Source organism: Phycisphaeraceae bacterium (genome assembly GCA_019636655.1).
In the GTDB taxonomy this organism is placed as follows: Bacteria; Planctomycetota; Phycisphaerae; order Phycisphaerales; family UBA1924; genus JAHBXB01.
Genome location: JAHBXB010000001.1, coordinates 1,151,152 through 1,208,822 on the forward strand (window position 1 = coordinate 1,151,152; position 57,671 = coordinate 1,208,822).

45 protein-coding genes (2 of these 45 only partly in view) are annotated in these 57,671 nt (G+C 67.9%); 14 read left to right on the forward strand and 31 right to left on the reverse strand.

Annotated elements, in window-relative coordinates; translation table 11 throughout:
- Positions 1-84 carry the beginning of a hypothetical protein gene (locus tag KF745_04875; protein MBX3357743.1) on the reverse strand. It extends 1,344 nt beyond the left edge of the window, so only the first 84 of its 1,428 coding nucleotides appear in the window; its start codon is at positions 82-84; its stop codon lies off the left edge, out of view.
- A gap of 57 nt (positions 85-141) precedes the next feature.
- Positions 142-1,614: a hypothetical protein gene (locus KF745_04880; GenBank protein ID MBX3357744.1), complete on the reverse strand. Its 1,473-nt coding sequence runs from the start codon at positions 1,612-1,614 to the stop codon at positions 142-144.
- Between the two features lie 90 nt (positions 1,615-1,704).
- On the opposite strand from KF745_04880, the gene KF745_04885 reads away from it, so the two are divergent.
- Positions 1,705-2,949, forward strand: a complete 1,245-nt coding sequence (locus KF745_04885; GenBank protein ID MBX3357745.1) for an MgtC/SapB family protein — start codon at positions 1,705-1,707, stop codon at positions 2,947-2,949.
- 15 nt (positions 2,950-2,964) lie between these two features.
- On the opposite strand, the gene KF745_04890 is transcribed toward KF745_04885, so the two are convergent.
- A complete protein-coding gene (locus tag KF745_04890) occupies positions 2,965-3,828 on the reverse strand; it encodes a 3-hydroxybutyryl-CoA dehydrogenase (GenBank protein ID MBX3357746.1) in 864 nt (287 codons plus the stop codon).
- Between the two features lie 117 nt (positions 3,829-3,945).
- Here KF745_04890 and KF745_04895 point away from each other — a divergent pair, with 117 nt between their 5' ends.
- Genes KF745_04895 through KF745_04910 form a run of 4 tightly spaced genes read left to right on the forward strand, consistent with a single transcriptional unit; the run spans position 3,946 to position 6,069 of the window.
- Positions 3,946-4,254 (forward strand): tetratricopeptide repeat protein, encoded by a 309-nt coding sequence (locus KF745_04895; protein MBX3357747.1) that lies wholly within the window; start codon positions 3,946-3,948, stop codon positions 4,252-4,254.
- A complete protein-coding gene (locus KF745_04900) occupies positions 4,251-5,009 on the forward strand; it encodes a regulatory protein RecX (GenBank protein ID MBX3357748.1) in 759 nt (252 codons plus the stop codon). Before KF745_04895 ends, KF745_04900 begins: the two co-directional genes overlap by 4 nt.
- Before the next feature lie 35 nt (positions 5,010-5,044).
- Positions 5,045-5,653, forward strand: coding sequence for a hypothetical protein (locus tag KF745_04905; GenBank protein MBX3357749.1), 609 nt, complete (start codon positions 5,045-5,047; stop codon positions 5,651-5,653).
- Positions 5,653-6,069, forward strand: coding sequence for a hypothetical protein (locus KF745_04910; GenBank protein ID MBX3357750.1), 417 nt, complete (start codon positions 5,653-5,655; stop codon positions 6,067-6,069). The genes KF745_04905 and KF745_04910 overlap by 1 nt, the downstream gene beginning before the upstream one ends.
- Here the strand turns inward: KF745_04910 and KF745_04915 are convergent.
- The 18 genes from KF745_04915 to carA form a co-directional block, all read right to left on the reverse strand.
- On the reverse strand, positions 6,066-6,884 hold the full coding sequence (locus tag KF745_04915; protein MBX3357751.1) for a hypothetical protein: 819 nt from the start codon (positions 6,882-6,884) through the stop codon (positions 6,066-6,068). The two genes, KF745_04910 and KF745_04915, sit on opposite strands and share 4 nt — an antisense overlap.
- Before the next feature lie 106 nt (positions 6,885-6,990).
- A complete protein-coding gene (locus KF745_04920) occupies positions 6,991-7,587 on the reverse strand; it encodes a hypothetical protein (GenBank protein ID MBX3357752.1) in 597 nt (198 codons plus the stop codon).
- A gap of 125 nt (positions 7,588-7,712) precedes the next feature.
- Positions 7,713-8,537: a PEP-CTERM sorting domain-containing protein gene (locus KF745_04925; GenBank protein MBX3357753.1), complete on the reverse strand. Its 825-nt coding sequence runs from the start codon at positions 8,535-8,537 to the stop codon at positions 7,713-7,715.
- 260 nt (positions 8,538-8,797) lie between these two features.
- Positions 8,798-9,607: a hypothetical protein gene (locus tag KF745_04930; GenBank protein ID MBX3357754.1), complete on the reverse strand. Its 810-nt coding sequence runs from the start codon at positions 9,605-9,607 to the stop codon at positions 8,798-8,800.
- 224 nt (positions 9,608-9,831) lie between these two features.
- Positions 9,832-11,067, reverse strand: coding sequence for a hypothetical protein (locus KF745_04935; protein ID MBX3357755.1), 1,236 nt, complete (start codon positions 11,065-11,067; stop codon positions 9,832-9,834).
- 11 nt (positions 11,068-11,078) lie between these two features.
- On the reverse strand, positions 11,079-13,682 hold the full coding sequence (locus tag KF745_04940; GenBank protein ID MBX3357756.1) for a hypothetical protein: 2,604 nt from the start codon (positions 13,680-13,682) through the stop codon (positions 11,079-11,081).
- A complete protein-coding gene (locus tag KF745_04945) occupies positions 13,679-14,464 on the reverse strand; it encodes a hypothetical protein (GenBank protein ID MBX3357757.1) in 786 nt (261 codons plus the stop codon). The genes KF745_04940 and KF745_04945 overlap by 4 nt, the downstream gene beginning before the upstream one ends.
- Entirely contained in the window at positions 14,464-15,090 is a 627-nt protein-coding gene (locus KF745_04950) for a hypothetical protein (protein ID MBX3357758.1), read from the reverse strand. Before KF745_04950 ends, KF745_04945 begins: the two co-directional genes overlap by 1 nt.
- Positions 15,087-16,934 (reverse strand): PilN domain-containing protein, encoded by a 1,848-nt coding sequence (locus KF745_04955; protein MBX3357759.1) that lies wholly within the window; start codon positions 16,932-16,934, stop codon positions 15,087-15,089. Before KF745_04955 ends, KF745_04950 begins: the two co-directional genes overlap by 4 nt.
- On the reverse strand, positions 16,931-18,328 hold the full coding sequence (locus tag KF745_04960) for a general secretion pathway protein GspK (GenBank protein ID MBX3357760.1): 1,398 nt from the start codon (positions 18,326-18,328) through the stop codon (positions 16,931-16,933). Before KF745_04960 ends, KF745_04955 begins: the two co-directional genes overlap by 4 nt.
- Positions 18,325-19,347 carry a prepilin-type N-terminal cleavage/methylation domain-containing protein gene (locus KF745_04965; protein ID MBX3357761.1) on the reverse strand — a complete coding sequence of 341 codons (1,023 nt, stop codon included), beginning with the start codon at positions 19,345-19,347 and terminating at the stop codon, positions 18,325-18,327. Before KF745_04965 ends, KF745_04960 begins: the two co-directional genes overlap by 4 nt.
- Positions 19,348-19,358: 11 nt before the next feature.
- Positions 19,359-19,823: a hypothetical protein gene (locus tag KF745_04970; protein MBX3357762.1), complete on the reverse strand. Its 465-nt coding sequence runs from the start codon at positions 19,821-19,823 to the stop codon at positions 19,359-19,361.
- Complete coding sequence (locus KF745_04975; protein ID MBX3357763.1) at positions 19,817-20,470, reverse strand: type II secretion system protein; 654 nt, start codon at positions 20,468-20,470, stop codon at positions 19,817-19,819. Before KF745_04975 ends, KF745_04970 begins: the two co-directional genes overlap by 7 nt.
- A 15-nt stretch (positions 20,471-20,485) precedes the next feature.
- The gene (gspG, locus tag KF745_04980) at positions 20,486-20,944 is read right to left on the reverse strand and encodes a type II secretion system major pseudopilin GspG (GenBank protein ID MBX3357764.1); all 459 of its coding nucleotides are present in this window, start codon (positions 20,942-20,944) and stop codon (positions 20,486-20,488) included.
- A 24-nt stretch (positions 20,945-20,968) separates the two neighbouring features.
- Positions 20,969-22,246: a type II secretion system F family protein gene (locus KF745_04985; GenBank protein ID MBX3357765.1), complete on the reverse strand. Its 1,278-nt coding sequence runs from the start codon at positions 22,244-22,246 to the stop codon at positions 20,969-20,971.
- A 14-nt stretch (positions 22,247-22,260) separates the two neighbouring features.
- Positions 22,261-23,901 (reverse strand): type II/IV secretion system protein, encoded by a 1,641-nt coding sequence (locus KF745_04990; GenBank protein MBX3357766.1) that lies wholly within the window; start codon positions 23,899-23,901, stop codon positions 22,261-22,263.
- An 82-nt stretch (positions 23,902-23,983) separates the two neighbouring features.
- Positions 23,984-25,312, reverse strand: coding sequence for a Spy/CpxP family protein refolding chaperone (locus KF745_04995; GenBank protein MBX3357767.1), 1,329 nt, complete (start codon positions 25,310-25,312; stop codon positions 23,984-23,986).
- A 110-nt stretch (positions 25,313-25,422) separates the two neighbouring features.
- On the reverse strand, positions 25,423-26,679 hold the full coding sequence (carA, locus tag KF745_05000; protein ID MBX3357768.1) for a glutamine-hydrolyzing carbamoyl-phosphate synthase small subunit: 1,257 nt from the start codon (positions 26,677-26,679) through the stop codon (positions 25,423-25,425).
- Positions 26,680-26,730: 51 nt separating this feature from the next.
- Here carA and priA point away from each other — a divergent pair, with 51 nt between their 5' ends.
- The 4 genes from priA to KF745_05020 are packed head-to-tail and all read left to right on the forward strand — an operon-like array spanning position 26,731 to position 32,324.
- Positions 26,731-29,145, forward strand: a complete 2,415-nt coding sequence (gene priA / locus KF745_05005) for a primosomal protein N' (GenBank protein MBX3357769.1) — start codon at positions 26,731-26,733, stop codon at positions 29,143-29,145.
- Between the two features lie 32 nt (positions 29,146-29,177).
- A complete protein-coding gene (locus tag KF745_05010) occupies positions 29,178-30,077 on the forward strand; it encodes an aminotransferase class IV (GenBank protein ID MBX3357770.1) in 900 nt (299 codons plus the stop codon).
- Positions 30,078-30,105: 28 nt separating this feature from the next.
- Positions 30,106-31,479: a UDP-N-acetylmuramoyl-L-alanine--D-glutamate ligase gene (gene murD, locus KF745_05015; GenBank protein ID MBX3357771.1), complete on the forward strand. Its 1,374-nt coding sequence runs from the start codon at positions 30,106-30,108 to the stop codon at positions 31,477-31,479.
- Positions 31,476-32,324: a hypothetical protein gene (locus KF745_05020; GenBank protein ID MBX3357772.1), complete on the forward strand. Its 849-nt coding sequence runs from the start codon at positions 31,476-31,478 to the stop codon at positions 32,322-32,324. Before murD ends, KF745_05020 begins: the two co-directional genes overlap by 4 nt.
- A 13-nt stretch (positions 32,325-32,337) precedes the next feature.
- On the opposite strand, the gene KF745_05025 is transcribed toward KF745_05020, so the two are convergent.
- Together KF745_05025 and panB are read right to left on the reverse strand one after the other, a co-directional pair.
- Positions 32,338-33,798, reverse strand: a complete 1,461-nt coding sequence (locus KF745_05025) for a trypsin-like peptidase domain-containing protein (protein ID MBX3357773.1) — start codon at positions 33,796-33,798, stop codon at positions 32,338-32,340.
- Between the two features lie 24 nt (positions 33,799-33,822).
- Positions 33,823-34,803, reverse strand: a complete 981-nt coding sequence (gene panB / locus KF745_05030; GenBank protein ID MBX3357774.1) for a 3-methyl-2-oxobutanoate hydroxymethyltransferase — start codon at positions 34,801-34,803, stop codon at positions 33,823-33,825.
- A gap of 59 nt (positions 34,804-34,862) precedes the next feature.
- On the opposite strand from panB, the gene KF745_05035 reads away from it, so the two are divergent.
- The 4 genes from KF745_05035 to KF745_05050 all read left to right on the forward strand — a co-directional run bounded on the left by KF745_05035 (position 34,863) and on the right by KF745_05050 (position 39,693).
- Positions 34,863-35,603: a methyltransferase domain-containing protein gene (locus KF745_05035; GenBank protein MBX3357775.1), complete on the forward strand. Its 741-nt coding sequence runs from the start codon at positions 34,863-34,865 to the stop codon at positions 35,601-35,603.
- Positions 35,604-35,655: 52 nt separating this feature from the next.
- Complete coding sequence (locus tag KF745_05040) at positions 35,656-36,645, forward strand: polyprenyl synthetase family protein (protein MBX3357776.1); 990 nt, start codon at positions 35,656-35,658, stop codon at positions 36,643-36,645.
- Positions 36,646-36,774: 129 nt separating this feature from the next.
- Positions 36,775-38,766 (forward strand): 1-deoxy-D-xylulose-5-phosphate synthase, encoded by a 1,992-nt coding sequence (gene dxs, locus KF745_05045; GenBank protein MBX3357777.1) that lies wholly within the window; start codon positions 36,775-36,777, stop codon positions 38,764-38,766.
- A 42-nt stretch (positions 38,767-38,808) separates the two neighbouring features.
- On the forward strand, positions 38,809-39,693 hold the full coding sequence (locus KF745_05050; GenBank protein ID MBX3357778.1) for an NAD(+)/NADH kinase: 885 nt from the start codon (positions 38,809-38,811) through the stop codon (positions 39,691-39,693).
- 18 nt (positions 39,694-39,711) lie between these two features.
- On the opposite strand, the gene KF745_05055 is transcribed toward KF745_05050, so the two are convergent.
- Positions 39,712-40,311, reverse strand: coding sequence for a fasciclin domain-containing protein (locus KF745_05055; GenBank protein ID MBX3357779.1), 600 nt, complete (start codon positions 40,309-40,311; stop codon positions 39,712-39,714).
- A gap of 336 nt (positions 40,312-40,647) precedes the next feature.
- On the opposite strand from KF745_05055, the gene KF745_05060 reads away from it, so the two are divergent.
- Entirely contained in the window at positions 40,648-41,331 is a 684-nt protein-coding gene (locus tag KF745_05060; protein MBX3357780.1) for an alpha/beta hydrolase, read from the forward strand.
- Here the strand turns inward: KF745_05060 and KF745_05065 are convergent, their stop codons facing one another.
- The 7 genes from KF745_05065 to fabF form a co-directional block, all read right to left on the reverse strand.
- Complete coding sequence (locus tag KF745_05065; protein MBX3357781.1) at positions 41,332-44,151, reverse strand: CHAD domain-containing protein; 2,820 nt, start codon at positions 44,149-44,151, stop codon at positions 41,332-41,334.
- A 95-nt stretch (positions 44,152-44,246) separates the two neighbouring features.
- Positions 44,247-45,284, reverse strand: coding sequence for a hypothetical protein (locus tag KF745_05070; protein MBX3357782.1), 1,038 nt, complete (start codon positions 45,282-45,284; stop codon positions 44,247-44,249).
- 101 nt (positions 45,285-45,385) lie between these two features.
- Positions 45,386-51,940, reverse strand: coding sequence for a filamentous hemagglutinin N-terminal domain-containing protein (locus KF745_05075; GenBank protein ID MBX3357783.1), 6,555 nt, complete (start codon positions 51,938-51,940; stop codon positions 45,386-45,388).
- 76 nt (positions 51,941-52,016) lie between these two features.
- A complete protein-coding gene (locus tag KF745_05080) occupies positions 52,017-53,840 on the reverse strand; it encodes a ShlB/FhaC/HecB family hemolysin secretion/activation protein (protein ID MBX3357784.1) in 1,824 nt (607 codons plus the stop codon).
- 791 nt (positions 53,841-54,631) lie between these two features.
- Entirely contained in the window at positions 54,632-56,638 is a 2,007-nt protein-coding gene (locus KF745_05085) for a glycoside hydrolase family 15 protein (GenBank protein MBX3357785.1), read from the reverse strand.
- A gap of 64 nt (positions 56,639-56,702) precedes the next feature.
- A complete protein-coding gene (locus tag KF745_05090; protein MBX3357786.1) occupies positions 56,703-57,029 on the reverse strand; it encodes a FliM/FliN family flagellar motor switch protein in 327 nt (108 codons plus the stop codon).
- 56 nt (positions 57,030-57,085) lie between these two features.
- Positions 57,086-57,671, reverse strand: partial view of a beta-ketoacyl-ACP synthase II gene (gene fabF, locus KF745_05095; protein ID MBX3357787.1) — the 3' portion only. Its footprint extends 695 nt past the window's final position; the window shows 586 of its 1,281 coding nt (coding positions 696-1,281); its start codon lies off the right edge, out of view; its stop codon occupies positions 57,086-57,088.

The following is a 57,671-nucleotide window of genomic DNA, read 5'->3' on the forward strand; positions in this document are numbered from 1 at the left end:
CGCGACAACGACAATCAACACGATTGCCACGACAACCGCGGCGGCGATATTCCTCGGCCGGTACCAGCGATCTCGCATCGTCACCGCTGCTCTGCCTCCGCCTCTCTTCCCCAGTCCATGATACGTGCCAGCGAACGGGCTTCACGGCGGCGTGTTGATGATGTAGTCCGACCCCTTGCCCTCTGTTCGCAGGGCATCAAAGTTCGCGCCCTTGCTCGCTGTCCCCTGGTCGTCCTCGCCGTCGAGGCCCACGCTGTACAGCAGGTAGCCGCGGCCGAACCGATCGCTCGCGGGATCATCGACCAGTCGGTAGCCGAACGGTGAGCCGCTGAAGGGATCGATCGGCAGCGACGGCAGGATCTCCGGGACCAGAGCGTCGAGTGTCAGTGGCAATTGGCCATGGCGGGCCCGGTACATCTCCACGGCGACCATGGCCCGGACCCCGGCTACTTCGGCGAGGAAGATGTCGTTGGACGAGATCGTCCGATCGATCGCGGGCAGCAGCAGTTTGAGAAGCACGTAGCCGCGGGGAAGATTGTCGGCAAACGCATCGATCCTGAACGGGTGCGCCGCACGCTTCGATCGTGGGAGATCCGCCAGGACAGCGGCGTTGTCAAAGAACTCGTTCGCCTTCGCGGTCGAATCGGCCTTGGACGGGTACAGGAGGCCCATGACATTGACGATCGGGTGAGACGTGAGCCTGGCCATTCCAGGGGCCGCCGGCGACGGGTTCTGCAGCCCATCGAGTTTGGAATAGATCAGCGTCCCGTCGCCGTGCCCGTTGTCGGTGTGGGTCCACTGGATCGTGTCGAGGGAGAAGAGCCGCTCGCCGTTGAGCACCACCGACAGCGGCGGGACGGCCCCAAGTTGACGATCCATCACACCGAGGATCTCGGCCAGTTCATCCGCCGAGAACCTCGTCGACATCATTTCCGATTTCAGTTCCCCCAGCGTGAGCGCCGAGATAGCGGCGCCAGTGAGCCGACTGATCAGGATCGGCTGGGAGGCGAGAGCCCGCACCATGACCAGGTTCTGCTCGAACGCCGCGAGTCGCTCCGCCCGGTCACCTGTGCGGTTGGCGATCGCCATCCTCGCGACGTTCATCCTCGCAAGGTCCCTGGCCGATCCCAACTCTGGCAGAAGCACCTGGATCAACTCGCCCTCGTACTCTGGCAGGATGAACCGTTCGCCCTGAGCCAGCAGCGCGAGCTTGTCGAAGAGGCCCCGCTGCTTCATGTAGGCCATGGCGTCGAGCGACGACTCCACCACTTCGGGCGGCGCACTTGGGTCCAGGATTGCCATGAAATCAAACGGGAATGCGTACTTTTGGGGCCACCCGGCAGGCGCCTCACCGGCGGCCTTGCCGATCTCATTGCGCAAGGTGTCCCGCAGCCGCGCGATCTCGATGAACAGCGGCCACGCGTTCTCCTTGCCCGCCGTCGCCATCTGGGCCGCCTCGCAGATCTCGACCATCTTCGCGCCGTAGTCGACCGAACGCCCCGGCTGTGCGGTGACGGCCCGGTACACCGTGACGCTGGCGACCACCGCCAGCGCCACGCCGATCATCCCGGCGACATTCCTGGGCCTGTACCAACGCCGCCGCGTGGTGCTCATGTTGCTCGCCTCGGTAACCCCTCCCCTGATACGTCCATGTCCCGAACGGGTTGCGTCCCCCTCCTCCGGCTGTTGTACGCTTGACCCTTGATGCCCGACTTCGCGAACGATTTCTGGAACCTTCTCATCTCGCTTGGGCTCGGGCTGCTCATCGGGATGCAGCGGGAACGGACCAAGCCCCGCCTCGGCGGTATCCGCACGTTCGCGCTCATCGCCATTTTCGGCTCGTTGTGCGCGATGCTGACGTCGCTCACCGGCGGCTGGGCCGTCGCCGCGGGGCTGCTGGGCGTGACCGCGACGGCCGCGATCGGCAACCTCTTCGCGCTCCGCGAGGGCCGCGGCTCGCCGGGCGTGACGACCGAGATCGCCATGCTCGCGACCTTCGGCGTCGGCGCCCTGGTGCCCTCGGGCCACCGCGAAGTGGCCATCGCGATCGGCGCGGGGATCGCCATCCTGCTCAACGCCAAACCGGTGCTCCACGGCGTCGTCGCCAAACTCGGCGACCAGGACGTCCGCGCGATCATGCAGTTCGCGCTGATCACCCTGATCATCCTCCCGGTGCTTCCCAACGAGACGTTCGGCCCCTTCGACGTCCTCAACCCGCACAACATCTGGCTCATGGTCGTGCTTGTCGTCGGCATGAGCCTCGGCGGGTACCTCGTCTACCGTTTCATCGGCGAAACCGCGGGGCTGCCGCTGGCGGGGATCCTCGGCGGGCTCATCTCCAGCACCGCGACCACCGTTAGTTACTCCCGCCGGGCGGCGGAGAATCCCAAGGCGGTGCCCGCGGCCGTAGCGATCATCATGATCGCCGGCACGGTTGTCTACGGCCGGGTGCTCGTCGAGATCGGTGTCACCGCACCCTCCCTCCTGCCGCACGCGGCGGGCCCGGTCCTGACCGTTGCCCTGACCTCGGTCATCCTCGCCGTGGTCGCCTGGAGGCGCACTCGCAACGGCACCGACGGCCTCGGCGATCAGAAGAACCCGACCGAACTCAAGTCCGCGCTGGTCTTCGGCGGCATCTACGCCGCCGTGCTGCTGGCGGTCGCCGCGGCCAAGCACACCCTCGGCGACAAGGGCCTCTACGCCGTCGCTCTCGTCTCGGGCCTGACCGACATGGACGCGATCACACTCTCGTCATCGCGGCTGGTGTCCGAGGGCCAGATCGAGCCGGGCACGGCGTGGCGGGCGATCATCCTCGCGGCGGCGTCCAACAACGTCTTCAAGACCGGCGTGGTCGGCGCGCTGGGCGGATGGAGGCTGCTAAAACCCGTCGCGACGCTTGTCGCGATCAAGCTCGCCGTCGTCGCCGCCGTGCTTGTTTTCTGGCCGTGAGCCGGGAACCCCGCACTACTTCTGCGGGTACTCGTAGACCCCGCGGCCGGTCTTGTCGCCCAGCCGCCCGGCGACCACGAGCTGCTTGAGCAGGGGGCACGCGCGGTAGCGGTCGTTGTTCAAGCCGTCGGCGAGCACGTTCATGATGTGCACGCACGTGTCAAGGCCGATGAAGTCCGCCAGCCGCAGCGGGCCCATCGGGTGCGCACAGCCGAGTTTCATGATCTCGTCGATGTGCTGCGGCTCCGCGACGCCTTCCATCCAGGCGTAGAACGCCTCGTTGATCAGTGGCATCAGCACGCGGTTGCTCACGAAGCCGGGGCGGTCGTTCGCGGGGATGGGCGTCTTGCCCATTTGCGTGGCCAGGGCGATCGTGCGCTCCGTCGTCTCCTTGCTCGTCTGCAGACCCTTGATCACCTCGACCAGCTTCATCACCGGCACGGGGTTGAAAAAGTGCATCCCGATCACCCGGTCCGCCGCCGCGCCGGCCGCCGCGGCGATCTCGGTGATGCTGATCGACGAGGTGTTGCTCGCCAGGATCTGACCGCCGGTGAACATCTTCGCCAGGGTTGCAAACAGGTCCCGCTTGACCTTCGCGTCCTCGACGATTGCCTCGATCACGACGTCCGCGCCCTTGAGTTCCTCGAGAGTCGTCACGTACTGCAGCCGGCCCAGCGATTCGGTTGCCTGCGCCTGGGTCATCTTGCCCTTCTCGACATCCCGGGCCAGCCGCTTCGAGTGGCCCTCCTTGCAGCGGCCGACCGCTCCAGCGGCGGCGTCGAAGACCATCACCTTGAACCTCGCGACCGCCGCGACCTGCGCGATGCCGCCGCCCATCTGACCCGCCCCGATGACGCCGATTGAACCGATGGACTGCATGGATCGCCTCCGACCCCCTCCCCCGGTCACGCACGGCCAGACCATCCGGGCCGTCAGGCGTTAGGATAAGCGGCGGAACCGGCGACGACGACCGTCGCCGACCGCCGGGGTGTGCGCATGTCGAGGCTGGACAAACTGAAACGGCTGCTGGAGGTGGACCCCGCGGACCCCTTCGTTCTCTACGGCATCGCCCAGGAGCAGGCCAACGCGGGGAACTACGCCGAGGCCATCACGTTCTACGACCGCTGCCTCGCGGCCGACCCGGCGTATTGCTACGCCTACTTCCACAAGGCCCGGGCGCAGCAGGCGCTTGGCCAGATCGAGGCCGCCATCGTGACCACGAGGGAAGGCGAAGCCGCGGCGAGGGCCGCCGGCGACGGCAAGGCGAGCGGTGAACTGGCTTCGCTGCTGGATGAGTTGTCATGAACCGCCGGGGTCCTCGATCGCCGCGAACCTCACCCCGCACCGGACCGCCGGCCGGATCGGACGACGCCGGCGGAGTGATCTCGTCGCTGTCGGTATCGCGGCGAGATCCTGACCGCGTCACGGTGCGCATCGGGCGAGCGAAGTTTGGGCCGATTGACCGTCGCGACGCGGAGGAACTCGGGCTGCGGCCGGGAGTGGAATGGACCAGGACACTCGCCGGGCAGGTCGCCGCCGCGCAGGCGCGGGCCGGGGCAAGGCGGTACGCGCTCCGTGCTCTCGCCGCCCGGCCGATGAGCCGACGCGAACTGACCGACCGGATGACGGCCCGCGGCTGCAACGCGCTCGCGGCCGAGTCGGTGGCGGCAAGGCTGGAAGACCTGGGGCTGATCGACGACGCCGCGTTCGCCCAGTCCTACGTGCGGTCCCAGTTGGCCCGAAAGCCCGCCGGCAAGGCGCTGCTGGTCGCCAAACTGATGCAGAAGCGCATCGAACCGGGAACGGCCAGGCGGGCTGTTGAAACAGCCTTGAAGGGGACCGACCAAGCGGCGGCCGCGGCGGTTCTTGCCCAGAAGCGGGCCCTGCGCATGAGCCCTGAACTGGGCCGGGACGTCGTCCGCCGCCGCCTGATGGGCCTGCTCGCCCGGCGCGGGTTTGACGGCGAAGTCTGCCGGGGGGCGGTCGATATCGCTATGAAATCATGGCAGAAACACGCTCCTGCCGGGACGGGGCGGGCGGACGAGGAGGGCTTGGGGTAGACTGTCGTTCAACCGGGGTGGCGGCGGAGGGTGCTATGCGGCGATGGACAACAGCAACGGCGGTGCGGGCCGTGGCGGGTGCGGGGGCGTTGAGTTCGCTGCTCGCGCTGGGCGCGTGCGTGGACAATCAGAACAATGACCTCACCATCGGATCCGCGCCCGACCGGGTCACGCTGCCGGCGCTGGAGACCCGCGCCAACCTGGCGTCGGCCCAGCCCCCTATCGATGAGGCCCCGCCTCCTTCGGTGGTCGGCGTGATGCGCGACAACTGGCAGCGCGTCACCTTCAAAGTGCCCATCGAGTACGTGAGCCATCAGGCCACTTCGGCGACCAACCCGACGTACACGGACGAGAACGCCCGGCAACTCGGCCAGTACCCGACCGAGGCCTCGTGCGTGGAGCGGCCGACGAGCCGGTCGTACGGCGATGAGGCGTGGGAGGGGCTCGCCGCGCCGTTTTATTGCGGGCTGGATGTCGTCATGGCCCTGCCGCGAATGTTCGTGGCTCCCCCGTGGACGCTGCAGCGGAGCCCCGGAACGGCGTATGAACGGCGGCCCGACGAGGTCCCGGCGTTCTACAAGATCGCCCCGGCGGGCCAGACCCCGGCGGTGGACCCGGCCGGTGCGCCGTCGGAGGCCCACTGATGTCCGAGGGGCTCAAGCCGATCCCGCAACTCGACGCCCGCGGACTGCCGGTGGGGTATGCCTACCAGCCAGACTACGAGGTGACGCCGCGCGAGACCAGGTCGCTCCTGGAAGCCGCGGCGGGAACGAGTGACGGCACGCTGCTCGTGGACTGCCGGCGGCAGAACGAGTGGGAGACGTGCCGGATCGAAGGGGCCGTGCTGATCCCGATGGAGGAGATCGCGATGCGCCTCGACGAACTCGAGGGACCCGACGGCGAGCGGGACCGGCCGATCATCGTGCAGTGCCACACCGGGCGGCGGTCGCTCAAGGTGACGCACCTGCTTCGGGAGGCGGGGTTCTCCGACGTCAAGTCGATGGCGGGCGGGATCGAGCTGTGGTCGATCGACATCGATCCGAACGTGCCGCGGTACTAGCGCCGGCGGCGGGCGGCGAAAAGGCCGGCGAATCCCAAGAGGATACCCGAGCCGGGTGCGGGGAAAATCCCCATAATGAGTCCGAACCCAGTTGTCGTGTACGGCTGGACCGCGCCTCCTTGCAGGTCGCTCCTCGTGATCCCAAGGAAGTTCACACTGCCATCGGCGCCCGACTCGGGATCGGGGGGAGTGGCCGAAGATGGCAACCACCCGAGAATCGGCCCGGCGGACCCGGTGACGGAGAACTGCACGAATTGATTCTCTTGTACCAGGTTGGCGTGGAACCGAAACACGTTTGTAAACGAGTTCGCGCCGAGTGAGCCTGGAATCGGGGTTGTCGGTTGTGGACTTGCATCAGGCCAAGGGGCCGATGCGCCGCCGACGATGTCGCGGAACGACTGGACGAAACTGCCCGGCGTTGCGGCGTTGCCCTCGATCACGTTCGTGCCCACCAGCGTGCCACCGTATTCGGTTGACGGGCCGCTGTTGAAAGGTGCCACTCTTGACGTGGCACTATCGACTGCCAATGTGTCGCCCGGCGCGAAACCCACCATTGATACTCGCCCCGTCCAGTTGAACAGGCCCTGATTGCTCTGACCAAGATCCTGCCCCGTCAGGTTGAAGATTCCAACCTGGACGGTGATGGTGTACACGCCACCTGCATTGCCTGCCAAGGTATTGCCGCCAGACATCAACAATGTCTGGCCATCCGGCCGGGTAACCGAGAAGCGGATTTGCGTCGTCCACGTCGTCGCAGCGGTGGCGGAAGCGGCGAATCCGGCGGCGCACAGAACTCCTGCTAGGGCTGTCTTCATGGGAGCGTTCCTGTGAGAGCTGGGACGATACAACGACATCATAACGTACATGATTCTGGTGGATCCGTCAATGTTAGGTATTTGAGAAAGACACTTCCTCGATCGGCTACGCATTCGCGAGCCAGTACAGGGCAGTTGCGGCGATCGCGGTCAGAGAGAGTGATGCGAGCAGCACGATGGCGAGTCGCAGGCGGCTCCGGCGGCGGTGGCGATCGCGGGCCTGGCGCAGGGGCGGGAGGAAGTCGATCGAATCAAGGGCCGTGCGGACCGCGGCGACGGCGTCGGCGCCCTTGGGGTACATCATGGCGAGGACCGGGGCCATTTCAGAGTCGGCACGCTCCAGGTGGCGGGCGGCGGCGGTGCGCGAGGAGTCCATGGCCCGGGCGACGACGACGCTATTGAGCTGGTCGAGGCGGGCGAGCAGCCAGGCCTCGCGGCACTGCTCGGGCATGGCATGGGTGGCGTGGAGAACGGCGAGTTCGGGGCGCGGCGTGTTCGACGCGGGCGCGGGCCGGTGACGGCGCAGGACGCGCCGGGCGGCGGTGATGCAGACGCGGTCGAGGCGGGCGGGGTCGATGCGGTCCAGACGCGGGGCAAGGGCGAGGGTCGCCGCGAGGATCCTGGCGGTGAGGAAGGGGTCGCCGCCGGCAAGGAGGAAGGCCAGGCGCGAGGCGCGGCGATCGGCAGCGTCCTGGCGGGTCATGTGCGGATGATACGGGGATGGGGCCGAGCGAACGGAAAAGAACAAGGGCCCCGGGGAACACCCGGAGCCCTTGCGTGAGTCAGATTGACCGCGGGTCGAGACCCGCAGCGAGTCACCGAGCGCTATTAGGCGCGACGGCGACGGGCGGCGAGGAGGCCGCCGAGGCCCAGGAGGGCAACGGAGCCCGGAGCCGGGATGCGGGGCAGCGTGAAGCTGGAGTCCGCAAAGGCAGACAGCGGGCCGCCGTCAGCCGTGCCACGGGTGATCCCGAGGAAGGTCACGGAGCCCGGATCGCCCTCGAAGGGGGGGTTGACGCCGAAGGGCGACCACGCGAGTACCGGGCCAGCGGAGCCGCTAAAGGTCGTCACGATCGGGTCGGTTCCGCTGCCAACAATGATCTGGAAGCGGAAGACGTTGGTGTAGGTGTCCGCACCGAGCGCACCGGGAACCGGGGCGGTCGGCTGGGGGTCGCCATCGTTCCACACGGCGCTGGCGCCGCCAGCGACATCGCGAGAAGCCTGGATCAGGCTGCCCGGGGTCACGGAGTTACCGTCGATGACGTTGCCGCCAACCACAGCGCCGCCGAAGGCGGTCGAGGGGCCGAAGTTGAAGGGGCTGATGCGGGACGTCGCGTTGGCAACGACGTAGTTCTCGCCAGCGCTGAAGCCGGTGCCGGTGGCGCGAGCGGCCCAGTTGAACAGGCCCTGGTTGCTCTCACCAGCGCCAGCGCCCTGAAGGTTGAAAATGCCAACCTGGACGGTAACCGAGTACACGCCGGCGACCGTCACATTGGTCGGGCCGACGCCGCCGGAGTTGATGATTGTGCTCGAGTAACCGCTGCCCGCAGGCCCGGTCACCGAGTAGCGCATCTGCGTAGTCCACGTCGCCGCGGCGCTCGCCGAGGCGGCAAGGCCAGCGATACCAAGAATACCGACAACAACGTTCTTCACGGGTCTCTCCTCCAAAAGGGGGGTCAGAATGACGACTCACTCTCGACGGATAAGGTAATCGATTCCTGCGGGCTGTCAAGTACCTCAACAAGAAAGAACCCCAAGGCTGTCCCCTAGTTTTTGGAAACTCGTACTTTTCAGCCTACGCCTCGGTACGACCATCGATAGCCGAAAGCCAATGAAAAAGGCCCCGAGCCGAAGCTCGGGGCCCTGGTCGTTGCGGTGGGCACCTCGTTCCCGGTGTAACCGGGAAAGGGGGGTTAGGCCCGGCGGCGACGGGCGGCGATCAGGCCACCCAGGCCGAGAAGGGCCGCCGCGCCCGGGGCGGGGACGCGGACGATGGTAAAGCTGGAGTCAGCGAACGGACGGAGCACGTTCGGGGTCGCGTTCGTGATCCCGAGGAAGGTCACGGAGCCCGGATCGCCATCGAACGGGGGGGTGACGTTGAAGGGGGACCAAGCCAAGACAGGTCCGGCCTCGCCAGCGAAGGTCATGACGATGTCGCTGCCGACCGTCTCAGTCACGGTGATGGTGTAGCGGAAGACGTTGGTGTAGGCGTCGGCGCCGAGCTGGCCATTGGTGGGCGCCGTCGGCATCGGGGAACCGTCCGGCCACACGGCGGAGGCGCCGCCGGAGACGTCACGGGAGGCCTGGATCTTGCTGCCGGGGGTGACAGCGTTGCCATCGATGGCCGTGCCGCCGTTGACCACGGCACCGCCGAAGGCGGTCGAGGGGCCGAAATTGTAGGGGGAGATTCGCGAGGTGGCGTTGGCGACGACGAGGGACTCGCCAGCCATCAGGCCGGTGCTGGAGCCGCGAGCGGCCCAGTTGAAGAGGCCCTGGTTGCTCTGGCCCGCCTCCTGGCCGGTCAGGTTGAAGATGCCAACCTGGACCGTGACACTGTACACGCCAGCTGCGCCGACAGGCATACTACCGCCGCTGGGGACGAGAACAGCCGAAGCGCCGGGCGCTGTGATGCTGTAGCGCATCTGGGTTGTCCAGTTGGCGTCCGCGACCGCGGAGGCGGCGAGACCCGCAACAGCAATAATACCACACAGGGCAGTCTTCACGTGGAACTCCTTCCGATATATGGGGCAGTGAGAGGGAACGACTACAACGACAAGGCAAACATACCTCAAGCTCAAAAGACCGTCAAGGCTCTCGTGAAAAAAACGCCGGTTTGGGGGATGATCAGGCCTGGGGGATCCCGGTGGTTACCGGTCCATTAGATACTGGTACAGCAATGACTTAGGTCGCATCGTCCCCGGCCGGCGGGGACCGCGCAAGAGTTGTGTCAAGGCTTCTGCAACGCCACCGCGACGATCTCGTAGGCGTAGGCATCCCCCTCAGCGGGCCCGATCAGCAGGAACGAGCCGCGGGTCGTCGTTGCCCGCGGAATTGAAGCCATCGAAACGACCGGGACGGCCTGCCGGCCGGTGGTGTCTGGTGTCGGCTGCGCCGAGACCACTCCCTTCGGGGTGCCCACGAGGAATGCGCCGGACGCCTCTCCCATCCACGCCGCGGCGAACGAGTTCGGGGCCAGCGAGAGGAGCGAACCATCGGAGGGTGAGAATGCGACAATTTGGTGCTGCGCCGGGTGGAAGAGCGGGATGAGCCCTGAGGGGAGGCCGCCGCGGGGCAGGACGACCGGGGTCTGGCTCGACGCGATCGACTGGTAGGCGTCGATCATGCCGCCGGAGGATGCGAGCCAGGTGCGGGGGCCGGGGAGAAGGGAGCCGGACGCGGGGTCGGTGGCGACAGCGAGGACCTCGATGCCGTCAGGAGCGATGGCGAAGACGGCCAGGACGCCGGGGATATCGCCGAAGGTCGGGAACGCGAGATCGGTCCCGCCCGGCGCCAGTTCCAGAGCGGGCTGGCCGGGGGAGGGGATGACGACGAGGGATGCCGGCGCGCGCGGGTTCGCACGGCGCGTGTACGCGAGTTCGCCAGCCGGGCCGAGAACGGCGTGGGCACTGACGTTCTTGTCGCGGACGAGCCAGTCCACCGCGCCGGTTTTCCAGGCGACCTTGCCGATCCAGCGAGAACCGTCGCCCTGCGGGGCCTCCACGAGGAATCCGTCCTGATCCGCTGATCGACCCAGGAGCAGACCGGCGGGAAGGGGCGCTGTCAGGGTGCGAGGAGCGAGGCCGGTGTCGGTGATGTCGACGACGGCGATCTCGCTGCCCAGGGGAGGGGGCGAGCCGGGCTGGGCGAGGATGGAGGGCCACGTGGGCGGTCGGCCCTGCTGCAGGGCGATGTGGTCGCCGGCGGGCGAGACAAGCGGCTGGGAGAGCCCGTCGTAGCGGACCCGGCCGAGGGGCTTGATGGCGAAAGTGAGGCGGGAGGTGCGGGTGGAGTCGATGGGGGCGGGGCGTGCGGCGGAAGCCGTTGGGAGGGTTGGCGACGGCTGGTCCGAGGGCTTTGGAGCGGGGACGGTGATGCAGGCGCTGCACGCGGCCGCGGCGGCGGACAGGAGCAACCTCGTGGCGATCCGGGGCCAACGACGCGGTGCGGTGCGGCGTGGTTGCATGACGGTGGATTCTACTGGCGGCCCTCCGCGGGTGGTGGCGGCGGGGGCGCGGTGGGCGTGTTGGGATTGTCGTTCGGCAGGGGCGGGAGGGGCTCCTCGCCGGGGGGGGCGATCTCGTCGGGCTTGAGGGTGTTTCGGAGTTGGTCGAGACGCTGGCGGTAGGGGACGTTGGCGTCGTAGGACGTGGTCGGGTTGTCGATCACCAGCGGCGTGACGAAGACGAGCAGCTCGGTCTTGGACTTCTGCTTGTCGATGGACTGGAAGAGCGGACCGATGAGCGGGAGATCGCCCAGGAGGGGGACCTTGCGGACGACGTCGGAATCCTCGGATCGGATGATGCCCGAGAGGACGATCGTCTGGTTGTTCTGCACGATGAGCTGGGTCGTGGTCTGGCGGCGGTCGACGATGAATCCGCCGAAGAGCGTCTGGTTGGGCTGGATGCGGGAGAGCTCGACGTCGATGCGGACGTCGACATCGTGGTTCACGGTGATGCGCGGGCGGATGCGGAGTTGGAGGCCGACGGCGCGGTAGTCGAAGGACTGGATGAGGCCGGTGTCGGTGGACTGGGTGTCGGTGATGAAGGGGATGTCCTGGCCGTCGAAGAAGGCCGCTTCCTGGTTGTCGGAGGTCCAGATGCGGGGCTCCGAGAGGACGTTGACGGTGGTCTTGGTGTTGAGAGCCTGGAGGAGGAGGTTGGCGCTGACATTGACGTTGAGGACCGAGGTATCGAAGAGGCCGGGGAAGACGTTGTTGGCCACGTTCTCGGAGCCGATACTGCCGCCGATGGTGTTCTCGCCGTCGCCCGGGGTGATCGCCTGAGAAGAGACGCGCAGGCCCAGGGCGGTGGCGTCGTCGAGCGCGACCTCGGCGATGATCGCGGAGAGAAGGACCTGACGACCGGGTTGGTCGAGGGTCTGCGCGAGTTGAACAAGAGCAGCCTGGTATTCCGGTGGCGCCATGATCATGACAGCGTTCTGCCGCCAGACGGGGACGATGCGGATCTTGCTGACGAGGGCTGAAGAGCCGGCGTTGTCGGAGGGCGGGCGGGCCCGCTGCCACCAGAAGGTGATGGTCTCGGAGGTGGTGGCGCCCTGGTTCTGCTGCTGGTTGTTCGCGGTGGAGCCGGTGGAAGGGTCGGCGGCGAAGGGGGACGCGCCCGCCGCGCCGCCGGTGGTGAGGCCGCTGGCCGAGCGGCGGATCTGGGCGAGCGTGCCCTCCTGAGCGAGGAGAGCGTTGAGTTGCTCGGCGAGTTCCTCGGCGTTGGCGTGCTTGAGTTCGATGACCTTGGGGAGGCCGATGGAGAGGGGCTTGTCGAGGTCTTCGATGATCTTGTCGATGACCGAGAGGTTGTCGGGGGACTTGGAGATCACGACGAGCCGGCCGGCTTCGGGGATCGCCTGGAAGGAGAACTGCCCGCCGAGGCGGCTGCTCTGGCCGGTGGTGGATGAAGCGGCGCCGGTGGAGCCCGAGGTGCCGCCGCCGAAGAGGCCCTCGAGGAGATCGCGGACCTTGACGGGATCGGAGTTCACGAGGTTGTAGATGCGGGGGACGACGGCCTCTTCGGGGAGTGGCTTGTCCCAGACATCAAGGATCTGGCGGCGGATCTGCGAGAGGACGATCGGCTCGGCGAGGACGGTGACGGAGTTCTGCTGGGTGTTGGCGGTGACGCGGAGGTTGGCGGAGGGGCTGGTGTCGTCGGCGCCGCCGGCGCGGGCGGGCTGGTTGGCGGCGCCGCCGGCGTTCCGGCCGGCCTGGGCCCCGGGCCCGCCGCGACCGCCCTGTCCGCCGCCGCCCTGCTGGCGGAAGAACTGCTGGAAGGGGCTCTGCTGGGTGTTCTGCCGGTTTCCGGTGGCGGTGCGACCGGCATCGGTGGAGTAGAGCTCGCGGATGTTCTCGGCGATGTGGGTGGCGTCGGCGTACTTGAGGATGAAGGTCTCGGTGGAGAGGGAAGCGGCGCTGGGGCGATCGAGCGAGAGGACGATGCGTTCGAGGCGCTGGAGCAGGGCGATGTTGCCCATCACAACAACCTGGTTGGACTCCGTATCGACGTAGAACTTGGCGAAGTCGGGGAGGGAGTCCTTGAGGATCTTGCCAAGGTTCTCAGCGGAGGCGTAGCGGAGGGCGAAGACCTTCTCCACGACGGACCCGGGGTCGGTGCGATCGAGGGTAGAAACGTCCGGGCCGAGGACGGGGACATCCTGGCGGGTGATCTCGGCGATGTCGCGGAGGATGACGAGGTCCTCGGTCTCGACGACGCCGATGCCGGCCTGCTGGAGGGCCAGGAAGACGAGGTTGAGGGCCTTGGAGCGGTCGATGGGCTGGTCGTTGATGATGGTGATTCGTCGGGCGAGGACGTCCTGCTGGGGCATGACGACCTTGCCGGTGCACTCGACGATGAACGGGATGATCTGGTCGAGGGGGACGTTCTTGAAGGCGATCTTGGTGGGCTCGGTGGATTGCGGCCGTCGCCCGGAGGGATCAACGACGCCCGGGATCGCCGGCTCGGCGCCGGGCGCCTGCGCGAGAGCGAGCGAGGACCCGGAGAACATCGCCGCGGCGGCCAGGAGGGCGCGGGGGCTGGTGGCGGGGCGGGCGTTGGGAGGGCGGATGTTCATCGAATCTCCGATCGGGACGAATCGGTCGCGGACGGGGAGGAGGGGGCGGGCTCGGGCTGGGGATCGGGTTGCGGCTCCGGCTGCGGCGGCGGATCGTGCGGGGGATCCGGGAGCGGATCGGGATCAGGAGCGGGCTCAGGCGGGGGCTCGCCGGGAGCCGGCGGCTGGGGATCGGGCGGGGAGCCGCTCGGGCGGGGGGGCGCGGGCCGCTTGGGTGGGGGCTCGGCTTCCAGCGGAGCGGGTGCGCTCGCGTCGGCGATGAGGGGGCTGCGCTCGAAAAGGGAGACGGTGAACTCGACGCCCTCCCACTCGACGCGCGCGGTCCAGGGCGGGGTGATCTCGATGACCTTGAGATCGACCGTCTCGGAGCGGGCGTCGCCGGCGCGGAGGCGATCGCCGTTGGCGAACCACGCGGTGTCGTTGATCATCGCGATCAGGGCCGGACCGGCGTAGCGCGTGGGGCGCGAGGGGCCGGGGTCCGGCGTGCGATTGTCGGTGGTTTCGACACGCGGGGGGGGCGGCGGGCGGGGTGTGAAGAAGAGCGATCGGCCCGTGATGCGTTCGACGTAGAGGTTCAGGTCGGCGGCGAGCGCGGAGCTGTCGGCGGTCTGGGCGGCGGGCTTGTCATCCGGCGGGCTCATGGCCAGAGCGCGGACCAGGGGCCAGGCACGGACGAGGGCGAAGGCGAACGTGAGGGCGAGCGCCACGAGGGCGATGAGGCCGAGGCGGCGGGGGCCCGCGGCGATCGCCTTGAGCTTGTTCCAGGAGAGCCCTTCGGACATCAGCGGTTGCCTCCCGTTGAGGTGGACGGGAGCGAGCGGACCCAGGCCTCCGCGGCGAGTTCGGCGCGGACGGTGTTGGATCCGGACTCGGAGCGACCGGACCTGGAATCGGCGCGCCGGATGGCCACTCGGGAAACGGCTGTCACCTCGTCGGAACGCTCGAGTTCGGCGAGCACGGTGGCGACGGTGGCGGGATCGGCCTCGAAGGTGACGTCGAGGATTAGGCGATCGATGCGCTCGCCGGGCTGGGCGAGGATGGCGGCCTGTTCGGCGGCGAGAGAGACCTGCTTCTGGGCGATTTCAGCGCGGATGTTGTGGGCATCGAGGATTGTGTTGACGCGGGCGAAGAGGGCGGCGGTTCGGCTCGTTACGGGGCCGGGGAGGGCGGGGGTGCCGAAGGTCGTGCGGGCGACGGCGAGGGGGCGTGCGGGGTTGGACCAGTCCGCCGCGAGGGAACGTTCGCGGGCGAGGGAGGCCTCGGCGTTGTCGGCGGCGGTGACGAATGCGTTGGTGCGGTCGAGGATCGGCTCAATAATGGCAAAGTAGGCGATCATGCACGCGACGAAGACCGTGAGCCAGCGGGCGGCGCGGGGGAGGGCATGGAATCTGCGGAGAAGGGCGGTCATGGCTTCTTCTCCGTGAGAGCCGCGAGCATGCGCTTCTTGCACTTGTCGACTTCGTCCTTGAGCCTCTGCTTGGTCGCTTCGTCGAGGCCCGCGGCGTTGGCGGCGGCAGCCCGTTTTCTCATCTCATCGCCGGCGGCCTTGGAGTCGAAGGCGGCGATCTCGTCGTCGGTGAGCGGGGGCGGGATGTCTATGCCGCGGGGGGCTTCGGCGGGGGGCGCGGAGGCGCGGGGCTGGCGGCGGGTGGTGCGGCTGGACGAGGGTTCGGCGGAGCGGGAGTCTCGATCGGTGCGCCGCTCGTACCGCGTGGAGGATGCGGCGGCATCGGCGCCGTACATGAGCGCGGCGAGGGACTCCTGGGCGTAATCGTGGGAGGGGTTGACGCGCATGAGGGGTCCGGCGACGCGGGCCTGGAGGCGGAAGTCGTCGCCGGTGGACTCCGGCGCGTTCGAGGCGGAGGTGGAGAAACTGACGTCATCGAAGATGCGGAGGTCGGTGAGGTTCTTGCGGAAGGCGGCGATGACCTCGCGGTTGTCGGCGTGGCCGCGGAGGGAGAGACCGGCGTTGCCGGACTGCTCGGGGTTGAGTTCTATTGATTCGAGTCTCAGGCCGACGGGGGCGGCGCCGGCGACGTCGGCCAGGAGCTTGGTCATGGGCCATCGGCGGGAGCGGAGCAGTTCGTAGAACGCGGCCTGGGTGTCGGCGTGGTCGAGGCGTTCTCGCAGGGCGTCCTGCCCGCCCGCGCGGCCGAGCACAACCGCGCTGCGGGTCGCGGCGACGGCGAGGGGCCAGAAGAGGAGCACCGCGAGGCTGGCGGCGATGACGATCGCGGCGCGGCGGGAATCGGAGAGCCAGGTGATCGCCGCGAGCAACGGGGAGGCCGACTTGTCGGGCGCCGATTCGGAGAGCGACAGGAGCGGGACCAGCGCGGGGTCCCGCGAGGCCCAGGCGATGGCGGCGCCAAGTGCGATCGCGTGGGTGGTCTTGAGTGATGGGTCGGCAAGGCCGGTGATCGCGGCCTGGTGGACCGGGCTGGCTCCGCGGGTGCCGGAGAGAGCGACCGAGGGTTCCGGGCCGGTGACATCGATGGGTGCCGGGGGAAGGGCGATCGCCTTTCGGGTCTCATCGACCGCGGCGCGGACCGCGGCGGCGAAGCCATCGCGGGTGGAGGTGTCGGCCCGGAGGATGCGGGCCACTGACCTCGTCAGTGAGGCGGCGACGATGATCGCGGAACCCGCGGAGGGGTCGGCGTAGACGGCGGACTCGACCACGCGGTCAGGCTGAGCCGCGGCTTGGCGCGCGAAGCAGGCGAGGGCGACGGGCTCGGGAATCCATGATTCGGACTCGAAGTCGGCCGTCAGCGGGAGCGATGCGGGCGCGGGCGATGAATCGGGCCAGCCGATGAGCAGGGCAAGGGGCGGCGTTCCGTTTGCGATCGGCTGGACCAGGCCGCCGGCCCGGCGCCAGGAGGGGATCGACGATGGGAGGTCCGCCTCGGCGACAAGGGCGAGCGCGGCGGCGGACTCGGCTGGACCGGCGGCGGAGTCAGGGAGGGAGACGGCGCGGCAGACCGTGGAGGCGGCCGGCAGAATCCTCAGAAGGCGCGTCACGCGGTGCTCGCGGAGCACCGCATCAAGGGCGCGGGCGGAGGCGTCGTCGACGGAGCGGACCGCGAGCACTTCGACCCCCCCACTCTCGGCGTGCCCTCCGCCGCTGCTCGAACTTGGCGCCGCCGGAGCGATGCTGGCGATCAGGATGCGCCACGCGGCACCCTGGCGGTGAAGCACGGCGACCCGCTCGCCGGGGCGGGCGGAGGGGGAGGGCTTGATGGGCGTCGGGCTGGTCATCTGACGACGAGGTCCTTGATCACGACGGGGAGGGAAGAACGGTCGATGGTGGCGGTCATAACCACCTCGGTGCCTGTCGCCGCGTCCCGGCCGCGGGAGACGACGACAAAGACGTTGGAGCGGACGGTGATGTAGGGAAAGAGATCGGCGAGTCGATCCCGAGTCATGGAAGGAACCTCGAGCAGATCTGTGAGGGCGACAAAGCCCTGCTGGCGGGAGCCGCGCTCGAGGATGATGGAATCGGCCAGCGACGAGTCGATCGTCGGCAGGCACTGGAGGACTTCGTCCGAGCAGGTGTTGATGTTGAGTTTCCCGGGCGCGGGGACGCCCGAGACGGCCGGGAACGCGCACTCCTCCAGGAGGCGGGCGATCTGGTCGTCCGACAGGGGCTGGATCTGGCGTGCGCGGGCCGCACTGAACCCGCTGTCCCCGGTGGCGGTGGCGGCGGCCTGCGCAAGGTCGGCGAGGTCCGATCGGAGGAAGTCGACCAGCGTGCCCGACGGGGTCGCCGCGGCGTAGGCCTGGATCGCCTGGGCCTGGTCGGACGTGAGCGAGGCGGCGCGGGATGCGCCGGAGTTCAGGCGGCTGAGGATCTCCTCGGAGGTAGCGACGGTCAGGTCGAGCCGGGGCTGGCCGGAGGCGGCCCATCCGCCGTCGAGCCCGTCGCTGCTGGCCGCAGTGAGGTACTCCGACCAGCCGGCGTTCAGGACGCCGTCCGCATTGTCCGGGGGAAAGAGGCCGGAGGGGGGCGAGCCGTCGTTCTCTTCCGCGTCGAGCGTCCCTGAGAGGTTCCAGTCCTCGCCGCGGAGCAGGTCGGGCGCGACGCCCTCGACCAGTTCGAGTTCCTGCAGCGTGCGCGGCGGGGCGTTGCGCGGCAGGTAAGGGACGGCCAGGGAGAGGTAGAACGAATCCTCGGCGCCGAGCGGGCTGGTGTCGTCGTCGGAGTCGATCCAATCCAGGATGGCGTCGGCTGCGTCTTCCGTCATGTTCGGGATGAGCATGAGCGCATCGGCCGTCATGGTGGCGACGTTCAGCTTGGCGTGAGTGTCGGCGGGGCCATCAACGGTGCGCTTGGAGACGTCGTCCCAGTGGACGACGGAATAGGTCGCGCCGAAGAGCTCGGCGTGCGAGACGGCGGCGAGGTCGTTGTAGACCGTGTGGGCGTTGGAGGTGTCGGGCTCGGCGGTGTCGAAGGCGATCGCGGCGATGGCGGCCTCGACACCCGCCTTGGCGGCCCACTTGGCGCGGGTCCGCGCCACGGCTTCCCGCCCGGCGGCGGCGCCGCGCCACGCGACGGTTTGCAACGAGACCAGGAGGATGGCGACGATGCCGATCACCACGAGAACCATGACCGTGGCGAATCCGGGGCGGGATTTCCGGCGGTGAGTTCTCATTGCAGGCCTCCCCCTTCCCCCCCACTCGCGCCACCACCACCGCCGCCGGTGGGCGGCGTTCCCGACCCTCCGGATCTGGGCGTGGAGCCTTGGCCGTTACCGCCGCCCATGGGCCGGCCGCCTCCGGTTGGCGCGGGGTTGCTGCGCCCGCCGCCACCCGCCCCGCCCTGTCCACCGCCAGCACCCCGTCCTGCTCCACCTCCCGCGCCACCACCGCCGGCGCCCGCGCCGCTGCCGGAGCCCGAGCCGGTACCGCCGGATGAAGGCGTGGTCGAGGGGGTCGTGGCGGTGGCCGCCGTGTCCTCCTCGGATGCTGCCGCGAGCGGCGGTGGAATTCGATCAATGGCGACGGTGCGCCGGGCCGCGGCGGTGTAGCGACCGGAATCGTCGGCGGCGACCACGGTAATCCGGACCGCGTGCGGGTAGCCGGAGAGGTCAGAGTCCCAATCGTCGTACCAGCCAACGCCGTCAAAGGCCTGCACGGCGATGGAGAGGACGCCATCAGCGACCGGCGAGACGACGCCCCCGCCGTCGATGACCTCATCGCGGTTGGGATCGGCCCGGCGCAGGAGCGACGCTGAGGAGACCAGGGCGCCCGGGACGCGGTCGGCGCGGTACTGCACTTCGAGTTCGCCCCCTTCGGGCGTGGTTCCGAGGGGTCCCGAGGAGGGCCGGACTCGCTTTGCGGTGCGGGAGAACACGAGGAGTCCGTCGAGGCGAGACTCTGTGTTCGCCGGGGATCCGGGCTGGATGACGAACCGCGTGGCCGCCAGATCGCCGTCTCGAACAATCGACTCGACGTCCTGGGCCATGCGCTCGGCGGCGGCCTGAGCCCTGGCAAAGGCGGTGAGCCGGACGGCGGCGCCGTCCCGTGCGCGAACGATCTGTGAGAGCGCGATCGTGGTCGCCGCGGCGATGAACGCCACCATGACGGCGGCGACGATCAGCTCGATGAGCGTGAACCCGCGCCGGGGACTCGGCGATCGGAGGGCTCTGGAATGGGCTGGTGCGGCGGGCATGGTCCGTGCGGCTACTGCGGGCGGGTGATCGTCTCGTTGGGGTTGCGGGGCGGATCGGGCTCCTCGGAGCCCGCGACGAGGCGCGGGGCGACGAGCGTCTCGATGGCGATCGATTGGGGTGTCGAGGCCCGGGCCCAGGAGATGGTGCACTTCACCCGCACGGGTTCGCTTGCGGAGCCGCCGGTCAGGGCGAGGTCGTATGTGAAATCCTGGAAAGGTGCATCGCACTCGCCACGGGTGGGGTAGCGACGGGCGTAGTCATCGGGACCGCGGGCCAGGACCAGGCTCAACTGCTCGTCGGCGAGGGCCGCGGCGGTCTGCAGGTCGCGTCCTCGCGCCTGGGAGGAGATCGCGTGGCCGGAGATGCCGATCGCGACGGCGAGCGCGATGCCCATCAGGACGGACGCCGTGATCACATCGACGAGCGCGAAGCCGCCGCGGGAGCGGAGGCGGCTGGGCCGTGCCGCGTTTACCATGGCTTTCCCCCTTGGCCGGTCGCGTCGAGATCGACGGTGCGGGAGGGCGAAGCGGACAGGCGCGGGGCGGATGAGGCGACGGGCGTGCGGATCGGTTCGATGGCCTCTGGGGCAAGGTCGATCTGCCAGGAATCGCCGGCGGCGTCGCGGGCTCCCTGACGGCGGGGGGCGATGAGCAGGGCGAGCGATGGGCGCGGCTCGGTCTGGCTGAACTGGACAGCGAACGACCCGGTGTCGAGGCGCTGGCCGTCGGCCGTCGCCTCGCGGATCTCTGTCAGCGCGAGCCTCACCGGCGGCACGAGACCGTCCTCGAGCCACGCGGGCTCTGAATCAACGGATCCCGTCGCGACGCGCCGCACGAACATTGCCAGCGTGCCGGAGGGGGCGTCCCACGCGAGGATCCGGGGCTCGGCGGTGAATGCGTCTCGCGTCGCGGCGGCGGCGAGCAACGACTCGATGGCCCGCACCTCGTTCTCGGCCCGGCGGCCGTCGTTCCCGGTGAGACGGGGCACAACGACCGAAGCGAGGATCGAGATCAGGACGATGACGAGGATCAACTCCACCAGCGTGAACGCGCGCGCAGCCGCGAGCCGAGCCCCTTTGGGGCTCCGTGGCAGGCTCAGGGTTGCGGCGGGCGGTCGCTTCATCGAGGTGCGTTCGGGTCAGGGCTTGATGATGTCGGCGTCTTCTCCCTCGCCGCCTGGCTTGCCGTCGGCGCCGTAGGAGACCACGTCAAAGTCCACGTTCTGCTGGCCGGGGATGCGGAGGATGAACTGCTTGCCCCAGGGATCGACCAGGGCATCGCGGTTGTCGACGTAGGGCCCCTTCCATGCGGCGGCGTCGACATCGGAGGGCTTGTCGAACAGCACGGCGATGGTGGCCCCGCTGGAGGGGAGCTTGCCACAATCGGCGAGGTAGAGCTTCATCTGCGTGGCGAGGACGGAGGCTTTTCCCTCGCCGGTGGCGTGCTTGGCCTGGCCGACGCGACCGATCAGTCGCGGCGCGATGAATGTCGCGAGAACGCCGATGATGATGATGACGACGATCGCTTCGACGAGCGTGAAGCCGCGGGATCCGGCGGTGACGGGCCGGAAGGACGCGGTGCGTGGCGGGTGGTTCATGTGTTCTCTCGCGGGGCTCATTGGTTATCTGATGTAATCCTGCATCTGCAGCAGCGGAAGCATGATCGAGGCGACGACGAAACCGACGATCGCGGCAAGGACGACCACGAGCAGCGGCGGCAGGACCGTCGTGAACAGCTTGAGGCTTGCGTCCGTGCGGCTCTCCATCGCGTCGGCGGCCTGGGAGAGGAGCTGCGGCAAGCGGCCGGACCGCTCGCCGACGCTGACGATCTGCACCAGGAGCGGCGGGAACATCCCGGCGCTCTCGAGGGGCTCGGAGATTGTCTTGCCCGCGGCGACCTCGTCGCACACGCCCTCGATCACGCCCTCCATCGCCTTGTTGCCCAGCGTTGCCTTTGTGGTGCGCAGAGCGGTGAGGGCCGGCAGGCCCGCGGAGACCAGCGTGCCCAGGGTCCGGGTGAACCGGGCGACGGCGACGTCGCCGAGCAACCGGCCGAGCACGGGGATCCGCAGCAGCAGGGTGTCGACCATCAGGCGGTTGGCCGGCCGGCGGTAGAACCGCGGCCAGAGCAGCGCGGCGGCGATCGCGATCATCGTCACGAGCCACCACCACGCGCCGAAGAACGCCGCGACGGCCGAGACGATCCGCGTCGGCAGGGGCAGCACGATCTTCTGCCCGGCGAACGGAGCAAGGACCTGCGGCACGATCACTGTGACGACGATGACGACGGCGGCGACGACGAGCACGCCGAGGATCATCGGGTAGGTCGTGGCGCCGATGATCGCGCGACGCAGCTTGACGTCCTTGTCGAGCAGCGCCGCCGCCTGCTCCAGCACCTCCGGGAGTTTGCCCGAGGCCTCGCCGGCGCGGATGAGGCTGATGGTCAGATCGGTGAACGGCTTGCCCCAGGACTGCGCGGCGTCGGAGAAACTGCGGCCGTGCTCGAGCTCGCCGACGAGGAACATCAGCATCTCGCGTTGGCGCGAGGAGTGCCCCTGCTTGGCCATAGTCCGCATCGCCTGGGTCAACGTCAGGCCGGCGCCGACGGCCGTCGAGAGTTCGCGGACGAACGACGCCATTTCCGTCCGCGACATCGTTCCCCGGAGCGAGAACGCGTGGGACGTGCCGGCGACTGCGGTCGGCGCGGGCTCGGACTGTTCGGTCGATCTCGCGGCGGGCTCGACGCGGGCGCTCGCGCCGTGCACGGGCTCGATGCGAACGGGCGTGATCCCGCGCTGGCGGAGCAGGCGGACCGCGGCGGCGCGGTCGGGCGCATCGATCACCGACAGCTCGGAGGCCGTGCCATTGGAGGAAAGGGGTTGGAACTGGAATGTCGGCATGGTGTTGAAGCGGACTACTCGATCTTCACCGGCACGGGACGCGGCGAGCCGTTGAATCCGTCGGCGTCCTGGGTAGCCCGGAGCACCTCGTCGACCGTGGTCGTGCCGGCGGCGGCCTTTTCGAGGCCGTCGCGGCGCATCGTGACGTGGCTCGTGCTGGCGGTGCGGAGCAGTTCGTGCCTGGCGGTGCGGCCTTCGGTGATCGCCTCCCTCATGGCGGGCGTGACCAGGAGCATCTCGTGGAACCCGACCCGGCCGCGGAAACCGGAGGCGTCGCACTCGTCGCATCCGGAGCCGACCCAGCCCTCGCTGGCGGGGAACAGGGCGAGTTCGTCGGCGCTCAGGCGATGGAGCAGGGCCTCGGCGATCGGGTCGCGGCGCAGGCAATGGCGGCAGAGGCGCCGGCCGAGGCGCTGGGCGATGATCCCCTCCAGGACGCTGGCGACCAGGAACGGCTCGACGTCCATGTCCAGCAGGCGTCCGATGGCGCTCGCCGCGTCGTTGGTGTGGAGCGTGGAGAAGATGAGGTGGCCGGTCAGCGCCGCCCGGACGGCGATGTCGGCGGTCTCGTTGTCGCGGATTTCACCGACCATGACCACGTCGGGATCCTGGCGGAGGATCGAGCGGAGGCCGCTGGCGAAGGTCAGGCCTCGCTCGGGGTTCACCGGGATCTGGTTGACGCCGGGGAGTTCGTACTCGACCGGGTCCTCGATGGTGATCATCTTGAGGGACGGGTCGTAAAGCTTCGTGAGCGCGGCGTAGAGCGTGGTGGTCTTGCCCGAGCCGGTGGGGCCGGTGACCAGGACCATGCCGTGGGGCAGGTCGAGGAGACGGTCCATCGCGGCGAGGTCGGGCGGCCGCATGCCCAGGAGCGCGAGATCGAGTTTGACGGATTCCTTGTCCAGGATGCGCATGACCACGGATTCGCCGTAGATCGTCGGCACGGTGGAGACGCGGATGTCGACCTTGCGGCCCTCGAAGCGGAGGGTGATGTGGCCGTCCTGCGGGACGTAGCGCTCCGCGATATTCATCCCCGCCATGATCTTGATGCGGCTGGTGATGGCGGGCTGCAGGTTCTTCGGCGGGCTGTTGCGCTCGCGGAGCAGGCCGTCGATGCGGTACTTGACGGTGAGCCGCTTCTCGAACGGTTCGACGTGGATATCGCTGGCCCGCTCGCGGACGGCCTCGAGGATGATCAGGTTGACGAGGTTGATCAGGGTCGGCTGCTCGGCCATCCGCCGGACGTCGTCGGCGTCGACGGCCTGGAGGTTGGTCATCTCGTCCGACTCGCCGGCACCCGCGCCGCCGAGGCGAGCCGCCATCTGGGCCGCGGTCGCGCCGAAGGCCGAACGCAGGAGCAGGTCGAGGAGTTCGGACGTCACGGCGACACGGCTGACAGCGCGGCCCGCGAGGATCGAGAGCTCGTCCGCCGCAGCGAAATCGTCGGGGTTGACCATCGCGGCGACGAGTCGCTGCCCCTCGAGACGCAGCGGCACGGCGCGCAGCCGCACGGCGTCCTCCGCGCTGATCAGCGAGGCCGCGGCCGCCTCGAGCGGCGGGAGGTCGCTCTGCTTCGCGAACACGCCGCCGGCGCCGCCGCGCCCGGTGGATCCGTTCGTGCCGCCGGGATGAGTCTGGGTTTCGAGGCCGTCCATGGTCAGGACCCCATCGGGTTGTCGCGGCGGGCGTGGCGTGGAACCGTCCCGACGCGGCGAAGGTCGTTGCGGTCGGGACGCATCAGTCCTGGCCGCGGCGGGGCTGGTTCGCGGGGCCGTCGGCGCCCTGCTGGCCGCCGCGGGCGCGGCGGGGCTGGCCCGGGCGGGCGTTGGTGTTGTCGTCAAACTGGCCGCGCCCACCGCCGGCATCCCCACGACCCCGCTCGGGGAGCTGCGCCTTCTGGGCTTCGGTGAGCAGGTCGTTGATCTTCTGGACCATCTGGTCCTCGAGTTTCCGGCGGGCGTCGCGGATCTCCTGCAAGGTGGGGTCGTTGAACCGGGAGAACATGGTCTGGGGTGTCACGTTCTTCTCCGACTCCTCGATGGCGGACTCGGCGCGGGCGTTGAGGGCGTTGGTTTCGCGGGTGAACGAGTCCTTGATGGCCGTCACGCCCTGCTTCTGCGCGGCGTCGAGGTCCGTCATCTTCTCCGCCGCTTCGACGACGCGGCTCGCGTAGCTGGGCCGGTAGATCATCGGGAACGACTCGCGCTTGAACTCCGCGATGAACTCGGCGCGGGCCTCCTCGGGGAGCATGGCCTCGATCTGGCGCGCGTACTTGCGGTTGACCTCGCGGACCCGCAGCGCCGCATCGCGGCCCTTCTCGAACATCTCGGTGAGTTCCTTGTTGTCGCCGCCGCCGCCCTGCATCATCTGGAACATGGCCGGGCCGAGGCGGCCCATCTGGCTCTCGGCCTTGTCGAAGATCTCGTTGCGCTTGACCAGTTCGCGGTCGAGTTCGACCTCGTACTGCTCCATCACGGGCTTGAGTTCGGCCTGGACCGATTCGGGAACCTCGGCGCGCTCCATCAGGCGGAAGAGGTCGACGCGCTCGCCGCTGATCAGGCCACGACCCATGGTGCGGTTGCGGCGGTACAGCCGCTCCGCCGAGGGCCAGAGCTGCGTCTGCTCGGGTGTAAGCAGGCCCTGCACGTCGGTCATGAACGAGGCTTCGATCTTCTGGCGGACCTGACGCATCTCACCCATCTGGCCGGCCATCCCCTGCCAGACGGACGGGTCGCGGGTCTCTCGGAACTCCTCGCGGACGGCTTCCATCTTGTCACGGGCCGCCTTGGCGGCGGGCTGGAACTCGGCGTTGGCGGTGTCGAGCAGGGCCTTGGCGGCGTCCAACTGCTCCGGCGTCAGCCCCAGCACCTTGGCCATCGCGTCCAAGTCTCGGGAGGACACGGGGTTGGAGAGGAAGTCGCCGCCGAAGCCCCGCATCCCGCCACCGCCACCCCGGCCACCCTCGCCCGGCCCCCCCTGCCCGACGGCCGGGGACGTCGCGATCACGACGCCGAGGAGCCCTGCGGCAGCAAGGCGGACAGAGCCAGCGAGAAGAGTGAAGCGCATCGTTTGCTCCTGCGGCGCACCGGCCGCGTCAGTTTGCAGCCCCCCGTATGAGGACTAACGGTGTACGGCGAGGCTATTGCATATGGGTCGTGATGGAGTCGGTGGCACCCCTAGGGGGTGCCCGCGGGGCGAGCGGCTCGCTTGAGTCCACTCCAGGCGGGCTTGCGGGTGGCCATCATGGACACAAAGGTATCGAATAGGTATCCCGCATCGTGCGGGCCTGGGGAGGCCTCTGGGTGGTGCTGGACCGAGAAGACCGGACGGTCGGGGAGCCTGAACCCGGCAAGGGTTCCATCATTGAGATGGACGTGAGTCGGTTCGCCGCCCGCGGCTTCAAGAGATTCTGGCTCGACTGCGAACCCGTGGTTCTGGCTGGTGATCTCCACCTTGCCGGTCAGCAGGTTGAGGACCGGTTGGTTCAGGCCACGATGGCCGAACTTGAGCTTGAAAGTCTTCGCCCCGACGGCGAGCGAGAGGAGTTGGTGGCCAAGACAAATACCGAACGTCGGAACCGTCTGGGCCGGGTCTGAGGTCCCAATAACCTGGCGGAGCGTTGAGATCGTCGAGTCGACCGCAGCGGGATCGCCCGGGCCGTTGGAGACAAACAGGCCGTCGATTTCACCGGACTCAAACATCCGTTGAATATCAGCGGCGGGGGTGTCGTGCGGGACGACCGTGACCTCGCACCCGCGATCGGTGAGGTTGCGGAGGATGTTGCGCTTGGCGCCGCAGTCAAGGGCCAGGACACGGAAACGGCGGCGTTGAGGGTCGGGGCCCAAGCCCGACCAATCCCCCAGGGTTTCGGACCAGGAGTGCCGGGCGTTGCACCCGACGGCCGGCACCAGGTTTTGACCAGCCATGGACGGGGCGGAGCGGGCGGCGGCCACGAGGCTCTCGTCCGAGACCGCCGGATCGTCGGTGATTGCCCCCTGCATCGCGCCGGCGCTGCGCAGGCGGCGGGTCAGGGCGCGGGTGTCGATCCCCGTGATCCCAAGCACCCCGCTCGCGGCGAGGTACGCGCTCAAGTCTGTATCGGCGCGGAAGCTCGAGTGGGTCCTGGTCAGTTCTCGCACGACAAAGCCGGCGACCTGCACCTTGGCCGACTCGACGTCGTCCGCGTTCACGCCGGTGTTTCCGATGAGGGGGGCGGTCATCACCAGGATCTGGCCGGAGTAGGACGGGTCGGTCAGGGCTTCCTGGTAGCCGGACATCGCGGTGTTGAACACCACTTCGGCGACTTGAACGACCCCCTTGCCGACGGCGCCGAAGCCCTGGCCGCGGAACAGGGTGCCATCCTGGAGTGCCAGCCTGGCCGCCGGACGCGAGGGGGTGCCGGTGGCGGGCGACGATGTCGTTGGGGTGGTCATCAAAGCCAAGTGTAGACGGGTGTCTCGCGGGGCTGGTACCGTCCCGCACGGATGAGCAGTCTTTTCAGTCACGATGTCGAGGTCGGACCGCACTTCGTGCGGGTCGCCGTCGAGCGCGGCATCGAGGCCTCGATGGGACGCCGCGGAGGCGGGCACGGGCGGGGAGCCGACGGGGCGTTGACGTACGCAGCGGGCGAAGTAGTCGAAGTTGGCGAGCGGGTCGAGGTGCCGCTGGGTCGGTCGAATCAGACGGCGGCTGGCATCGTTGTTCAGGCCGGCGGGAAGGAACTGCTCGACGGGCTGGATCCGGGCCGCGTGAAGTCGATCGTGCGGAGGACCGGCGCCAGGCTGCCGGCCACTCTGGTTGAACTTGCGGTGTGGATGGCTGGGTACTACGTCTGCCCGATCGGCATGGTGTTGGCGACGATGCTGCCCGCGGCGGTGAAGCACGCGACGGGGCTCAAGCGCCGGGTTGTGGTCGAGGTGACCGGGGCATCGCCGCCCGAAGACACTCGCCTGACGCCGGCCGTGCGGCGGACGTGGGAAGCGATCCAAGCGGCGGCGCCGGAGTTGGGGGCGTTGGGGCCGATGCCCGCTCGTGAGTTCGCCGCAAGGGTCGGGGCCGCGACAGTCGGACCGATCAACCGGTTGATCGCGATGGGCGTTCTGCGATCGATCGAACGGACCGAGGTCGCCGCGGCGGCGGGGATGTGGGAGGGTCGGACGATCGAGCAGCAGGCAAGACCCCGTCCGACGCTCACTCCCTCGCAGCAACACGTGGTGAACGGGATCAGGGAGTCGGCGGGGCGGTTCTCGGTCCACCTGATCCGCGGCGTCACAGGGTCGGGAAAGACCGAGGTGTACCTTCGGGTGATCGAGGAGGCGCTGCGTGATCGGGCGGATGGTGCGCCGACGGGGGCGGCGATCGTGCTGGTGCCCGAGATCTCGCTGACGCCGCAGACGGCCGGGAGGTTCATCGATCGATTCGGCGGGGAGGGCGGGCTCGGCGTCGCGGTGCTGCATTCGGGGCTGAGCGCTTCGCAGCGCCACAAACAATGGGCGATGGTTGCTTCGGGGGAGGCTCGCGTCGTCGTGGGGGCACGCTCCGCGGTCTACTCGCCGATGCCGCGGGCCGGCGTGATCATCGTGGATGAGGAGCACGACTCGTCGTACAAGCAGGACCAACTGCCGCGATACAACGCCCGCGACGTCGCGATCAAGCGGGGACAGATCGAAGGGTGCCCGGTGGTTCTGGGGACGGCGACGCCGTCGCTGGAGTCCTGGGTCAACACGCTGCCCCCCGCGAAGTACTCGCTGTGGGAACTGACGGAGCGGGTCGGCGGGGGCCGGTTGCCGCCGGTCGAGGTGGTGGATGTCGTGGAAGAGCGGCGGCTGGCCGGAGTTGAGGCGTGGTCGGGCGGGCGCGGGGGCGGGTGGCGGCTGATCGGGCCGACGCTGGGGCTGGCGCTTCGCAAGACGCTGGAACAGGGCGGCCAGGCCATTCTGCTGCTCAATCGGCGCGGGTTCGCGAACTACATCTGCTGCCCGTCCGCCGCGTGCGGCTGGGTGATGAAGTGCGATTCGTGCGATGCATCGATGATCTTCCACAAGCATCAGGCCGGCGCGGAGAAGGGATACTTGCGTTGCCACCACTGCCTGGCGGAGCAGCGGCTGCCGCGGGACTGCCCGGTGTGCGGCCGGCGTGTGATCATCCTCGGGGCCGGCACGCAGCGGCTGGAGGAGGAACTCGGGCGGGACTTCGGGCTGGCAGCGGGAACGGATTACCTCCGGGTTGACGGTGACACGATGAGGACGGCGGCCGACTACTTTGAGGCGCTGTCGAGCTTTGCTGCGGGCCGGGTGAACCTCCTGCTGGGCACTCAGATGATCGCCAAGGGGCTGGACTTTCCGAATGTGAGGCTGGTCGGCGTGGTCGATGCGGATACGGCGCTCGCCCTGCCCGACTTTCGCGCGGCGGAGCGGACGTTTCAGTTGGTCAGTCAGGTGGCGGGACGGGCCGGGCGCGGCGACGCCCCGGGGCGGGTGGTGGTTCAGACGGCCAGCCCGCATGTGCCGGCGATCGTTCACGCGGCGAGGCACGACTATGCCTCTTTTGCCGCGGACGAGCTGGAGGTTCGGGCCAGGGCGGGGTTACCGCCCATCACGCGGATGGCGAGGGTGGTCTGTCGGCACCTCAACCATGCCAAGGCGCTCGAGGCCGCGGGAATAATCGCCGGGGCGCTGCGGGAGGAGGCGGGGCGCATCGGGCCGGATTCGGGAGTTCGGATCGAGGGCCCGGCGGATTGTCCGATTTCACGCGTCGCCGACCACTACCGCATCGCGATCGAGGTGATTGCGCCCGCGAGGGGTGTCATCCAGGCGCTCCTCGGTGCGGTGCGCGCCCGCGGACTGCTGACGAGCGACGCGGCGACCGCGGTCGATGTTGATCCGATTGCCGTCCTGTGATCGATGAAGGCCCTCCGGAGTACGCTACTCACGTGATCGTGCACCTGAACGGATCGTTGCTCCCCCTGGCCGAAGCGCGGATCAGCCCACTGGACCGCGGCTTTGTCTTCGGCGATGGGATCTACGAGGGCCTGCGATCGGTGTCTCTGGGGGCGAAGGCGGGCGACGTGCACATCATCGAGATGGCCCGGCACGAGGAACGCATGGCGATGGGGCTCCGGGAGGCTCGCATCGGGTTTGACCCTCGCACGCTTCGCGCTGCAACGCTCGACCTGCTGCGCGCCAACTCGATGAAGGACGCCTTCGTGTACTGGCAGGTGACTCGCGGCACGCCAGGGGAGGCGGATGTGCCGCGGAGCAGAGTACCCAAAGGGGCGATGACCCCAACGGTGTTCGGCTACTGCTCCAGCCAGCCGGGCCTGGGATCATTCCGCGCCGGAGGGCCACCGACCAAGTCCTCGGTGCTGCTCGAAGACATCCGGTGGTCGATGGGTCACGTCAAGTCGATCTCGCTGATGGGCAATGTTCTGCTGGCGATGCGCGGCGATGCCGCGGGAGCGGATGAGCCGCTGTTCTCACGCAGCGGCCTGGTCACGGAGGGCGCGGCGACCAACGTCATCCTGGCGATCCGCGATTCATCGGGGCGATCCCGGCTCGTGACACCCTCACTCACGAGCGCACCGATCCTCGCCGGGGTGACGCGGGCGATCCTGCTTGAGCATGAACCGGCAATCGAGCAGCGGCCGGTGAGGGTCGACGAGCTGGAGCGGGCGAGCGAGGTGATGCTCGTAGGAACCACCACGATGGTGACCTCGGTCGTCTCCATCGACGGCCGACCTGTCGGCGACCGCGCGCCGGGGCCGGAGTCCCGTCGCCTGCTGACCATCCTGCTTGATGCAATCGAACGAGAGGTCGGTGCGGGGCAGTCCTGAGTTCCGAAGGCATGGAGGCGGTGGATCAATGATCGAACTCAGCGGCACAGTGGTCACGGTGATGGGGCTTGGCCGGTTCGGCGGCGGGATCGGCGTCGCCCGTTGGCTGGCGGAGCAAGGAGCGGAGGTGCTGGTGACCGACCTGTCACCAGCCGCCGACCTTGCGGAGTCCGTCGCGGCGATCAGTGGCCTCGTCGCCCGGGGACGCGTACGGCTGCGGCTCGGGGAACACAACGTCAGCGACTTCACGACCGCGGGGCTCGTGGTTGCGAACCCGGCGGTGCCGAGGCCCTGGGAGAACCGGTTCCTGCGCTCCGCGATGGCGGCGGGGGTGCCGATCACGACAGAGATTTCGCTGCTGGTGGAGCGTCTGCCTCGCGATGCGACCACGGTGGGGGTCACTGGCTCGACGGGAAAGAGCACCACCACGGCGATGATCTCGCACGCGTTGAGCAGGTGCGCCGGGACAACGCTTGTCGGCGGCAACCTGGGCGGGTCGTTGCTCGGGGAGGTGGCCCCGGCACGCGGAACGGGACTCGGCGCTGGGGCAAGGATCGTGCTGGAGCTCTCCAGCGCGATGCTGCACTGGATCGACGGGACCGCGCCGTGGTCGCCACGAGTCGCGGTCGTGACGAACTTCGCGGCGAACCACCTTGACTGGCATGGAACGATCGAGCACTACGAGGCCTCCAAGCGCAAGCTCCTCGCCCACCAGCATCCCGGTGATGCCGCCGTGCTCGGCCGGGGCGTCGCGGCGTGGGCGAGCTCGACGACGGCGCGTGTTCAGGTCGTCGATCCGGCGGCGTTCCCCGGCTCGCTCCGGATTCCGGGTGCGCACAACACCGAGAACGCCGCGGCGGCGCTGGCCGCGTGCTTGGCGTGCGAACCGGGGATCGAGCCCGGGCGGTTTGCGGCGGCGATCTCGGAGTTCCCAGGCCTGCCGCACCGGCTGCAACTGGTCGCCGAGCACAATGGGATGCGGTTCTACAACGACTCCAAGTCGACCACCCCCGAGGCAACCCTTACGGCGGTGCTCGCCGTCGCGGAGATGCCGGGCATGACGCGCCGGCGGGTTCACCTCATCGCGGGCGGGTACGACAAGAAGATCGATCTTTCGGCGATCGCGTCGCTCGGGGCGGACCTTGGCGGACTGTACACCATCGGCGCAACCGGTCCCTTGCTCGCCGAACGGGCCGGGCCCGGGCGAGCGCGGCACGTCGAGACGGTCGAGCGGGCCGTGGAGGAGGCCATCAGGCGGATGGGATCCGGGGATGTGCTGCTGCTGAGCCCCGGGTGTGCCTCGTGGGATCAGTTCACGAACTTCGAGCAGCGCGGCGATGTGTTCTGCCGCGAGTGCAAGGCCCATGTTGGGCTTGCAAGCGTGCCTGGAGCATCGGCATGAGTCGAGTGCACACGGTGGTGGTCATCGCCGCGGCGGCCTCGCTCGCGGGGTGCGCCAAGGAGCGAGCGGCGACACCCCCCACCGCCGCCGCGCCGGCATCGTCCTCGCCTTCCGAGCCCGCGACGTGGGTTGAGACCCCCTCGGCGGTTCCAACGCCACGGGCCGAGGAGGCGAAGCCGAATTCGAGCACTGCCACCGGCCTTCGCGAGCTGCTTCCCGGGAGCGGCGTCCGCGTGGATCGCTCGGGCGGCGGTGTCGTGGAGTTCGACGGGATCGTTCCGATTGATGCGCACGACCCCGATGCGCCGCACGTGTATTTGGAGGTAATCGTCTGCACGCCCGACAGCAAGGAGCACGAATCGCTGGTCATGACGCGGGCCAAGCCATCGCACGTGCACGCCGCCCTGCTCCTGCTCGGGCTTGAGCCTGGCGCGGTGTGTTCGTGGGAGATGCGCGACGGGGCGGTGGCCCCGGTCGACCCATCGGGCCCGGGGGTCGACATCACGATCGAGTTTGCGAATGAAGCGGGCGAGGCGGTCGTCATCGATCCGCGCGCGTGGATCGTCGATGCGAGGAACGGCGCGGTGTTTCCCGGCGCCGGGGGGACGGGTCACTGGCTGTTCGCGGGTTCGAGGATGGTCAAGCGAGAGGGGGTCGAGTGGTACGACGCCGACGGGGTCGGCACTCTGGTCGGCCTGTGCTGTTTCGGCGCGGAGACCGTCGCGTGGAGCCGCACGATCAGCCCGGATTCCCAGGTCGATGAGCCGGTCTGGATCGCCAATCCCGCGGCGGTTCCGCCGCCGGGAACACCGGTCATCGTTCGCCTGCGGCCGGCCGCAAGGTGACTCGTCGCGGTGATTAGGGGATGTGCTGCATTGTCAGGGTGCGGGGCTTGTCGGGCTCAGCCGGATCGAGCACCGTCACCGAGAGTCGCCGGCCATTGGCGAAGCCCACTTCAACGAGTATCCGTACCAGCTCCTCACCGGAGCGGATCGGCCTGCCTTCAACGCTGGTGATCACAAGGCCCGGCGAGAACCCGCTGTTCATGGCCGGCGAGGCGTTTCGCAGCGAGTGGATCTGCAGGCCCTCATCGGCGGGCAGGACGCCGATGATGCCGAACTCGTTCAGCGAGGTAATCACCGCCTGTTCGGCGCGGATCGCGATCTCGATGCTCTGGTCGCGGTTGCCCAGCACAACCGAGAGCCGCTTGCGTTCGCCCTCGCGGAGCACCTCGACATCGATGGCCTCGCCCGGACGATGGATCGCGGTCGTCTGCCGGAGCGCAGCGATGCTTGTCACGGGGAATCCGGCGATCGCGACGACGATGTCTCCGGGTTGCAGCCCCGCCTTGCCGGCCGGACCGGACGGATCAACGCCAACCAATACAACCCCGCGCCCAGGGAATCCCGTGTTCTGCAACAGGCTGCGGTTGAACTCTTCAGCATCGGGAAACGCGGGGGTCGGGGACGGGAGGTTGACACCGAGGAAGCCCTTGGCCACGGTGCCCGAGTCGATCAACTGGGAGGCGACGTACTCGATCGTGTCGAGGGGGATCGCGAAGGAAATCCCCGCCGATTGCCCGCCGCCGCTGGTGTCGCGAGGGTTCATCGCGGTGGCGATGGCCACGTTCATGCCGACGAGGCGGCCGCGGATGTCCACGAGCGGTCCGCCGGAGTTGCCCGGGTTGACGGCGGCGTCGCTCTGGATGTAGTTGGTGTAGCCGCCGCTGTCGCCGATGATCGTGGCCGGGTCTCGCCCGAGGCCGGAGATGATCCCCTCGCTCATCGAGAACTTGAAGCCGAAGGGCGATCCGAACGCGAAGACGCGGTCACCCTGGCTGACCTGAGTGCCGGAGGCACGCTCAACCGGGAACAGGCCCTCGCCGGTGTTGACCTTGATGACCGCGACATCGGTGGTCTTGTCGACCCCGACGACCTCGGCCGGAACGCGCCGGCCGTCGTAGAACTGCACCACGAGTCCGGGAGCGCCCGAGACGACATGGGCGTTGGTGACGATGTGCCCCTTCGAGTCGTAGACCCATCCGGAACCCTGGGCGACGCCCCGCATCCGGCGGTTGCGGGACGAGTTGTCCCACTGGATGTGCACGACGGAAGGCTCGACCTTCTTCGCCACGTTCCGCACGGCGGTGTTGAGCCGCTCGAGGATGTCATCGTCGGCCAGCGACTGGGAGGCGCGGACGATGGCGTGGGCGCTCGTCGCGTACCCGACCCGCCTGACCATCGCCGGAGCGGCGAGGAGCATCATCAGTGTGGTGATCAAAACCACGAACGCGGGGCCGTAGGAAACGAATCGTCGCATGATCCGGCGACCTCCAGACGCGGGCTACGGGTGGTGACGAGCCCTGGCGCCGGATCGCTTCCGCGTTGGCGACCGTGCCGCTGTGCCGGGCTTGCTTGATTCTTCGTCGGCGGCGCTGGGCGTGTTCGGCGGAGAATCGGACAGTTTCTCGAACTCGCCGGGACGCATGGTGTAGCTTTCGCCGCCGATGGAGCGTGCGGCGACCCGCCTCACCCACTCCTCGCCGGCCTGCTGGATCGCGGTGCCGAGAGCGGCGACGGGCTCGGCGAACCGCGGCGGGCGGTCGCTCATCCCGAGGAGATCCTGCAGGACCAGCACCTGCGCATGGCACTCCGCGCCGGCGCCGATGCCGATCAGCGGCGTCCGGGTCTGTTCGAGAATCCGGCGGGTGACCTCGGGCGGCACGGCTTCCACGAGCAGGAGACTGCACCCGGCCTGCTCCATCGCCATCGCGTCGCGTACGACCTGCTCCGCGTCGTCGGCGGTCCGACCCGCGGCGGAGTATCCGCCGGACAATGCGGTCCGTTGAGGGCGGCTGCCGACATGGCCGCACACCGGGATGCCCGCCCGCACCATCCGGCCGACGAGCGGGGCGAAGGACTCATCCACCTCCAACTTGACGACATCGGCCAGGCCTTCCGTCAGGAAGCGGGCCGCATTTCGCATGGCATCGCCTTCGTCGGCCTGGTAGCTCATGAACGGCATGTCGCCCATGACCAGCCGCGACGGGGCACCACGCTTGACAGCCGCTGTCAGGGCCAGCAGCACCTCAAGGGGCATTCGGATCGTGCGGTCAAGTCCGAGGATAACTTCCGCCGCGGTATCGCCGACGAGCAGCACATGGACCCCGGCCCGCTCCAGCCATCGGGCTGTCGTAGCGTCGTAGCACGTCAGGCAAGCAAAGGGCTGGCCCGCCGCGGCCATCCGGGCCAGCGAACGTAGCGTGACCGCGGCGCCTTGCTGCGATGGACCATGCCCGTTTCCGGCTGGGGGTGTCGGGATCACGGGTAAGTGTACGGCGCCCCGGGCGGTGCTCATGCCGGGGGGTCTCGTACGATGCGGACGTGAGGCGAACCGTTGTCCGCGAAATGATGGATGACCCGGATCTTCCGCCGGAGAAACTGGAGTTCGCACTCCGTTCGATCCGGACGCTGAACCGGTACCTCGGCGGCACCTCGGCCTTGCTTCGGCATCTGGAGGCCTGGTCGCGCCGCTGGCCACGGGCGGGTGAGGCGAGCCCGATCAGCGTTTTGGACGTTGGTACGGGGTCGGCCGACATTCCGCTTGCCGTCGCCGCGTGGGCGGACCGCGTCGGCGTGGATGTCCGGGTGACCGCAATCGACATCAACGAGCGGGTACTGGAAGTCGCCCGGCGCCAGATCGCCGCGGCGGGCCGGGAAGATCGGATCAGCCTCCGGCGGGTGGATGCGTACCGGCTGATGGACCACTACGAACCCGGCTCATTTGACTATGTCCATGCGGGTCTGATGCTGCACCACTTCCAACACCTGGAGGTCCTGACTCTGCTGCGGATCATGGACCGGCTCGCCTCACGGGGGATGGTCTGGAACGACCTGGTCAGGTCGCCCCTGAACCTGGCGGTGGCCCGGGTCCTTGTGGCCGGGCGCGACGAGTTGATCCGGCATGATGCGATCGCGAGCGTGCGCGCAGGATTTGTGCGTTCCGAAGTGCTCGACTTTGCCCGTCGCCTCGACCTGACCTACTGCCGCTACCGGTCGTGCTTCGCCGGCCGGTTTACGCTGGCGGGGGAGAAACCGTCGGCTCGACCCGCCGGCACGATCTAGCGGCGGTTTTTCCGCCGGATGGAGCGCCGCGCCCCTCTTATACTCGATGCCCATGCCCGCAAGCCGAACCGCCCAACATGCGACGTCCTCCCCTTCGATCGAAGTGCCCGCGGCGGCACCTTCCGGCGAGGCGGAGAGTGAGCTTCCGCACTCGATTACCGCGCCGATCGCTCAGATCGACGCCTACGTCTCGCAGTACCTCGATTCCACGGGTCTGCCCGAGAACCTCGTCGCTGCTGTTCGGTACGCTTTGCTCGGTCCGGGCAAGAGGATGCGGCCGCTGCTGGTGTGGCACTCCTGCCGGGCCGCCGGCGGCGAGGGCACGTCGGCCCTTCCCGCAGCCGCGGCACTGGAGCTTGTGCATGCGTTCAGCCTTGTGCACGACGACCTGCCCGGCCTTGACAACGACGACCTGCGGCGTGGTCGGCCGACGCTTCACCGGCACACCTCGGAGGCGATGGCGATCCTCGCGGGCGATGCCATGCTCACGCTGGCGATGCGGGTGCTCGTCGACAAGGTCGCCGGCGAAGGGCTCGCGGGCGCGCTGGTGCGAGAACTGACAGAGGCGACGGCGGCGATGATCGCCGGTCAGGTCTTCGACACGCTCGGCGGATTCCCCCGGGACGGCGCCCGGGAACTTGACGCCGAGCATCGATTGGAACTGATCCATCACAACAAGACGGGGGCGCTCATCCGGGCGTCGTGCCGCATGGGGGCCTTGTGCGGCCTCGGGGACCCGTCGCCGGACCTCACGAACCCGGTCCTGGTTGCCCTTTCGACCTACTCCGACTCCATCGGCCTGATGTTCCAGATTGTCGATGACCTGCTCGACGTCACCCAGACCACCGCCCATCTGGGCAAGAAGTCGGGGAAGGATCAGGATGCAGGAAAGCTGACCTACCCGGGGGTCTTCGGCATCGAGCGTTCGCGGCAGGAGGTGCAGCGACTGCACGATCAGGCGATCGCGGCGATCGCGCCGCTGCCGGAATCAGCCGATCCGCTGCGCCGGTTGTGTTCGTACATGGCCGTACGGTCCAAGTGAGCCCCCTGACAGCCGAGCAGGCCCGTTTGCCGATACCAGATCCGATTAAGGCTCGATTTTCGTCGCTGTACGCACGAGGCTAGCGACGGTAAACTTTCAGCGAGCACTGAAAACCACTGCGAGACCTGAATGTCCATTCTCGAGCAGATTAAGTCACCGGCCGATCTCCGTCGCCTGCCCGTCGAGCAACTGCCGCAGGTCGCGCAGGAGATCCGGGAAGCGATCGTGCACCAGGTCTCGAGATCGGGCGGCCACCTCGCTCCGAATCTCGGCGTGGTCGAACTGACCATCGCGATGCACTACGTCTTTGACTTCGCCCACGACCGGTTGCTGTTTGACGTCGGGCACCAGTGTTACCCGCACAAACTACTCACCGGACGGCTGCCGATGTTCGGCGCCCTGCGAACGAGCGCTGGCATGGCCGGGTTCCCGGCGCCCAGCGAATCCGAGTACGACCTCTTCGCGGTGGGCCACGCGGGCACGGGGATCTCGACCGCGGTGGGCATGGCGCGGGGCGACACGCTCAACGGCGAGGGGTTCGATCCCAAGTCGAACGCCGACGGCCGGCGGGTGGTCACGATCATCGGCGATGCTTCGATCGTCAACGGGGTCGCGATGGAGGGGCTCAATGGGGCGGGGACGCTGAATCGACAGTTCCTCGTCGTGCTCAACGACAACGGCATGTCGATCTCCAAGCCACAGGGGGCGATCGCGCAGTACTTCGACCGGGTGAGGCTGTCGCACCTGTACTCGGACTTCAAGAAGTCGGCGAAGGAGTTCCTCAGGACGCTGCCCGGCGGATCGGTGCTGCAGGACGCCTACCACCGTGCCGGCGAGGCGACGAAGGCCATGGTCAACCACGGCGCGTGGTTCGAGAACTTCGGGCTGGTGACGGTCGGCCCGATCGACGGGCACGATCTACCCACGCTGATCGAGTTCCTCGCCGAGGCGAGAGAGTTTGACCGGCCGATGGTGCTGCACGTCAAGACGATCAAGGGCAAGGGGTATGAGTTCTCGGAGGGGGATTCAAGCGCGTTCCACTCTCCCGCGCCGTTCGTCCGCGAGGGGTGCCGGGTTGAGATCAAGAAGGATGGGAGGTCGTTCACCACCGCGGTCGGCGATGCGATGGTCGCGATGATGGAGCAGGACCCGCGGGTCGTCGCGTGCACCGCGGCGATGCCGGATGGGACCGGGATGAACAAGATGCTGTCGCGGTTCCCGGATCGCGGGTTCGATTCGGGGATCTGCGAGTCGCACGCGATGGACATGATGGCCGGGCTGGCGAAGACCGGATGGAAGCCATTCTTCGCCGTCTACAGCACGTTCCTGCAGCGGGCGTTCGACCAGGCGTTCCAGGAAGTCTCGCTGCAGGGGCTCTCGGTGCGGCTGCTGCTTGATCGCGCGGGCCTGGTCGGCGGCGACGGCGCAGTCCACCACGGCTTCTGCGACATCTCGATTCTCCGGACGCTGCCCAACGCGGCGATTACCGCCGCGATCGACGAGCCCTCCCTGCTCGCGGCCCTTGAGTTCCTGCGCACCTACGACGACGGTCTGTCGTCAGTCCGCTACCCGCGAGACACCGTCAGCCCCAGGTTGGCGGACCAGCAGTGTCCCCCGTTCGTGCTCGGCAAAGCCCGCTGCCTGACCCCTCAGTTCGACGTCGCGTCGGCCCAGGACCAGACGAGCGGACGCCCCGATGTCGCGGTGCTCGCGTTCGGCACGCCGGCGATCGATGCCCTCAAGGCCGCGGACAACCTTGCCGGGGAGTACGCGGTCGGGGTATGGGACGCCCGCTTTGCGAAACCGGTTGATCGCGACCTGATCCGTACGCTGCTGGAGCGGAAGATCCCCGTGGTCACGGTCGAGGATCACGGGATCGTGGGCGGCTTCGGCGCGGCCGTGCTGGAGGCCGCGCAGGAGATGGGGCTTGATGCGTCGGGTGTGACGCGGCTCGCCCTCCCGGACGCCTGGATCATGCAGGACTCTCGCGCCAAGCAGCTCGGCGAGGCGGGAATCGACGCGGCGGGCATTGCCCGCGGGATCCGCAACGCAGCCGCTCCCGCCGGCCGACCCATCGAGCCCGAGTTCAAGATGCCCAAGGTCCCCGCCGCCGCCCGGTGAGCGTTCGCATCCTGCGATCGCTTCGCCACTAGACTCTTCGTCATGCCACGGCGTGTGCTGCTGCTGGTAAACCGATCAAAGCCCGACGTGATCGCTGCGCTTGAAGAGGTCCGCGAACTGCTTGCCTCGCACGCGAGGGTGGTCGCCGAGTCGGATGCCGCCGCGGAGGAGCCGCTTTCGGAGGCCGAAGCGGCGGGCGCTGATCTGATCGTCGTGCTGGGAGGAGACGGGTCGATCCTGTCCGCCGCGCGACGCAGCGTCCATCTCGGTCTGCCAATGCTCGGGGTCAACCTCGGCAAACTGGGGTTCATGGCGGAGTTCGATCTGGCGGCGCTCCGCGAGCAGGCGCCGGCCTTGTTCTCTGGCGGGGCGCTGCTTGAGCAGCGGCGGCCGCTCATCAGCGCCCAGGTCTTCGCCAACGGCGAGCCCAGGTTCCAGGGGTTGTCGCTGAACGATGCCGTGATCACGGCGGGCCCGCCGTTCCGGATGATCTCGATGTCGCTGTCGATCGATGGTGCGATCGGGCCGCGCGTGATGGGCGACGGTTTGATTGTCTCGACGCCGATCGGATCCACGGCGTACAACGTTTCAGCAGGTGGGCCGATCCTCGCCACCGAGCTCTCGGCGTTCGTGATCACTCCGATCGCCGCGCACTCGCTGGCGTTTCGGCCGGTCGTCGCGGCGTCGTCGAGCACGATCGAGATCACGATGGAATCGGTCAACCAGGACGGCGGCCGGCGGGTGAACTCGGGAACCACGCTGGTGCTCGATGGGCAGCCGAGGACGCACCTCTCGGCCGGAGAGCGTGTCCTGATCACGCAGCACAAAGCGACCATTTCGTTTGTGCGAAACCCGAAAGGCTCGTACTGGGCCACGCTGCTGAACAAGATGAACTGGGCTGCCCAGCCACGCTCACGGAACCGGTAACGGCTCCGCACTCGATGTCTAATGGGCCGAGCGGTCCGCCGATTTGTCGTCCGTTGCGGTCTTTGCCTTCGGTTTGGGCAGGAGAACCGTGTCGACGACATGGACGACCCCGTTCGAGCACTTGATGTCGGTCTTGACGACGACCGACATGTGCGCGGGATCGTTGCCGATGTAGACCTTTCCTTCCTTGACCCCCACCAGGAAGCCCTGGCCCTGCAGGGTCTTGGAGCACTCCCGGATCTTCGTCAGGTCGCAGCCCATGACCGTGCGGCCGCTGATGATGTGAAACTTGAGAATGTCCGCCAGCTGTTCCTTGTTCTCCGGCTTGAAGATCGACTCGAGCGTTTCGGGCGGGAGCTTGGCGAATGCCTCATCAGTCGGGGCAAAGACGGTCAGCGGGCCTTCGCCGGACAGTACGCTGTCCAACTCGGCGGCCTTGAAGGCCTCAAGGAGCTTGGAATGGCGACCGGTGGCCGCGAGCGACTTGGAGACGTTCTCCGCGGCTGCGGGAGCGGCATTCGCTGGGCGGCTCTCCTTGCCATCTGTCGCGGGCTGCCCCGGGGTACCAAGAACAGTCGAAGCGAGCCCAATCGTGGCAAGAGCCATCGCGCGGTTCATCACCCAGTTTCCTATCATCTTCCGAACCCTACCGGGTTCCGGGCACAGGAATTGATCTGCCGCGGCCCGTTTACGCGAGTTTGGCGCTGGTGGAACACCCGTGCGACCGGCTTTGTTCCAGCCCAACGACGTTGACGTGTGAGATGTGGAGGTCGGCCGTCCATGAAGCACCGGAGTATCTCTCGACGCATCCTCAGATCGGCTGGATGGCTGGCTATTGGCTACATCGGGTGGTGCACCGTGCTCATGTCATGCGAATCCCGGCTGCTCTACCCCCGGGATCTGGTCGGGCCGGCGGTTCGTGTCCTGTCCAGTGAAGACGGGGAGGTCGTCTGGATGGCGCTACCCGACGGAGCTCGGGTCGAAGGGTGGTTCCTTCCCGGGCTGGGACGCGATGCCGCGAACCCGGGGCCCTTGGTGATCTACGCCCACGGCAACGCGGAACTCATCGAGCAGAACCTGGGCAGGGCGCGGATGTATCAGGACCTTGGGATCTCGGTGCTGATGCCCGAGTACCGCGGATATGGACGATCCGGCGGCAGCCCGGGCGAGGCCGAAATCGTCGCCGACTTCGGTCGATTCGCGGAGTGGGCTGCCGGCCAGCCTGAGGTGGATCCTCGCCAGGTGGTCTACCACGGGCGCTCATTGGGAGGGGGCGTAACGGCGCAGTTGGCCGCGAGGCGTCCCCCATTCGCGATGATCCTTGAGTCGTCGTTCACCAGCGTCACGTCGATGGCGTGGTCGTTCGGCGTCCCGCCGTTCTTGGTTCGCAACACCTACCGCACCGACCTTGTGTTGCCGGGCCTCAACCGGCCTCTCCTGATCATCCACGGAACCGACGATGACATCATCCCGGTGGTCCACGGCCGCCGGCTGCATGAACTGGCTCCTGGTTCAACCCTGGTCGAACTTGCGGGCACGCACAACGATTTTCCGCAGGACGAGCGGGCGTATCGAGCCGCGATCAGAATGTTCCTGGATGAACACGGGCTCGTGCCGGCGAATGCGCCCGCACCGTGATCAGCATCCGCGGATCGACCCGGACAACCTGGACTCCTCGACCGGGGTCGGGTCGGGCTGGATCTCGGAGGGTGGGGCGGCCCACTCGAACCGGGCCTGCAGACCGAAGGCGCGAGTCAGCAGCGAGCACTTTCGCTGCGCACCCCAGATATCAACTGTCGGCTCCGGGTCCGCTTCGACGGTGAAGATCGCCTGGCCGTCGGAGGTCGACAGCCGGACCCCCTGAACTCGCTGCGTGTGTGTGCGGTCCAGTCCATCGGCGATCCGCAGGATGGCCGCGAGCGCCCGGACCGTGCGGCGGTCTTCCTTCGGCAGACGGGCGAACGAGCGGTGGCGGCCCTTCGGCTCAGCCCTCCTGTGGTAGCGGGCGAGGTGGGCAATGATCTCGACCTCCCGGGCCGAAAAGCCGGGGAGATCGGCATGAACGATCAGGTGGTAGGAGTGCTTGTGGTGGCGCGCGTAGTTGATGAGATAGCCAACGTCGTGCACAAGCGCCGCGGCCTCAAGCAGTACGCGGTGGCGGGGAGACAGGTCTGACGCATGGCCGTCGCCCACGGCGGCAAGTTGATCGAAGATCTGGAGCGCCAGCCTGGCGACGTGAGTGCAGTGGCGGTGCTCGTAACCGCACGCTCGCGCAAAGCGGCGGACAGACCGGAGGGGATCCCTCGGATCGGCGTGGCGCCCACCGCTGTCCCGGGCGTCCGCCGTGTCGGTCCCGTGCGGAAAGGCGTCCTGGACCATCGTGAGCAGGAGCCCATCGCGGATGCCGCCCTCATGAGCCTTGATCACGTCGATCTCGAGGTGGCGCATGACGCAGTCCACGATCGTCAGCCCGGCGACGATGATGTCCGCACGATCGGCGCTGAGCCCTGGCGTTCGGGCACGCTCTCGCAGCGGCGTCTTCCGGAGGTTGTCCAGCAGGTGCCGGACTTCAAACCGCCGGACCTCGTGTCCCTGGACCGAACCGGCGAAGAGGCCATCCGCAGCGGGACCGAGGTTCGCGTGCAACACCATCGACGCCAGTGTCGTGATCGTGCCGCCGGTTCCGATGAGCATCAGCGGCAGGAACTGCGGCGACCCAATGTGGCGATCAAGGTCCTTGCGCACAGCCTTGCGCATCTCGTCAAATCGAGGACCAGCGCACTGCTCTGGCCCGCCGAACCGCTCGGTCAGCCGCACCGCCCCCTGGGGGATCGTGTAGATCCGCTCAATCACGCTGCCGGGGTTTGCCGGCGCCGAGAGGATGACCTCCGTGGAACCGCCGCCGATATCGACTACCGCCGACCGTGCCGCCGACAGATCGACCGCGTTCGAGGCCGAGAGGTAGGCCAGACGCGCCTCCTCCTCCGCGCCGACGACCTGGAGTTCAACCCCTGCCTGCGAGCGGACTCGGTCGAGAAACTCATCGCGGTTTGACGCCTCGCGAACGGCCGCGGTGCCAACCACGCGCAGCGCCGCAACCCCGTAGCCGTCGGCGATGGTTCGCATGCGCGTGATGGCCACAGCCGCGTCCATCATTGCCCGGTCGTCCAGCCGCCCGGTCGCATCGATGCCCCGACCGAGGCGGGCGATCTCCTTCTCATCATCGAGGACGCGGTAGGAGCCGTCCGGGGCGGCTTCGGCGATGATGAGCCGAATGGAGTTTGTGCCGACGTCGATTGCGGCGATACGGATCGGGCCTCCGTGATCGGGCGTCAGCGGCGACGCCGGTGGAACACTCCCAGCGGCGGCGGCAACTCGATTCACGTCGGCCAGGACGACGACCTCAGGAGGCGCCGGGGGGCCGGGCCGCGCGCCAGCTTGCGGGGCTAATGGCCTGAACTCTGCACTCGCGGCGCGAACAATCGCGCGCAGGTCGTCAAGCAGCGTCTCGCCTCCGGTGCGGTTCCAGCCGCCGAGGAACTGATCGTGCTGGTGGCTGAGCTGGCCCCGTCGCTGATCGATGAGCGACGCCAGCCCCGCACGGAGCTGGGGAGTCCACTTCGCCGCGAGCCCGATCTCGACGGAACCCTCGCTGCGATCAAGGCGGGCTGCAATCGCTTCAAGCCGCAGCAGTTCCTGGTGGGCGTCGTTCACCGACCCCATCTTCTCCTGAATCCGGGCGATTCCGCGGCTGGCGGCTCGCACCAACTTCCGATCGAAGATCGTTCCGAACAGTTCGACGACGTACCGCAGCCTCTTGGTGACCAAGCGGAGCGAGTGGAGGTTGTCGATGACGCTCAGATCCGCCTCTGCCGCGCTGACGAAAGCCTGCATGCCGGTCTCGATCGCTCCCGTGGCAACCGCGGCCAGTGTCCGGTGGACACCGGTTGCCTCCGGCCTGCGATCCTGGGTGGCCGACTCGACAAGTGCCCGGCCGAGGCGGCGGAGTCGTGCCGGCGAGTGCTTCTTGGCCGCCGCGACGACCTCGGCTTGCGCGACGGAACGGTCGTGGGTGGTGATGGCGATCAGGTGATCCAGAAGCGGGGTCAGCGAGGGCTCGACCTGGTCCCTCGCTTCTCGGAGCCTGGCGAGGTGGACGTCCGAGTCGCGTGCATCGCCGGCGGCTCGCCGGATCTTCTTCAACCGGCGGAGCGCCTTGTCTGCGGTGTCGCGGTCTAGGGCCGGCTCGAAGGCCTCAACTGCGGCCTCCGCTCGGCGCGTGGCAACTCGGAGCTGATGGATGTACTCGGGATCCTTGTGAGAGCGGCTCGATGCAAGCTTCAGGAGCACGCCGACGGCATCAAGCCGCGTGGTGAAGACGCGGCGTGCCGCCGCGGCAACGGCCATATCCGGCCGCAATCCCTTCACCCACTTGCACTTGCTGGTCTTGTACGTCATGGGGTGTCCACGGGCCCCGGGCGGAGACGGTCCAATCGTGACCGGCAGAAGAGTCTATCGCTGGGTCGCCGCGAGCGGGAGCCCTGCCTGCCCCACTACTGCTTCAGACCGGCTGCCGGCGTCTCGCGGGGAGCCCGCAAACTCCGATTCTCGCTGTACTTAATGAACGAGGCGACCTCCCCATCCGTCGGGGCGCTCGAGGTCCAGGCCGCCGCGTACAGGGCGGCAAGCATGGAAGCCGCATCCGTGAGGCGGGCCTCGATAAACGCCTTTCCCTCCGGACCGGTGAGCCTGCCGTCCTTGTGCAGTTGGTACAAGGGTTCGACGGCCGCGTGAGACCGCTTGATGTACGCGATCACATCGTTGAACGGGTCGGCGGCGTTGATCGCTGGGAGAGGGCTGCTGATCGGGGGGATGGTGTCGGTGCTTAGAGAATGGATGCTGAGAATCGCCGAATCGATGTACGAGTGAAACGACCATTCGGTGGTGTACCCACCCGGGTTCGCTCCGACCCAGCCATGGTGGTGGATCGTGGTGTGCAGCGGCTGGGCGCAGTCACCGACGTAGTGCGAGAGGATGCCCATCTCTGCGATGATGTTCAGACGAGCCAGCGCGACCAGGTCATCCCGTCCCTGCTCGCCGACGGCCTGGAGGATGCGGTACGTGTTGAACGCGGAACGGAGTTTCGCGTAGTGCTCGACGATGGCCCACGGGGCGAGCCCCGGCCACTCCTGGCTTCCGTCCGCGTTCTTCCGCCGGTCGTAGGGGTCGACCCTCTCCGGATGGACATGCTTCGCCACGATCAGCGCCTGCATGTAGTCGTACCGGAGCGGCGGGAGCGAGTCGATGGTGAGCCCGAACTGCTCGAGCTGCTCGATATCGATGTAGTGCTCGGGGTTGTTCTCGTGCGCCAGGGCGAGCACCGGCGTCCCCCGCCAGCGGTCGGGCTCGTTGGCCTGCTCGGCGATCATGGCGCTCGTGGCGGGGTCCCTGAGGAATGCGGGCATGTCCGCCGGCAGGGCCGCCAGAGCCAGCAGCGTGACGGTCCGGTGTCCGTGCCCGCCCCAGGCCAGCGCCCCGGCGGGAATCAGGACACAGATGACAGCGACGAGGCGGGTGATCGTGGTACGCATGGGTGGGTGAGCTATTGGGATCCCCAGCAACCACAGCGCACCAACACCGCGGCTGTCGGCGAATGTGAACGAGCACCAATTCTAGACGCCCGTGGTCGGGCCTAGACCCCGGCGGTGTCGGGACGGGCGAGGACAACCTCCTCCAGCTGGACGGTCGTCAGGCCGTCGGGCGTCAGGTCCCTGAGGACGGCGGTACGGGCGACCGACTGCTCACCCGACGAGAGGCTCAATGCCGACAGAGCGCCGAAGAGCGTCTCGAGGTTTGCAATCGTCCGAGACGCATCGGCCGTCTGCGGCGTGGAGTCAACAAACGACCGGAAACGGACCGCATCGAACCGTGCCGGCGCACCGGACTGCTGGTAGCGGATGTACGCATCGGCCAGGCTGGCCCGGATCTGCGCTGCACGCGCGGCACGGGCAGTCGGATCCTCATCACCCTGCGGGAAGATCTGCCGGTACGCATCCGAGACCGCCCGCACCTGCTCGGGCGACAGACGGTTGGCGGTGAGCTGCGTGGTCCTGGCATTGACCATGGACGGAACGTCGTTGTACAGCGCCCGACCGACCAGCGATTGCACGACCTCTTCGGCCGTCATGCCACGAACGACCAAGCCGAGGGGGCCGAGACTGGAGACGAGTTCGCCGTACGGCGTCGCGTCCGGAACGTACAGGCCGGAGGTGATCGGGCTCGGATCGCTGCCGGCGATCACGGTGGCGATATTGGTGTTGCTCGGACCCTGGGCCCGAAGGTCGAGGGTGACCCCGGCCAGGTCCATGACTCCCGCCGATACGGTGCCGAACTGGCGGAAAGTAAAATTGTTGAGGTTCGAGTTGGTCGAGCCGGTGCCGCTCGATGTCGCGAACACCGGGTTCGGCAGCGCGGCGTTCTCGATCGTCGGCACCACCGAGAACGTCACGTTGCCCCCAGCGACGTAGTCGATGCCCGAATCGGCGATCAGCTGCCCGTTCGAGGCGAACAGGGCGCCTGGGACCCGGTTCCGGACGAGGATCGCGGGGGAGGAGACCGACATGTTGCCCAGGGCGGCGAGATCGCCGATGTTGGCATTCCGGCCCGACGCGATGGTGAGGTTCCCGAGCGCCGAGAGCTTCTCGTTCAATCCCATGATGAAATCACGGGACACGACGATGCTCGCGGCGAACGCGGGGAGGAAGGTTGAGTCGGAGATCGAGAGCGGCGATCCATCCGCGTTGCGCTGGCGGAACGTGATCGACGCCACTTCTGCGGGCAGCGACCGGCCGTCGACGCCGCGGACCGGATCGTAGTTGAGGTACAGATCGTTCAACGCCGCCGTGGCGCCCACCGCCCCACCGAAGTTGATGGTCGGGATGTTGAAGCCCACCACGGAGGTATCAACCAGCAGCGTGAGATTGCGTGGGCTGGACGACGAGTCGGAGTTGATCGTTCCCGAGAACGTAATCGAACCGCCACCAAGAGCGCGGATCGCGGCATCGGCCGTCAGCACGGCCGCGTCATTGATCGTGATCGATCCGCTGGTGGTTGTGATGTCGCCGCCGATCCGCGTGGAGCCGTCGGCGTTGGTGAACAGGGACGCGAGGGGGCCGACACCGCCCACGGTGCCGCCGAAGGTCGTTACGCCGCCGTTGGCGGAGTTGACGATCAATGACCGCGCCACGCTGCCGGCCGAGTTGACCGACGAGGTAAACGCCACGTTGTTGCCCGAGATGACCGCATCAGCGGTGAGAGACAAAGGACCCGCAAAGGAGACGTCTCCGCCGTTGCTGCTCGCGTTCCCGCCAAGTCGAATGTCGGACGCCGAGACCGACAGCGACTGGTTGCCGACGGCCACCGTTGAATCGAACGTCACCCCGTCGGCCACGGGGATGGAGAGCCCGCTCAGGGGGGTCACCCCACCAACAGCCCCGGCGAAGAGCACTGTGCCGTTACCGGGGTTGACCGTGAGGTTGTGCGTGCCGTTGAGCGGACCGAAGAAGCTGATGTTCCGATTGGACCCGAGCGTCGACACGGTGAGGTCGCCGGCCAACACGATCGATCCGGTCAGCGAGATCGGGCCCGCGGGGGAGGTGACGTTACCGCCGAGGATCACGGCGCCCGCGTCGGCAACGACGCCGCCCTCTCCCGACACATTCACGGTGCTGTCGAACGAGACCGTGTCGTTGCCGCCGGTGCCTGTTGCCGATAGGGACGAAGCAGTGACCGCGCCGATGTTCGCCGTCTCGCTGCCGTCATTATCAGAATCAACGGTGACAGTCAGTGAACCGGTGCCGAGGTTGATGGCGCCGGTGTTGATTCGGCCCTCGGAGTTCAGCACGAGGCCCGCGGCGTTCGACGACGAGACGGTGCCCAGCGCGATCACGCCGTCGTTTCCGGAAGAGAACGTGTGGGTCGTGCCCGCGGCGCCCGCGAGCACGATCGAGTTCACGCCGGACGCAGCGGTGAGCGATCCGCCAGGCGTGAGATTAACCCCGTCGGCGATGTCGACCACACCCGCGTTCTGGATCGTCAGATCGCCGGAGGGTGCGAGGGTCGAGGTGATCGAGATCGTGTCGTTGCCATCCGTGCCCGCGCCGAGCGTGACGTTCCCGGCGGTCATCGAGCCGACCGTCAGCGTCGCGCCCTGCGTGTTGGAATCCGAGTCAGCGATGGCCGAGAACGCCCCGGTCCCGATGTTCACCGAGCCCAGCGCCAGGTTGCCCTGAGCCGCGACGGAGAGGTTGGCGGAGGTATTGTCGGCAGTGACCGGCAGCAGCGTGATACTGCCGCCATTCACTGCGAGGATCGTCGTATTCGACTCGTTCGCTCCAGTGAGCCTGAGTCCGCCGGTTGGGGCGGTCATCAGGATGTCGCCGGCGGCGGACACCGTCACCGCCGCGAGGCGGATGGCGTCGGACGCGTCGGGTGACGAGTCGGTGTCCGCGTTCAGCGTCAGCCCGGCCGAGAGGGTGGTCAGGTTCGTCTCAATATCGATCGAGTCGTCCGCGTTGACGGCCAGCGAGTTGAACGTGGACGCATTGTTCAGGAACCGGACCGTTCCGCCATCAGCACCGGAGGTGAGCGTCACAAACCCGGTCACGCCCGACGAAGCCTCCTGGGTGACGTTGTCCACGTCGATGCGGTTGGTATTGGCGCCCCCGAGCGAGAGCGACCCCGCGGAGATCCTGGAGAGTTCGTCCGTCGTAATTGTCATGTCCCCGGTCGCGTCGCCCAGACCGATCGACTTGTTGGGCGAGGAAGACCGGATAGTGACCGCGTTGGCGCCCGCGGTGATATTGCCGTCGAGCGAGAGGTCAGCCGTAACAATGTTGAGCGCGGCACCCGTGGTGACGGTCGTGCCTGCGGCGACCGTGAGACCACCGGTTCCGTCCGCATCGGTATCCGTGTTGATGCCGACAGCGCCCGAGGAGGCGTTCAGGCTGCTTAGCAGGCGGGTGCCCGAGGCGGAGTTCAGGGTCAGCGCACCCTGGGCCTGAATCCCGCCGGTCAGTGCGGAGAGTGTCATGGCGCCGGCCGAGGTGATGGTGCGATCGGCGCCGATCGTCAGGGCATCGCCGGAATCGGCGCCGCCATCGGAGTCCGCATCAAGGCTGAGATCGCCGACGGTCGTGCTCAGGTCCGCCGAGACGGTGATCCCGTTGTCAGCATTCGCGACAAGGGTCGGGAATGATGAGGCGCCGCCGGAGAACGTGATGCTCGACCCGTTGCCCCCCGCAAGGAGGGTAACCGTCCCTGCGATATTCGAGAGGTTGGCGGAGGTCACGCCGTCGGCAACGATATTGCCGCCAAGATTCACGCGGCCCAGTTCCAGCGAGTCGGCCGTGATACGCGAGAGTTCGGCGCCGGTGATGCTCATCGCGCCGCTGACCGAGGCGTTGCCCAGGGCGATCCCGGGAGCCGCGGTCGAACTGACCACCGTCTGGCCGGTGCCGGAGTTCAGCGTCCCTTGCAGGTCGAGGTCCGACGCGTTGACGAACAACTGAGAGTTCGAGGTCGAGAGTGGTACGGTCGGAGCGACGACGAGCGAGCCGGATCCGTCCGAGTTGGCGTCGGCGTTGAGCACCATGGCGCCGGCGGTGGTCGCAACGCCAGCGTTCGCCGTGATCCCGCCGTTCGCAACGGCGCTGAGCGAGCGGAACGTCGACGAGCCGCCCTGGAACTGCACCGTCGCATTGGAGGCAAGGGCATTGAGCGTCGTGGTCCCGGCAATGCCGTCGCTCTCGGAGGCGAGGATGTTGTCGACCGTAATCTGGGTGGCCAGGTTGTTGCCGACGATCAGGTTCGCCGCCGTGATCAGGTCGAGTTCCGCTCCCGAGATCGCGAGGTCTCCGGTCGCATCGCCGAGACCGATGGTGCCGGCGGAGGCGCGACCGAGCGACAGGCTTCCTGCGCCGGCATCGATCGCTGCAGCGATCGTCATGTCCCCCGCAGTCGCGGTGATATCGCCACCGCCGGACGTGATCGTCCCCGGGACGCTGGTGGTCAGAACGCCTGAACCGTCCGCGTTTCGATCAGCCGCGATCTGGATGGTCCCGCCGACGTTGGTCACCGGGGCATCTACCGCGACGCCCTGTGCCCGGACCCGGATCAGGGGCGCGAAGGTCGTCGAGCCGACGCTCTGGGCGAGCGTGATCGCCCCGAGCGAGGAGACACCGATGCTCCCGCCGCTGGTTGTGATGCCCGTCGGGCTTCCAAGGAGCGCGTTGCCGACGGTGAAGTCCTGGAGACTTGAGAGCCAGATGCCGCCCGCGTGCGTGACGCCCGAGACGTCGGTCACATCAAGCCGCATCGGCCGCGGCTCGACCCCGACGCCGCCGTTGCCGGCAATCTCGAAGGCCGCCGATCCGGCGGTGATGATCGACGAATCCTCGGACCTGACGATGGACGAGAAGCTCGTCGTCCCCAGGTTGCGGATAACCACATCGCCCGTGGTGATCAGCGAACCGACCGAGAGATTCCCGGAGGTCGAGTTGGTCAGGCCGGCGCCGTCGAGGATGCTCAGCGAGATGTTGCCCGTGCCCGCGTTGATCGAGGCCCCGGGGGCGAACGTGATTGTCGCCGCGCCGGCCCCGCGGTCGGCATCGACCACGCCCGCGGCGGCCGTCTCGTTCGCGGTCAGGCTGACCGCCCCGTCGTTGGTCGAGATGTTGGCCCCGACGTTGATGGACCTTCCGGCCTGCATCGTCAGGCTCAGGCCAGAGCCAGACATCGCGATCGCCTCGGTGACCAGAATGTCCTGGTTGGCCTGAAGCACAACGTTTGCCGCGGCGCTGTTGATGGTCGCGGCGGCGATCGTGACATCGCTCGACGGCGTATCGCCGAACTGATCGACGTCGTCGAGCGTCGCCCCACCGCCGGGCGCAACCGTGATGTCGCGCGGGTCCAGCAGCAGCGTGCCCGTCTTGCCATCACCCGAGCCGCGCAGATCCGCACGGCCGGCAAAGACGAGATTCTGCTTCCCGGAGACTTCGGCGAACCCTCCGTCCCCCCCCTGCGCCCCCTTCGCGCTGACCGTGCCGCCGAACTTGGTTACCTCGTCGGCCCAGACAATTACCTTGCCGCCATCGCCCTGCTGCGTGGCGTCGGCCGAAATCGTGGAATCCGTGGAAACGAACGTCCTCTTGGCGTTCGGCACATCGCCGTTCTTGCCGTAGCGGCCCTGGAAGTCGCCGCCAATCAGAACCTCGCCGCCGCCCGCAGCGCCCGAGGCGTCGATCGAGGCGTGATTGATGCTGACTCGATCACCCAGGACCCGCACGGAGCCACCGGTCTCACCGGCCGTCCGGGTTGACGCATCCAAGGTTCCGCCCACTTCGACGATCGCGCCGCGGCCCTGACCGCCCTGGAGCGTGATGTCGCGTGCCGCAACCGAGCCCGAGTTTGAGATCGCCAGCGAGTACATGTCACCCGCGGCCATCGTGACACGGCCGGACCGGGCCTGAATGCGGCCCGAGTTGGTGACCCCGGCCTGAGGCGACGCGGGTGTCGCGGCCGCGGCGACGGCGCCGCCTTCGACCTTGACGATGATCCGGCCGTCGAACTCGCCGAGGTACACATCATCCCCGGCGGTCATCGTGACCACGCCGGTATCCGCCAGCACGGTGCCGTGGTTGGCCACATACCGCCCGATCAGGTTGACGGACGAGGCGGTGATCATCCCGGAGTTCACGACCGAACCGGAGACATCGGTGAAGTGGTTGATGCCGGCGAGGAAGTTCTGGTTGGAGAGGTTCGCGGCGGCGGCGTAGAGACCGCCGACATTGACGACGGCGCCGTTGCCAAACATCACGCCGGCGCGGTTGACGAAGTACACCGAGCCGTTCGCGCTGAGCGAGCCGTCGATCCTCGTCGGCATCGCGGAGTCGATCCGGTTCAGGACCCGCGAGGTGGCCCCGGGCTGGATGAACCGCACGGACTCGGCAGCGCCGATGTTGAACGACGAATAGTTGATGATCGCGTTGTGACTGGCGGTGATGGTCGTGTTTGCGCCGTTCTGCACAAACGCGGCCGTCCCGTGCACCACGGACGGGTTCTCCGGCCCGGCCAGCACCGGCCCGGAGATCAGCCCGACCACGCCGGCGCCTGCGAACACATACCGCCCCAGGCCCAGACCAATGACACGGCCGGCCAGTCGGGGATGGATGCTCCAGGGCTTCAACATGTGAACCTCCGAACTGCTCTCGCCGCCGGGCCTGCCGGGGCGTGGTGGTGGTACTCGCCGACTATTCGCAGCAAACCTAGTAGAGGATCGTCGCTGAGAAATTGACGCGGTTGTCGCCCGCATCGGTGCCCGGGATATCCCGCAGCGCGAAGCCCCAGTCCAGTCTCAGGATCAGGTTGTTCTTGAACTGGAACCCCGCGCCGATGCCGGCACCCATCAGCGTCTCGTTCGACTCGTACGGCTGGATGTCGCTGTTCTCCGCGTAGCCGACGTCGAAGAAGGCCGAGAGCACCAGGTCCCAGTCCGCCGGTCCGTAGGGCTGCTGTGGCGTCCAGCGGAAGGGCTGGCCAAAGAGCGGGGTCGCCTCGGGGTTGGGCTGCAGGCCCAGAGCCCTGGGGAGGTGGAACCGGTACTCGATGTTGCCGATCAGGGCGGTATCTCCGGCCACCGCCGCCTCGGGATAGCCGCGCACCGTGTACATGCCGCCGATAATCTGCTCTTCCTGGGGGATCAGGCGGTAGTCGAACGCGTACTGGCCCCTGAATGCCCCGTAAATCTCGTGAGCCAAGGTGCTCTGCCCCGCGGCAAAGGCCGTCGGGAACAGCAGCGGCTCGAGGTAGACCGACTGGCTCACATCCCACTTCAGGGTCAGCCAGTCCGTGTCAACATCCAAGCGACCCAGCAACTGGGCTTCCTCGGTGCTCGTTCCGGCGACTCCGGGGAGGTTGAACTCGAACGCGATCAGCGCGTTGGTGTTGGCGGTCTGCGTGTACCGGTCGAGCCGGACGCCAAACCTCGGGATGAAGAAGTCGTCGTTGCCCTCGATGTCGGCCAGCTGGTTGTCGACCTGGTAGTTCTGCCAGCGAGCGCCGCCGAACACATCGATGAACAGCGGCCCCCGCTGGTAGACATTCGCGGTGATCTCGCCGCCGGCGTCCCACCCGTCTCCCTTGAACTTCTCGTCCGCGAAGCCCAGGTCCGAAGCTGTGAACGTGTTCCAGTCGCCAAAGACGCGCCAGCGGTATCGGTCCGAGCCGAGCAGCGGGGCGTCGTACGACCCGTTGAACGAGTAGGTCTCTTGAAACGACGCGGTTGAGAAGATCAGGCTGAGGATGTCGTCGTTGTTGGTCAGCTGGAAATCGGTGAACCCGATGCGCTCAACCCATTCACTGGTCTCTTCGGTACCCGTGTTCGAGACCTGGCCCCAGAGCACCCACGGCTTCTTCTCGCTCACCAGATAGTCGAGCACTACGCCGCCCGGCTCGGTGGCCGGCGCCAGTGATGCGTCCACCTGGCGCGCGGGGAACCGGTTGAGCCGGAAGATGTAGTCATCAAGTTCGGGGCGGTTGATGATGTCGCGCCGCACCGCCGGGTCCGGCCCGGCCGGCTGGATCGGTGAGTTGCGGATGATCCTGGCGTGCAGCGGGTTGTTGATCCGCGCGTCGGCGGGAATCCGGTCGCCCGAGGCGACGGTCCTGACGTCCTTCACGAGGCCCACCCGGATGATGATGCCCATCTCGGTCTTGCCGAAGGGTCGCAGGTCCTTGCCCCACTCGGGATCCTCCCGGTCAGCGGGCTGGTAGATGTCCTCGTCCGACGGCGAGACAAGAACGGCGATGATGCCGCGCCGGGAGAACTCGGCAAGGATCGCACGATTCACCTGGGCGATCGCGCTCGCGTAGTACCTCTCAACGCCCCGGTCCCGCACCTCTCCGATCCGGAGCCGCACAACCGGTGTCCCCTCCCGCGGGGCGACGTATCCGTCCTCGACGCGGCCCAGGTCGACCTCAACCATGGCGAGCTCGTCGATCATCGGAAGGCCCTGGGTCTCCTGGGCGTACCTGAGGACAAACGCGCTCACCGGATAGATTGGGCCCTCCTCCGCCACAACGGTCCGCATCTGTGAGGCGTCGTAAGCCGAGCCCGAACGAGTCACCACAACAGGGGGTGGCGAGGCCGGCTCGGGCTGAGGGTTCGGCGACGCCCCTGGGCGCGGCGTCACAACCGCCGCGGGCTCGCCGGGTTGCGCGTAGCCCTGGGCCACGACATGGGTCGACGCCATCAAGCCGGCCAAGGCGGCAAGGGCCGCCGCGCGGCCACGCGGGCGAGCTTGAGGTCCCCTCAAACTCGGAAGATCCGAACCGGGCATACCGCCTCCGATGCATCTGCACCATCAAACTGCATGGCAACGGGCCGATCATCGGACCGGCCTTGCGCCCACGGACACAATCCGGGCTCTCGCCCGGCCCTCCATGAAGGCACGAGGCTAACGCCATGGCGCAGCGGCATCAAGTCAGGCCGGGCTCGCCCGGCCAGGCGGGTGCTTGGGTTGACGACCTGGTTATTGGGCGGGCGGGGAGAGCCACGGGGTCCCGGGTGCCCGTTTCGCCCGAACGGGCTGGAGTTGCACCTCGACCGATTCGATGCACCTAGACGGCTGGTTGGGCAGAGCCCGGCTCGGCCTTCTCTGGAGCAGCACCATGCGCCGACCGATTTCGTGCCTGGCCGGAATTGTCCTTGCCGTGACTGCGATTGGGTGTTCAGCCGCCCCCGCGCCAAGGCCGGTGGCAAGCGCTGCGCCTGCCTCTCTCTCGGCCGGCGACTCCATCGGTCAGTTGACGTTCCGGCCGCGGACCGCGCCGTCGGGCCGGGCCGTCGCCGGAGCCGATCTGTTCGACCGGTAGCGCCGGGCTACGCGACGCGCGATTCCTGAGCGGCCCCGGGCAACGCCTGGCCGCCGAGTCGTGTGTACTGCTTCAGATACTCGACGACCGCCGTGACCAGGGTGGCCTGGCTCCAGGTGAGCGGGCTCACGCTCATGGGCACCCCGTTGTACGGGTGATACTGCTCGGCCAGGACCCCGGAGGGCTTGGTGCGCTTGACCGCCCACTCCAGGATCGGAAGGGCCTCCCGCAACTCGTCGAGCGTGGTCGCACGGGCGATCAGGTATTGGGCCTGCCACAGCGTGCAGATGACCCACGGGTTGCCGGGGACTGCATCCGTGTTCTCCCGCTCGACCTGGTGGTAGTAGTCCCGCTCGTACCGCGCACAGCCGCCGATCGGCGTCCGCGCCCAGAGCCGCTCCCGGATCGACGTCATCTCGGCCCCGACCCGCTCATCGTGCACCGGCAGGGCGCCGAAGGCCCATATGGCGTAGTTGGCCGAGTCCCGAGTCATGTCGAGCTGGTACGTCCCGTCCTCCAGTGGCACAGCCATGCGGGCGAACTGCTTCGACTCTGGATTCCACAGGTGCTTCAGGAGCGCGGCACGCATCCGATTGGCCGCGTCCAGCCACGAGTGGGCCCGATCGTCCTCGCCAAACTCGGCGGCGAACCGCGACGCCGCGGTGAGGGCCCCGATCGTCGCGGCGACCGTGAACGTGTGCACCCCGCGACGCTCCTCCCAAAGGTCCCACGACGGCTTCGGCAGCCCGTTGTAGTCGCGGTATTCCAGCATCCACTGGGCCGGCTGGGCGACGAGGGCCTGGTAGAGTGGCCGCACGAAGTCGGCCTCGCGGAACGCCTCGAAGTGCTTGCGAAGTGCCCAGAGCACCAGCGCTGTCTCGTCCTGTTGCACGGGAAGCACCGGGTTCCCGTCGATCATCCACGGATGCCACGACGAAGCCAGGTGCCCCGCGGGGGAGTACTTGTGCAGGAAGTACCCGTTCCGATGGATCGTGCGGGCGCAGTACCGGAAGAACGACCGCGAGATCTCCGGGTGGCCCGTGAGGATCAGCGCGTTGGCGATGAGCGCCCCATCGCGCGGCCAGCAATATGAGTAGTGGTCGCCGGCGTAGTGGGCGACGTCCGAGTCATTCGCCGCGATGATCGCCCCCCGGTTGTCGATCTGCGTTCGCGTGATGAGCTGGCTGCGAACGAACAGGTCTCGAAGGCTCTCCGGCAGCACACCGAGCTCGAGCGGATGCTTGGTTGCCCAGAGACGCCAGTAGGCGTCGGTCCGCTGGAGGATCCGGTCAGGGCCCCGTTCCCAGGTCGCCCGGTGGAGGCGGCGGACCATGTCGTACGAGTCGCCGCAGATCAGCCAGAAATGAGCCGTGCCGGAGGCGCCCGCGGCAACCTGGACGTTGAACCCCACGGTCGCGTCCACCGACCCCTGGCTGATGGCGTTGCGCCCCAGCAGGCCGTCCTCCGCATCTCGCCACGTCCCCTCGGCACCCCCCATGCGCTTGGTGCCGATCGACCAGTGGTCGATCCGCGGCCTGTGCGAATCACATCCATTGATCAGGAAGTACGAGTCGTCTTTGTACATGACGACGCCGTGCGTCTCCGGGTCGTAGTTCGCGGTGTCGCCCAGCGGCGTCTCGCGGATCGACAGGTCAATGTGGAAGAACAGCCGGACATTCCGGGGCCGGCCTTCCAGATCTCGCACTGTCACCCGCCGGATGTACACCGGATCCTGGCAGTCCACCGCGTCGTTGCAGATCAGTTCGAGCCCGAGCCGTGGGCTCGTCAGGCGCACCTCGGTCACCAGGGTGTCGGTGCGATACCGCAGTTCGCGGTGCCAGGACTCATCCTCGACCCAGGCAAACTGACCGTCGACCCAGACCCCGAACCGCTGGACATGCCCGCCTGTGTGGTTGAACCGGCCGACCATCGGATAGTACAGATCCCGAACTCGATACAGATGATCGAACGTAATCAACAGGTCGCCGTTGCCGACGGGAATGTCGCGGGGCATGGGTGCGGGGCCTCCTTCTCGGGAGGGTACTGATCGGCCGGGCGTCCACGTCGAAATAGCCCGCTCAGGCAGCGGGCGCTGCCGAGGCACCCGCGTGCGATGGTAGGGCCTCACCATCGGCGGCCCCGATCCCAAGGGCTTCGATCCGGGCCTTGAGGTCGCCGATGTAGGAGATGCGGATCCCGAAGTTCTCCCCCACTTTCACGGCGTACCCGGTGGCCACCGGCTTGTTGTTCACAAGCAGGTGAAGTTCATCGTCCGCCCGCTTGGGCAGTTCGATGATCGAACCGGGCACCAGGGACACCACGTCGGCAAGGCGACTCTGCCGCTCGCCGATCACGACGATGAGCGGGACTTCGAGGTGCAGCACCCGATCCAGGGTGGGAGACATGCACGGGTTATCGGCGTTGAACCCGCTGTCGCTGCAGCGGCAGCCGCTGCGTGACGCTAGGAGTACCGCCCGACCACCAGTGTCACGTTATGGCCGCCGAACCCGAACGTGTTGTTCAGGACGTACTTGATCCGGCGCTCGCGGGCGTGATGCGGGACCAGGTCGAGGTCGAACGACTCATCCGGGTTGTCCAGGTTGATGGTCGGCGCGATGATCCCGTCCCGCACCGCGTGGATACACGCGATCAGCTCGACCGCCCCCGAGGCCCCGAGGCAGTGGCCGTGCATCGACTTGGTCGATGACATCAGCAGTTTTCCACCAGCGGACTTGCGGGCGTGATCGCCGAAGACCGAGATGCACGCGGCGACCTCCGCCTTGTCACCCAACGGCGTCGACGTGCCGTGAGCATTGATGTAGTCGATCTGCTCCGGGTTCAAGCGGGAATCCTCGAGCGCCCACCGCATGGACCGTGCCGCCCCGCGCCCCTCCGCATCCGGGGCCGTGATGTGGCTGGCATCGGAACTGTTCGCCGAGCCGAGTAGTTCCGCGTAGATCTCCGCACCGCGGGCCCTGGCGTGTTCCTCCGTCTCGATCACAAACATGGCCGCGCCCTCGGCGAGCACGAACCCGTCGCGGCCGACG

Bases quoted from the DNA above. Each gene is read 5' to 3' on its own strand.
- KF745_04880 (MBX3357744.1), bottom strand. From the start codon at position 1,614: ATGAGCACCACGCGGCGGCGTTGGTACAGGCCCAGGAATGTCGCCGGG.
- KF745_04885 (MBX3357745.1), top strand. From the start codon at position 1,705: ATGCCCGACTTCGCGAACGATTTCTGGAACCTTCTCATCTCGCTTGGG.
- KF745_04890 (MBX3357746.1), bottom strand. From the start codon at position 3,828: ATGCAGTCCATCGGTTCAATCGGCGTCATCGGGGCGGGTCAGATGGGC.
- KF745_04895 (MBX3357747.1), top strand. From the start codon at position 3,946: ATGTCGAGGCTGGACAAACTGAAACGGCTGCTGGAGGTGGACCCCGCG.
- KF745_04900 (MBX3357748.1), top strand. From the start codon at position 4,251: ATGAACCGCCGGGGTCCTCGATCGCCGCGAACCTCACCCCGCACCGGA.
- KF745_04905 (MBX3357749.1), top strand. From the start codon at position 5,045: ATGCGGCGATGGACAACAGCAACGGCGGTGCGGGCCGTGGCGGGTGCG.
- KF745_04910 (MBX3357750.1), top strand. From the start codon at position 5,653: ATGTCCGAGGGGCTCAAGCCGATCCCGCAACTCGACGCCCGCGGACTG.
- KF745_04915 (MBX3357751.1), bottom strand. From the start codon at position 6,884: ATGAAGACAGCCCTAGCAGGAGTTCTGTGCGCCGCCGGATTCGCCGCT.
- KF745_04920 (MBX3357752.1), bottom strand. From the start codon at position 7,587: ATGACCCGCCAGGACGCTGCCGATCGCCGCGCCTCGCGCCTGGCCTTC.
- KF745_04935 (MBX3357755.1), bottom strand. From the start codon at position 11,067: ATGCAACCACGCCGCACCGCACCGCGTCGTTGGCCCCGGATCGCCACG.
- KF745_04940 (MBX3357756.1), bottom strand. From the start codon at position 13,682: ATGAACATCCGCCCTCCCAACGCCCGCCCCGCCACCAGCCCCCGCGCC.
- KF745_04945 (MBX3357757.1), bottom strand. From the start codon at position 14,464: ATGTCCGAAGGGCTCTCCTGGAACAAGCTCAAGGCGATCGCCGCGGGC.
- KF745_04950 (MBX3357758.1), bottom strand. From the start codon at position 15,090: ATGACCGCCCTTCTCCGCAGATTCCATGCCCTCCCCCGCGCCGCCCGC.
- KF745_04955 (MBX3357759.1), bottom strand. From the start codon at position 16,934: ATGACCAGCCCGACGCCCATCAAGCCCTCCCCCTCCGCCCGCCCCGGC.
- KF745_04960 (MBX3357760.1), bottom strand. From the start codon at position 18,328: ATGAGAACTCACCGCCGGAAATCCCGCCCCGGATTCGCCACGGTCATG.
- KF745_04965 (MBX3357761.1), bottom strand. From the start codon at position 19,347: ATGCCCGCCGCACCAGCCCATTCCAGAGCCCTCCGATCGCCGAGTCCC.
- KF745_04970 (MBX3357762.1), bottom strand. From the start codon at position 19,823: ATGGTAAACGCGGCACGGCCCAGCCGCCTCCGCTCCCGCGGCGGCTTC.
- KF745_04975 (MBX3357763.1), bottom strand. From the start codon at position 20,470: ATGAAGCGACCGCCCGCCGCAACCCTGAGCCTGCCACGGAGCCCCAAA.
- gspG (MBX3357764.1), bottom strand. From the start codon at position 20,944: ATGAACCACCCGCCACGCACCGCGTCCTTCCGGCCCGTCACCGCCGGA.
- KF745_04985 (MBX3357765.1), bottom strand. From the start codon at position 22,246: ATGCCGACATTCCAGTTCCAACCCCTTTCCTCCAATGGCACGGCCTCC.
- KF745_04990 (MBX3357766.1), bottom strand. From the start codon at position 23,901: ATGGACGGCCTCGAAACCCAGACTCATCCCGGCGGCACGAACGGATCC.
- KF745_04995 (MBX3357767.1), bottom strand. From the start codon at position 25,312: ATGCGCTTCACTCTTCTCGCTGGCTCTGTCCGCCTTGCTGCCGCAGGG.
- carA (MBX3357768.1), bottom strand. From the start codon at position 26,679: ATGACCACCCCAACGACATCGTCGCCCGCCACCGGCACCCCCTCGCGT.
- priA (MBX3357769.1), top strand. From the start codon at position 26,731: ATGAGCAGTCTTTTCAGTCACGATGTCGAGGTCGGACCGCACTTCGTG.
- murD (MBX3357771.1), top strand. From the start codon at position 30,106: ATGATCGAACTCAGCGGCACAGTGGTCACGGTGATGGGGCTTGGCCGG.
- KF745_05020 (MBX3357772.1), top strand. From the start codon at position 31,476: ATGAGTCGAGTGCACACGGTGGTGGTCATCGCCGCGGCGGCCTCGCTC.
- KF745_05025 (MBX3357773.1), bottom strand. From the start codon at position 33,798: ATGCGACGATTCGTTTCCTACGGCCCCGCGTTCGTGGTTTTGATCACC.
- KF745_05040 (MBX3357776.1), top strand. From the start codon at position 35,656: ATGCCCGCAAGCCGAACCGCCCAACATGCGACGTCCTCCCCTTCGATC.
- dxs (MBX3357777.1), top strand. From the start codon at position 36,775: ATGTCCATTCTCGAGCAGATTAAGTCACCGGCCGATCTCCGTCGCCTG.
- KF745_05050 (MBX3357778.1), top strand. From the start codon at position 38,809: ATGCCACGGCGTGTGCTGCTGCTGGTAAACCGATCAAAGCCCGACGTG.
- KF745_05055 (MBX3357779.1), bottom strand. From the start codon at position 40,311: ATGAACCGCGCGATGGCTCTTGCCACGATTGGGCTCGCTTCGACTGTT.
- KF745_05060 (MBX3357780.1), top strand. From the start codon at position 40,648: ATGGCGCTACCCGACGGAGCTCGGGTCGAAGGGTGGTTCCTTCCCGGG.
- KF745_05065 (MBX3357781.1), bottom strand. From the start codon at position 44,151: ATGACGTACAAGACCAGCAAGTGCAAGTGGGTGAAGGGATTGCGGCCG.
- KF745_05070 (MBX3357782.1), bottom strand. From the start codon at position 45,284: ATGCGTACCACGATCACCCGCCTCGTCGCTGTCATCTGTGTCCTGATT.
- KF745_05075 (MBX3357783.1), bottom strand. From the start codon at position 51,940: ATGTTGAAGCCCTGGAGCATCCATCCCCGACTGGCCGGCCGTGTCATT.
- KF745_05080 (MBX3357784.1), bottom strand. From the start codon at position 53,840: ATGCGGACCGTTGTGGCGGAGGAGGGCCCAATCTATCCGGTGAGCGCG.
- KF745_05085 (MBX3357785.1), bottom strand. From the start codon at position 56,638: ATGCCCCGCGACATTCCCGTCGGCAACGGCGACCTGTTGATTACGTTC.
- KF745_05090 (MBX3357786.1), bottom strand. From the start codon at position 57,029: ATGTCTCCCACCCTGGATCGGGTGCTGCACCTCGAAGTCCCGCTCATC.